Source organism: Bacillus sp. TH19 (genome assembly GCF_016651075.1).
Lineage (GTDB): Bacteria > Bacillota > Bacilli > Bacillales > Bacillaceae_G > Bacillus_A > Bacillus_A mycoides.
The window spans coordinates 1-54,011 of record NZ_JAEKEO010000006.1 but is presented as its reverse complement, the minus strand read 5'-3'; the positions used below and the strand labels follow the sequence as shown (position 1 = coordinate 54,011).

General features: G+C 34.8%; 65 protein-coding genes and 1 pseudogene. 51 read left to right on the top strand and 15 right to left on the bottom strand.

Features of this window, described 5'->3' with window-relative positions:
* Positions 1–675 (bottom strand): hypothetical protein (locus JFU54_RS03635; protein WP_201063788.1); only part of this gene is annotated, 675 nt, incomplete at its 3' end.
* Positions 676–1,067: 392 nt separating this feature from the next.
* Here JFU54_RS03635 and JFU54_RS03630 point away from each other — a divergent pair.
* From JFU54_RS03630 to JFU54_RS03615, 4 genes are all read left to right on the top strand, one after another.
* Entirely contained in the window at positions 1,068–1,400 is a 333-nt protein-coding gene (locus tag JFU54_RS03630; protein ID WP_201039288.1) for a hypothetical protein, read from the top strand.
* Between the two features lie 117 nt (positions 1,401–1,517).
* A complete protein-coding gene (locus JFU54_RS03625) occupies positions 1,518–1,880 on the top strand; it encodes a hypothetical protein (protein ID WP_000167716.1) in 363 nt (120 codons plus the stop codon).
* 14 nt (positions 1,881–1,894) lie between these two features.
* Entirely contained in the window at positions 1,895–2,248 is a 354-nt protein-coding gene (locus tag JFU54_RS03620) for a hypothetical protein (RefSeq protein ID WP_201039287.1), read from the top strand.
* Positions 2,249–2,250: 2 nt separating this feature from the next.
* Complete coding sequence (locus JFU54_RS03615) at positions 2,251–4,809, top strand: ATP-binding protein (protein WP_201063786.1); 2,559 nt, start codon at positions 2,251–2,253, stop codon at positions 4,807–4,809.
* A gap of 35 nt (positions 4,810–4,844) precedes the next feature.
* On the opposite strand, the gene JFU54_RS03610 is transcribed toward JFU54_RS03615, so the two are convergent.
* The 8 genes from JFU54_RS03610 to JFU54_RS03575 form a co-directional block, all read right to left on the bottom strand.
* Complete coding sequence (locus JFU54_RS03610) at positions 4,845–5,066, bottom strand: helix-turn-helix domain-containing protein (protein ID WP_201039285.1); 222 nt, start codon at positions 5,064–5,066, stop codon at positions 4,845–4,847.
* 359 nt (positions 5,067–5,425) lie between these two features.
* Positions 5,426–5,983, bottom strand: coding sequence for a MerR family transcriptional regulator (locus JFU54_RS03605; protein WP_201039284.1), 558 nt, complete (start codon positions 5,981–5,983; stop codon positions 5,426–5,428).
* A gap of 172 nt (positions 5,984–6,155) precedes the next feature.
* Positions 6,156–6,953, bottom strand: a complete 798-nt coding sequence (locus JFU54_RS03600) for a hypothetical protein (protein WP_242489416.1) — start codon at positions 6,951–6,953, stop codon at positions 6,156–6,158.
* Positions 6,946–7,329: a hypothetical protein gene (locus JFU54_RS03595; RefSeq protein ID WP_201039283.1), complete on the bottom strand. Its 384-nt coding sequence runs from the start codon at positions 7,327–7,329 to the stop codon at positions 6,946–6,948. The genes JFU54_RS03600 and JFU54_RS03595 overlap by 8 nt, the downstream gene beginning before the upstream one ends.
* Complete coding sequence (locus JFU54_RS03590) at positions 7,329–8,489, bottom strand: ParM/StbA family protein (protein WP_201039282.1); 1,161 nt, start codon at positions 8,487–8,489, stop codon at positions 7,329–7,331. Before JFU54_RS03590 ends, JFU54_RS03595 begins: the two co-directional genes overlap by 1 nt.
* 380 nt (positions 8,490–8,869) lie before the next feature.
* A complete protein-coding gene (locus JFU54_RS03585; protein WP_207192594.1) occupies positions 8,870–9,949 on the bottom strand; it encodes an RNA-guided endonuclease TnpB family protein in 1,080 nt (359 codons plus the stop codon).
* Positions 9,950–10,114: 165 nt separating this feature from the next.
* Positions 10,115–11,044, bottom strand: coding sequence for a tyrosine-type recombinase/integrase (locus tag JFU54_RS03580; RefSeq protein ID WP_201063781.1), 930 nt, complete (start codon positions 11,042–11,044; stop codon positions 10,115–10,117).
* A gap of 1,073 nt (positions 11,045–12,117) precedes the next feature.
* Positions 12,118–13,122 carry a Replicase RepFR55 gene (locus JFU54_RS03575; protein ID WP_201063779.1) on the bottom strand — a complete coding sequence of 335 codons (1,005 nt, stop codon included), beginning with the start codon at positions 13,120–13,122 and terminating at the stop codon, positions 12,118–12,120.
* Between the two features lie 450 nt (positions 13,123–13,572).
* On the opposite strand from JFU54_RS03575, the gene JFU54_RS03570 reads away from it, so the two are divergent.
* The 3 genes from JFU54_RS03570 to JFU54_RS03565 all read left to right on the top strand — a co-directional run bounded on the left by JFU54_RS03570 (position 13,573) and on the right by JFU54_RS03565 (position 15,179).
* Positions 13,573–14,739 carry an AimR family lysis-lysogeny pheromone receptor gene (locus JFU54_RS03570; protein WP_201063777.1) on the top strand — a complete coding sequence of 389 codons (1,167 nt, stop codon included), beginning with the start codon at positions 13,573–13,575 and terminating at the stop codon, positions 14,737–14,739.
* A 7-nt stretch (positions 14,740–14,746) separates the two neighbouring features.
* The gene (locus JFU54_RS30060; RefSeq protein ID WP_277956400.1) at positions 14,747–14,875 is read left to right on the top strand and encodes a hypothetical protein; all 129 of its coding nucleotides are present in this window, start codon (positions 14,747–14,749) and stop codon (positions 14,873–14,875) included.
* Positions 14,876–15,008: 133 nt separating this feature from the next.
* A complete protein-coding gene (locus JFU54_RS03565) occupies positions 15,009–15,179 on the top strand; it encodes a hypothetical protein (RefSeq protein ID WP_179864121.1) in 171 nt (56 codons plus the stop codon).
* Between the two features lie 26 nt (positions 15,180–15,205).
* Here the strand turns inward: JFU54_RS03565 and JFU54_RS03560 are convergent, their stop codons facing one another.
* Positions 15,206–15,841 (bottom strand): helix-turn-helix domain-containing protein, encoded by a 636-nt coding sequence (locus JFU54_RS03560; RefSeq protein ID WP_201063775.1) that lies wholly within the window; start codon positions 15,839–15,841, stop codon positions 15,206–15,208.
* A gap of 123 nt (positions 15,842–15,964) precedes the next feature.
* On the opposite strand from JFU54_RS03560, the gene JFU54_RS03555 reads away from it, so the two are divergent.
* The 29 genes from JFU54_RS03555 (at position 15,965) to JFU54_RS03415 (ending at position 44,396) form a co-directional block, all read left to right on the top strand.
* Positions 15,965–16,198, top strand: a complete 234-nt coding sequence (locus JFU54_RS03555) for a helix-turn-helix domain-containing protein (RefSeq protein ID WP_097982196.1) — start codon at positions 15,965–15,967, stop codon at positions 16,196–16,198.
* Between the two features lie 182 nt (positions 16,199–16,380).
* Positions 16,381–18,912: a SpaA isopeptide-forming pilin-related protein gene (locus JFU54_RS03550; RefSeq protein WP_201063773.1), complete on the top strand. Its 2,532-nt coding sequence runs from the start codon at positions 16,381–16,383 to the stop codon at positions 18,910–18,912.
* Between the two features lie 34 nt (positions 18,913–18,946).
* On the top strand, positions 18,947–19,132 hold the full coding sequence (locus JFU54_RS03545; RefSeq protein ID WP_201063771.1) for a hypothetical protein: 186 nt from the start codon (positions 18,947–18,949) through the stop codon (positions 19,130–19,132).
* 32 nt (positions 19,133–19,164) lie between these two features.
* The gene (locus JFU54_RS03540; protein ID WP_002013900.1) at positions 19,165–19,701 is read left to right on the top strand and encodes a type IV secretion system DNA-binding domain-containing protein; all 537 of its coding nucleotides are present in this window, start codon (positions 19,165–19,167) and stop codon (positions 19,699–19,701) included.
* Between the two features lie 60 nt (positions 19,702–19,761).
* On the top strand, positions 19,762–19,944 hold the full coding sequence (locus JFU54_RS03535; RefSeq protein WP_000802605.1) for a hypothetical protein: 183 nt from the start codon (positions 19,762–19,764) through the stop codon (positions 19,942–19,944).
* Between the two features lie 59 nt (positions 19,945–20,003).
* Positions 20,004–20,243, top strand: a complete 240-nt coding sequence (locus JFU54_RS03530; protein ID WP_201063770.1) for a hypothetical protein — start codon at positions 20,004–20,006, stop codon at positions 20,241–20,243.
* Between the two features lie 32 nt (positions 20,244–20,275).
* Complete coding sequence (locus tag JFU54_RS03525; protein ID WP_201063769.1) at positions 20,276–23,080, top strand: type IV secretory system conjugative DNA transfer family protein; 2,805 nt, start codon at positions 20,276–20,278, stop codon at positions 23,078–23,080.
* A 5-nt stretch (positions 23,081–23,085) separates the two neighbouring features.
* Entirely contained in the window at positions 23,086–23,928 is an 843-nt protein-coding gene (locus JFU54_RS03520; RefSeq protein ID WP_002013905.1) for a replication-relaxation family protein, read from the top strand.
* A gap of 4 nt (positions 23,929–23,932) precedes the next feature.
* Positions 23,933–24,148 (top strand): hypothetical protein, encoded by a 216-nt coding sequence (locus tag JFU54_RS03515; RefSeq protein ID WP_000488222.1) that lies wholly within the window; start codon positions 23,933–23,935, stop codon positions 24,146–24,148.
* 3 nt (positions 24,149–24,151) lie between these two features.
* Positions 24,152–24,379 carry a hypothetical protein gene (locus tag JFU54_RS03510; RefSeq protein WP_242489415.1) on the top strand — a complete coding sequence of 76 codons (228 nt, stop codon included), beginning with the start codon at positions 24,152–24,154 and terminating at the stop codon, positions 24,377–24,379.
* 31 nt (positions 24,380–24,410) lie between these two features.
* Complete coding sequence (locus JFU54_RS03505) at positions 24,411–24,785, top strand: hypothetical protein (protein ID WP_201063768.1); 375 nt, start codon at positions 24,411–24,413, stop codon at positions 24,783–24,785.
* Complete coding sequence (locus JFU54_RS03500; protein WP_201063767.1) at positions 24,782–25,039, top strand: hypothetical protein; 258 nt, start codon at positions 24,782–24,784, stop codon at positions 25,037–25,039. Before JFU54_RS03505 ends, JFU54_RS03500 begins: the two co-directional genes overlap by 4 nt.
* A gap of 13 nt (positions 25,040–25,052) precedes the next feature.
* Positions 25,053–26,030, top strand: coding sequence for a conjugal transfer protein (locus JFU54_RS03495; protein ID WP_201063766.1), 978 nt, complete (start codon positions 25,053–25,055; stop codon positions 26,028–26,030).
* Between the two features lie 9 nt (positions 26,031–26,039).
* Positions 26,040–26,291 (top strand): TcpD family membrane protein, encoded by a 252-nt coding sequence (locus JFU54_RS03490; RefSeq protein WP_000281809.1) that lies wholly within the window; start codon positions 26,040–26,042, stop codon positions 26,289–26,291.
* Between the two features lie 27 nt (positions 26,292–26,318).
* Positions 26,319–26,870, top strand: coding sequence for a TcpE family conjugal transfer membrane protein (locus JFU54_RS03485; protein ID WP_201063765.1), 552 nt, complete (start codon positions 26,319–26,321; stop codon positions 26,868–26,870).
* Entirely contained in the window at positions 26,830–29,400 is a 2,571-nt protein-coding gene (locus JFU54_RS03480; RefSeq protein WP_201063764.1) for an ATP-binding protein, read from the top strand. The genes JFU54_RS03485 and JFU54_RS03480 overlap by 41 nt, the downstream gene beginning before the upstream one ends.
* 58 nt (positions 29,401–29,458) lie before the next feature.
* Complete coding sequence (locus JFU54_RS03475; RefSeq protein WP_201063763.1) at positions 29,459–29,968, top strand: hypothetical protein; 510 nt, start codon at positions 29,459–29,461, stop codon at positions 29,966–29,968.
* Positions 29,965–32,697 carry a CD3337/EF1877 family mobilome membrane protein gene (locus tag JFU54_RS03470; RefSeq protein ID WP_201063761.1) on the top strand — a complete coding sequence of 911 codons (2,733 nt, stop codon included), beginning with the start codon at positions 29,965–29,967 and terminating at the stop codon, positions 32,695–32,697. The genes JFU54_RS03475 and JFU54_RS03470 overlap by 4 nt, the downstream gene beginning before the upstream one ends.
* A gap of 54 nt (positions 32,698–32,751) precedes the next feature.
* Positions 32,752–33,150, top strand: coding sequence for a hypothetical protein (locus JFU54_RS03465; protein WP_201039313.1), 399 nt, complete (start codon positions 32,752–32,754; stop codon positions 33,148–33,150).
* Between the two features lie 27 nt (positions 33,151–33,177).
* A complete protein-coding gene (locus JFU54_RS03460; protein ID WP_201063760.1) occupies positions 33,178–34,308 on the top strand; it encodes a bifunctional lytic transglycosylase/C40 family peptidase in 1,131 nt (376 codons plus the stop codon).
* A gap of 13 nt (positions 34,309–34,321) precedes the next feature.
* Positions 34,322–34,915: a hypothetical protein gene (locus JFU54_RS03455; RefSeq protein WP_078205415.1), complete on the top strand. Its 594-nt coding sequence runs from the start codon at positions 34,322–34,324 to the stop codon at positions 34,913–34,915.
* 177 nt (positions 34,916–35,092) lie between these two features.
* Positions 35,093–35,413 carry a hypothetical protein gene (locus JFU54_RS03450; RefSeq protein WP_201063759.1) on the top strand — a complete coding sequence of 107 codons (321 nt, stop codon included), beginning with the start codon at positions 35,093–35,095 and terminating at the stop codon, positions 35,411–35,413.
* Between the two features lie 25 nt (positions 35,414–35,438).
* Positions 35,439–35,735: a hypothetical protein gene (locus JFU54_RS03445; protein WP_201039310.1), complete on the top strand. Its 297-nt coding sequence runs from the start codon at positions 35,439–35,441 to the stop codon at positions 35,733–35,735.
* 127 nt (positions 35,736–35,862) lie between these two features.
* Positions 35,863–36,183 carry a hypothetical protein gene (locus tag JFU54_RS03440; RefSeq protein WP_201039309.1) on the top strand — a complete coding sequence of 107 codons (321 nt, stop codon included), beginning with the start codon at positions 35,863–35,865 and terminating at the stop codon, positions 36,181–36,183.
* A 32-nt stretch (positions 36,184–36,215) separates the two neighbouring features.
* Positions 36,216–36,428, top strand: a complete 213-nt coding sequence (locus JFU54_RS03435) for a hypothetical protein (protein ID WP_201039308.1) — start codon at positions 36,216–36,218, stop codon at positions 36,426–36,428.
* A 782-nt stretch (positions 36,429–37,210) separates the two neighbouring features.
* Positions 37,211–38,194: an ETX/MTX2 family pore-forming toxin gene (locus JFU54_RS03430; RefSeq protein WP_201039307.1), complete on the top strand. Its 984-nt coding sequence runs from the start codon at positions 37,211–37,213 to the stop codon at positions 38,192–38,194.
* A 283-nt stretch (positions 38,195–38,477) separates the two neighbouring features.
* Positions 38,478–39,764, top strand: coding sequence for a phosphatidylinositol-specific phospholipase C (locus JFU54_RS03425; protein ID WP_307838304.1), 1,287 nt, complete (start codon positions 38,478–38,480; stop codon positions 39,762–39,764).
* A gap of 814 nt (positions 39,765–40,578) precedes the next feature.
* Positions 40,579–42,693 (top strand): phosphatidylinositol-specific phospholipase C domain-containing protein, encoded by a 2,115-nt coding sequence (locus JFU54_RS03420; protein ID WP_201063758.1) that lies wholly within the window; start codon positions 40,579–40,581, stop codon positions 42,691–42,693.
* An 830-nt stretch (positions 42,694–43,523) separates the two neighbouring features.
* Positions 43,524–44,396 carry an Rpn family recombination-promoting nuclease/putative transposase gene (locus JFU54_RS03415; RefSeq protein WP_483862123.1) on the top strand — a complete coding sequence of 291 codons (873 nt, stop codon included), beginning with the start codon at positions 43,524–43,526 and terminating at the stop codon, positions 44,394–44,396.
* Positions 44,397–44,557: 161 nt separating this feature from the next.
* Here the strand turns inward: JFU54_RS03415 and JFU54_RS03410 are convergent, their stop codons facing one another.
* Positions 44,558–45,601: a hypothetical protein gene (locus tag JFU54_RS03410; RefSeq protein WP_201063757.1), complete on the bottom strand. Its 1,044-nt coding sequence runs from the start codon at positions 45,599–45,601 to the stop codon at positions 44,558–44,560.
* 57 nt (positions 45,602–45,658) lie between these two features.
* A complete protein-coding gene (locus JFU54_RS03405; protein ID WP_201039303.1) occupies positions 45,659–46,066 on the bottom strand; it encodes a hypothetical protein in 408 nt (135 codons plus the stop codon).
* A 440-nt stretch (positions 46,067–46,506) separates the two neighbouring features.
* On the opposite strand from JFU54_RS03405, the gene JFU54_RS03400 reads away from it, so the two are divergent.
* From JFU54_RS03400 to JFU54_RS03330, 15 genes are all read left to right on the top strand, one after another.
* On the top strand, positions 46,507–47,079 hold the full coding sequence (locus tag JFU54_RS03400) for a tyrosine-type recombinase/integrase (protein ID WP_201063756.1): 573 nt from the start codon (positions 46,507–46,509) through the stop codon (positions 47,077–47,079).
* A gap of 23 nt (positions 47,080–47,102) precedes the next feature.
* On the top strand, positions 47,103–47,306 hold the full coding sequence (locus JFU54_RS03395) for a hypothetical protein (protein WP_201063755.1): 204 nt from the start codon (positions 47,103–47,105) through the stop codon (positions 47,304–47,306).
* 25 nt (positions 47,307–47,331) lie between these two features.
* Positions 47,332–47,580 (top strand): YueH family protein, encoded by a 249-nt coding sequence (locus JFU54_RS03390; protein WP_201063754.1) that lies wholly within the window; start codon positions 47,332–47,334, stop codon positions 47,578–47,580.
* 37 nt (positions 47,581–47,617) lie between these two features.
* A complete protein-coding gene (locus JFU54_RS03385) occupies positions 47,618–47,869 on the top strand; it encodes a hypothetical protein (protein WP_201063752.1) in 252 nt (83 codons plus the stop codon).
* Between the two features lie 118 nt (positions 47,870–47,987).
* Entirely contained in the window at positions 47,988–48,158 is a 171-nt protein-coding gene (locus tag JFU54_RS03380; RefSeq protein WP_242489413.1) for a hypothetical protein, read from the top strand.
* Positions 48,159–48,222: 64 nt separating this feature from the next.
* Positions 48,223–48,654 (top strand): hypothetical protein, encoded by a 432-nt coding sequence (locus tag JFU54_RS03375; RefSeq protein ID WP_201063748.1) that lies wholly within the window; start codon positions 48,223–48,225, stop codon positions 48,652–48,654.
* A gap of 28 nt (positions 48,655–48,682) precedes the next feature.
* Entirely contained in the window at positions 48,683–49,117 is a 435-nt protein-coding gene (locus JFU54_RS03370; protein ID WP_201063746.1) for a NucA/NucB deoxyribonuclease domain-containing protein, read from the top strand.
* Between the two features lie 13 nt (positions 49,118–49,130).
* Positions 49,131–49,508, top strand: a complete 378-nt coding sequence (locus JFU54_RS03365; protein WP_201063745.1) for a hypothetical protein — start codon at positions 49,131–49,133, stop codon at positions 49,506–49,508.
* 62 nt (positions 49,509–49,570) lie between these two features.
* Complete coding sequence (locus tag JFU54_RS03360) at positions 49,571–50,242, top strand: NAD(+)--dinitrogen-reductase ADP-D-ribosyltransferase (RefSeq protein ID WP_201063744.1); 672 nt, start codon at positions 49,571–49,573, stop codon at positions 50,240–50,242.
* Between the two features lie 285 nt (positions 50,243–50,527).
* On the top strand, positions 50,528–50,764 hold the full coding sequence (locus JFU54_RS03355) for a helix-turn-helix domain-containing protein (protein ID WP_016127997.1): 237 nt from the start codon (positions 50,528–50,530) through the stop codon (positions 50,762–50,764).
* 89 nt (positions 50,765–50,853) lie between these two features.
* Positions 50,854–51,093: a DUF3961 domain-containing protein gene (locus tag JFU54_RS03350; protein ID WP_000809621.1), complete on the top strand. Its 240-nt coding sequence runs from the start codon at positions 50,854–50,856 to the stop codon at positions 51,091–51,093.
* Between the two features lie 173 nt (positions 51,094–51,266).
* Positions 51,267–51,485 (top strand): hypothetical protein, encoded by a 219-nt coding sequence (locus JFU54_RS03345; RefSeq protein WP_201063743.1) that lies wholly within the window; start codon positions 51,267–51,269, stop codon positions 51,483–51,485.
* A gap of 15 nt (positions 51,486–51,500) precedes the next feature.
* Entirely contained in the window at positions 51,501–51,644 is a 144-nt protein-coding gene (locus JFU54_RS03340; protein ID WP_000690451.1) for a hypothetical protein, read from the top strand.
* A gap of 94 nt (positions 51,645–51,738) precedes the next feature.
* Positions 51,739–52,242: a hypothetical protein gene (locus JFU54_RS03335; protein WP_201063790.1), complete on the top strand. Its 504-nt coding sequence runs from the start codon at positions 51,739–51,741 to the stop codon at positions 52,240–52,242.
* Between the two features lie 49 nt (positions 52,243–52,291).
* Positions 52,292–52,648 (top strand): hypothetical protein, encoded by a 357-nt coding sequence (locus tag JFU54_RS03330; protein ID WP_000902062.1) that lies wholly within the window; start codon positions 52,292–52,294, stop codon positions 52,646–52,648.
* 589 nt (positions 52,649–53,237) lie between these two features.
* Here JFU54_RS03330 and JFU54_RS03325 read toward each other — a convergent pair.
* The 3 genes and pseudogenes from JFU54_RS03325 to JFU54_RS03315 form a co-directional block, all read right to left on the bottom strand.
* Positions 53,238–53,408, bottom strand: a complete 171-nt coding sequence (locus JFU54_RS03325) for an aspartyl-phosphate phosphatase Spo0E family protein (RefSeq protein ID WP_207192593.1) — start codon at positions 53,406–53,408, stop codon at positions 53,238–53,240.
* Positions 53,409–53,643: 235 nt separating this feature from the next.
* Positions 53,644–53,829, bottom strand: a complete 186-nt coding sequence (hfq, locus tag JFU54_RS03320; protein ID WP_170956888.1) for an RNA chaperone Hfq — start codon at positions 53,827–53,829, stop codon at positions 53,644–53,646.
* Positions 53,829–54,011 (bottom strand): annotated as a pseudogene (locus JFU54_RS03315) (hypothetical protein); the annotation flags it as partial. The pseudogene JFU54_RS03315 and the gene hfq, both read right to left, overlap by 1 nt.

The following is a 54,011-nucleotide window of genomic DNA, read 5'->3' as shown; positions in this document are numbered from 1 at the left end:
CTCAATTACTGAATTTAAAAATACGTCTACATCTATTAAACTTGGTTCGATTAGGGAAACAATCTCTTGTACCTTTGGTAAAATAATTGTTTCATAACGTTGTTTGAATAGTTCTAAATCCTCTGGTGCGGGTTCATTCTCACAAAGCTTTTTGAAAGATAGTACACGAATGTCATTTCGTAATGAATCAATACGCTCTTCATAAAACGCTTTGTCGAACCCTTCTTTGTCAGCAACATCATAATGAAGTTCTGTTTGTGATCTACGCTTTTTCTTATAAGAATCCATAAGGATTTTCTCTTTTGCATTAAACATCATGATAAAAACAGTACGCTCTAAATTCATGACTTGGTTTGCTACGCTTAATGTTTCATCTAATACTTTTGCGCGTTCTTCTTCACTTAACTTTTTTATAGAGGATGGAACAAGGTTTTTGACATTCTCAAACGACTCTGAATTTGTAATGTGTTGAAGAGAAAATTGAGCGACCTCTGGTAAACAAGGATCAGTTGTTTTGTCTAAGAGTAACAAATCTTTAATCGTTCGCACTGTATTTTTGATCTCTTTTTGAGCTTGTCGAACTTTTTCTATGCTTCTTTCCATGTATTCTGGTTGTTTAAGACGATTGAAAATGTATTCTCTTCTTTCTTCAAAATGTTGCTGTAAAAGTGACATAGTTGTTTCCCCTCTCTAAGTGTCTTACGGTTTTAAAATCCTTCTCATGGATGTAAAAGGAACAGTATAATTATAACATTTTATACTTTAATACGATTTTAAAATTCTTATATTTCGGAAATTTTGCAAGGATGCTTCTTTTTCGTGTTGTACTTGCACAAGTTTCATACTGTCGGCATATAGCTAATAGCGTAAAGCACGCTGATAGCTAATGATTAAAAATGTGGCCTAAAAGGGTCATTTTTTTATGGGAAAAGTGATATTACCGCTCATATCGATTAAATAAACAAGAAGAGAGTTTTTTTGTATAAAAAGGCGAATAACGTACAAACAGCAAGGAATACGTTTTAGTAATACCGATATTATCGGTCACATCGGGGAGGGTGAGCAGAATGGAAAAATCAAAGTTTAGTAAACCTGTAGCATTCAATAAGAAGAATGAAAAGGATCGGATCATGTTACAACATGTGAAGCGTAAAAATTTTTCGGGTTATGTAAAGAGATTGATCTGGAACGATATACCCGATAAACATAAGAAAATGACATGCGAAGAGGATAGAAAACAAGTACCGTCACCAATTAAACAAGACGAACAAAATGTAACAGGAAAGAAGAAATTAAGTGCCGCGGAACGCATTGAACAAATTAAGGCACAAACAAAAAGACAGGAGCCTCCAAAAAGCTCACTGCCTGTATTTTTACCCAACAATAATATTAACAAGTGATCCAATAATCGCGCCTACAGCGACAGCAATAGCAACATGCATATCGTTAGACCTCCTACTTTTCATTTGCAAGTAGTATGTGTAGTTCTTAAAAAATTATACAAGAGGTGTTACAACATGACTAAGACAGAAACGATTTCTTTTCGCTCTTTTATGGACCAAAGTTATAAAAAGAAAGCACATAAAGAAACAAATAATAAGAACGTACTTAAAAAGGTTTTTACCGCTACAGGGAGTTCATTAATATTGATACTTCCGAAGGTAACATTTGCCGCGGGAGTTAACGGGACGTTTGGCAATGTTCATAGTGCAATTATGAACGGATTTGATGCGGGCGTAGTTTTAGTTATTATCTTTTCGGGTGCGGCCTGGGCGTTGGGCCACCGCACAAAGGCAATAGAAATTTTAATTGGTGCATGTTGCGGATATGTTTTAGCTAGGCACAGCGTTGACATAAGAGACTTTTTAAAGGGAATTTAAAAGGAGGGGTCCTTGTGAAATTCATTTTAGAAGGTGGCAAAATGATTGCGGCTAATACAGCTGGGTATATTGGAGAAAAGGCAAAAGAAGGTTCTTTTCTAGATCAATTAAATAACTTTAGTGACGCTATTGTAGGGAAGGAAATGGAGTGGATTTTCAAGCCAGTCGGTGAATTTATGGTAGATATATTAAGTCAATTGGGCCATTGGTTTGTTTTAAATTTGCCCGATATTATGGGATATAGTGCATTAGTGACAGCTGGATTCATTATGATAGGTTCAATGACACACAAAGGCGGAATGATGAAGCCACTTGCCTATTTTGCAGGCGGACTTATCTTGGCAATATGTATATTAGGAGGGGCCTAAAAATGATACAGGGAGAAGGCTTTATTATATACGATAAAGAAAATACAAACCTTCCTGTTTTGGCACAAAATGAATATTTACCAGTGTTATATGAACCTAAGAAAATAAAAAAATCCTGGTTTAAAAGAAAAGAGATATATTCTTTAAAACAATTTTTACAAGTAGAAAAAAACAAAATGATTGTATATCGGATTATTCCTCATGCTGATGTATCTAATAATACAAAACGTTTATGGCGGGCGATCCATAAGATGTATGAAATGTACGAAAGTATGGGAAGTCGTATAGAAAGAAAAGGGATTACATTTCATTATCGTGAAAAGGATTATTTCTGGTTTGATGTCATTTTCAAACAGGAAAATGGCCAGAAGAAAATTGAATTTTATGTAGCAACTAGCGAATATCAAGCATTAAAGCTCAAAAGAAAACTAGAGAACAAAATGAGTGTGACAATTAAGGAAGCGGAAATATCAGATTTGCAAGTTTCTAATGAAAATACAATTGTACAAGAAATGCGATATTTGAAACATGACATCTTTTCCCTAAATACAAATAGTAACGATACAAAAACACCTATTGGTAATATTTTAAGTGTTATTGATGAACTAAGTTATGATGGAGACATTTGCCGATTGAGTATCTGTAATGAAGCGGAAAACCGTCAGAAATGGGTAAAAAATGCTTCCTGGGCCATTGAAAAGTTAAAGAAGGGGAAACCACCCCAACGGGTTAATATGAGCGGCAAACGACTTGTAACAGGGGCTAAAATTGGTGTTGCCGCTGTTATTAATGAAATAAATGATTTATTAACTGATACATTCCAGGCGTTCTCGAACTCTTTTTTTAAATCAGATAAAAAATTTAACAAAGAGCACATCATTAAAAAGGCACATACAACCGCTGATGAAGTTGGAACAAATCGTGTGAGTTATGATAAAGGAAATCAGCCTGTTTTTAAAACTCGTATACGGGTGGCCTCACATTCACATGATCGGTTAACCAGGGAGACAATGGGAGAAACCTTAGCACTTTCTATGATGGATTTATCAGAAACGAATGAACTACATGGCGTAAAAATAAGAATAAGAAAACGCCAAACAGAAATATTACATGAAATAAATACGCTCGAACTATCAAGCAAGACAAAGTTTGATCCGAATGTAAATTTAATGAGTACCGATGAAATGAGCAAATTAGCTTTGCAAATGCCTGTAAAAGAGTTGCAACGAAAATATGCCGATGCATTGAGTGTAAAAAAGAAAGTTGAAATTGAGATACCAGCGATCATGCGGGATGAGAAAGGAATATTTTTAGGACATTCGGAATTGAAAGATCAAAAAATACCAATCTATATGCCAATAGATAATCCAGATAATTTTTATAGAGGTTATGTCTTTATAGGAGGACAGGGGGCTGGTAAAGATACAGCAATTAAGAACTTTGTTATTGAGGGAAATACCAAACATAAGATTAGCTTTATCATACCAGATGCAATTGTAGAAGAAGGCGGGCGAGGTATGGCAGACGGGATTCGTGATGCATTACCACCAGAAAACATTATTGATCTGGATTTAAACGACAATGATTATATCCCACCTCTAGATTTAACAGAAGTAATTACAAAGCTAGGGCGGAACGGTGCTTCAAGATTTGCGGATGAAATGATTGATTTCATGCAAATTGAAGGATTAAGCCGAAGTGAAAAATATTTAACGGATGCGGCCAAAGCAAGTAAAGGAAGTTTATTTAATATTAAACGTATTATAGAAGATGAGGACTTTCGGGTAAATCGTATTCAAGAATTAGTGAATGAAGGGAATTTGCGTCTTGCGAATGAGCTGATACAGTGGGGAGATAATGAGCAATTAGGGAATAAGTGTGATCCCATCATAACCAGATTAAATCGCTTTTTTGGGAATGAAAGATTATATGATATTTTTGCACAAGACCCATTAAAAGAACTTGATTTTGGTAAATGGATGCAAGAAGGAAAAGTTATTATTTTAAGGGTTCCGAATGCCAGGGGATTAGGAGAACATGCGGTAAAAACCCTGGTTCACTGGATTACACTAAAAACCTTCATGACCAGGTTATTAATGACTAAAAAAGAGCAAGAAAATGGGGCGTTTATCATTTTTAATGAACCCGAACAATTTGAAAGTGAAGGATTAACAAAACTGATGGGTAGAGTGTGTACAGAGGGAAGAAAAGAGAGACTAGGAAGTATCTATGCATTTCATCATTGGAACAAGTTGAAACCGTCATTACAAGAGAATCTACAAGGTGGCGGCGTACAGCAATTTTTATTTATGAACGATCATACTAAGACATTTGAATTATCTAAGCATCGATTTGAGGATACAATTTCATTAGAACAGGCATATAAAATACCAGCTCATCATTCGATTATCAGTGTAAGAGCTGGTGGAGAAATGCAACCCTCATTTATTTGTAAGATGGCACCACCGGTTAAACCTAAATATGATAATAGCTTTCTAACAAAAAGGCATTCTCGTATGTATGGCCGATCCTGGACCGATTTACAAAAGCAGTACGGATAAAGCAAAGGCACAAGGGCAATAGTTCTTGTGCCTATTTACATTTTCCAAAAATCATGTGGTTGTGCGTAGGGGTCTATTTTTCTAATAACTTTCAAGAGTTTTTTCATTATAAGGGGTGTTGGAATATACGTTTTGTCACGACAAGCCTTTGTCATTGTTGGTAAAGAAATACCTGCAGTACGGGCAATTTTTTGTTGTTCTATTCCATGACGATCCAGCCACTTCTTTAATATGGTTTTATTATCTTTGAAAAACACTTTTCATCTCTCCTAAACTTGTATAATTTGGTTACAAGTTTGGACAGATTTTTTAGAATCTATTCTATAGAGTTTAATATTTTTTTAAATATGGGGAGAAAGTAGAATTTTTATGAAACAATCCAACGAACGATTCTATTAATTTTTGGCTAGTAATCTGGTATACATATAATGCAAAGATTTGACTTACGCATCATACAACAAATCTTTGCAAGGCGGTTTCCAGAAAAAAATTGACATTTACATGCAAGAAAATATAAAAAAAGATTTAAATTGCAAACAGCAAATTAGCATTTAGTTTTGAAGAAAAATAATTTGTGTTGTTGGAACAAAAATAAAGACGTATGATGCAGTTTTCATCATACGTCTTTATTTTTTGAAAAGAGCCTAGACCAGAATCCTTGTTTTTGCTCTTGGGTGGATGCTATAAGTTTTTGTGATTCACGCATTTCATCAAAATCTCGTTTTAATTGTTCATATTGCAATAGTAGAGTTTTATTTAACTCATTAGCAGACTGTAATTCTTGGAGAATTTGTTGATTCGTTTTCTCTTGCTCTTGAAGTTGTCTCATGAAAGTTTCTAAAGTTTGAGCGACTTGTGAGCTAGTCAAAGTTAGTTCGTTTTCTTGATGAGCGGGGGGCGCCCAATCGCTCTTTTTTTCTTTAAACTCTTCTACAACAGCTGTTACAGCCACTTCTTTTTTTACTTTTTGTTTTTTGGTCAAATACCTATACTTTTCTAATGCTTGTATATCATGAGCGGTAAATGCGCGACTGTCATTTGCACCTTTTGCGAATTCATACCCGCTCACTTCTAGTTCATTCGCCCAGCGCTTTAAAGTGCTATCAGATATTTGTAGTTTTTCAGATACTTCATGTGTCCAGTAAGCGCGTTCTTGTGATATTGTATCATTCATATGTTTATCCTCCCTCGCTCAAAGGTCGTTCAATTCCAATTTTGAAGTGTAATCTTTGTTTAATCAAGTCTTTGTAAGTATTTTCTTTAATAATCTTCATGGTTTTCAAATCAATACAAAGATAATCCTAATAAAAAAAAGAGTTGCTCTTATAAAAGAACAACTCTTTGTATTACTTTAAAAGCTCTGTGAAGGCTGAATGTATTAATGAAGAATCGAAAATTTGTTGATCGGTATATTTATTTTCTGATAGCGCTTTTGAAAAATTCGCAGATTCTATGATAAAGAGATACATAGTTGCATCGATTGTCGTTGGTAATATTTTGTGATCCACGATTTCTTGTGGACTGATAATATAAGATTTTATTGAGTTTTGTCTTGTATTTATTTTCGCTGTCAATCGATGATTTCCGTCAATGAGTAGGTATTCATTCATGCCTAGCGGAAATCTTGTGTATATAATTGGTTTTTGATTATTTACGGATTTTCTCCAATTATCGGTAGGACTCCATTCCAGAGGGAATGACTTATTATGTATGTTTTTTAATGAAATTGTTTGGATTTTCGGATTTGTTTTTTCTATGAAAAGATGAGCGCCTGTGATTACAAAATTAAAATAAAATGAGAATGAAGGGAAAATAACTTCTTTTTGGAAAATCTCAAATCCTTCAAAGGAGAGGTTGTGTTTGTTCTTATTTTGGATTTGGATATCAGTGTCTTGGTCAGCTTTTTTTAATATTTCTAACCAACTATTAAGCCATTCATTTTGATATTGGAAATTTAATAGACTCTTTTCTTTAAGCATGATTTCTAATTCATCAAAGTTAACATTATAATGCTCGTCTGTAACAAAGTTATAAGCCATGAGTATCTCTCCCTTTTGTTTGATACTTTTATTATAGATTTTAAAATTGAATAAAAAAAGAGTTGCTCTTATAAAAGAACAACTCTTTCTAATTGCATTATGCATATGGATCATCTTCTAAATCATTCAGTTTATTCCATGAAGTATTTTCCGCTTTATCATGGGATTCCCCAGGATTCGTTATTTCTTGACTTGTTTCGATATGTTTTTGATCCGAAACAGGTGTATGAACAGTTTTTGAACCTTCATCATGTTTGATTGGTAAAGGTTGTGTTTCGTTATCCAGTGCAAATGTATATTTACGTGGTAAAATTTCTGCTACATCTGTATTACCAATTTGTTTATGAAGTTGTTGGGCCGCATACAAAAAGAACATTGTAAGATCACTTTGTTTGTTAATAAAATCGATCATTTCTGGTGAAATGTCTTTCTTAATATAGACATTTGCTCTATCACCAGGTTTGTATATTTTACGAGCCATTATTTTTCACCGACAGGAGCAAGCGCTTTTTCTTTTAATTCTTCAAATCTTGGAGAGCATGTGTACACAAGTAACCCGCGTGCATTTACGAAAAGTGGGTCTTTTAAGAAAATAACATTTGTTAAACGTCCTTTTTGCTCTAAAATTTGCTGTAGGCTTTCTTTTACGATTGCGGCACCGCCACCATAAATGAATACATACGGATCATCTTTCATATCATCAATTTTATTAATAATATCAGTTGCAATTCGATTTGCTAAACCTAATAATGCGCCACGTGATGCCTCTTTTAAACGAATATGACGAGGATGTTCAGAATCAAGATAAATTGCATTAAATTCAGCAATACTGTCTATTGTCTTTTGTTTATTGTTTAAGTTCCAAACCTTGATAATATCAAGTAAAGTTTCTTTCACTCCATATGGTAAACCACGACTCATTTTATGTTTAAAACTAACACCATGAGAAACAACTTCTTCTGTCGTACCAGCGCCAATATCGAAAGATAATATTGTTTTGTCAACAAAGTCTATTTCTGTAGTTTTGCCTTCTGTAGCTTCTACTTTTCTTTTGATGGTTTTACCTTTTTCATCATAAACGATTCCCCATGAACCCGCCGCACCTTCTGGTAAACACTTGCAAAATTCAATTTGGATATTAACTACTACTTCACGTCCGCTTGGGTGATGGAATTTTACCGTATGATGATTCATATAACGCTCTACAAATTCTTGTGCTGTTTGAGGCGTAATTGTTGCGACAGGTAATGCAACAGAAAGATCATAAGTAACATCAATTTTATCTTTATTTGGTTGTTTTTTCATAGCTGTAATTGCTAAACCAGTTAATGTAACAAGTAGCACAAGATCATCTTTCGATTTATCCGATTTCTTTTCCATTTCAATACCTTTAATGTTTTCATCAATCACTTTTTGACCAATAATATAACGCATATTGTTTGCTTTTAAGGTAGGTGATGAAATTGTAACATCAATGTTGTTTTCTAATTCTTCAACAGAAATATCCTCATCACTCAAAATGTTCGTTGCTTCTCCAATGTGATGTGAATAAATACTTGGTATGAATAAAGGATCAAGACCTAATACATTTAACTTTAAACCACTGTTTCCCGCGTCTGCACCAGCTTTAAGAATTGCCATATATAAAAACCTCCTAAAGATTATTTTTTATCGATTAACTTAATTCCATTATATGCTAAACCACTTTGAAAAGTCAATACAATTACACACAAATAAACACATTTTAATACAAGTCAATACAAAAATATCAGCAAAAACCCATAAAAATCATAAAAATACAAGTGTATTTCGTATTGATTAGTATTTACTTGTATTCATTTGTATTGACTTTTATTGATTTTCGACGGTAGTGACGCTATCAGCAACTCTCCAACTTGCCATTTTATGGAGCTGTGGAATAGTTTGTAACTCTACTACACGTTATGCAAACGGTCTAGGTGACCTCTAACCTCAAACGTAGGTTTACTATAGGCAGGCTGACAACTGCCCAACACAAGAAGTCATGCTTCTTGTGTCATTTTATGATGGTACTCTATTCCCATTTGTCGTAGGTTTATTGCTCCAATCCTATCGTCATTGGATTGGTATTGACATATTGTGCAACAAAATATATGTGCTTTCTTATTACGATTATTTTTGTTTATATTTCCACACTTTGGACACTTTTGACTTGTATATGCAGGGTTAAATGCAATGACTTTTATATTGTTCATAACTCCTTTATACTCAAGCATTTGTCGTAGTTGGTAAAAAGACCATGATAGTCGATAGTATTTGTTACGTTTCCAGATAGATGTTTTTAGATTTATGCCTGTTAAATCTTCAATCGCAATCAACGAATGTTCTCCTGCAAACTGGATAAGTGCCTTGGACAATACATGATTTGTATTTGTCATGAAACGGTTTTCTTTTCCACTTACTTTTTGGAGTTTTCGTTTTGCAGATTTTGTGCCGCAGGCTTGCAATCCTTTTCGTAAACGGACGTACTTTGCTGTGGTTTCTTTTATTAGTTTCCCACTTTTAAACAAGTGTTTATCGTTACTGTCAATAGCGGTAGCTAAAAAACGCATACCAAAATCAACACCTACGATATTTTTTATCGTGGAATCAGAGTCGAATCTTTTTTTTACTGCAAAATGCAAAAAGAATTTCCCTTTTTTGTATACAAGTTTAGCCGATCCGAATTTCCAAGAGCCATCAAAGTAGTGTTCTAGGCCTTTTGTAATAAATGGAACTTTAACGCGGCCTTGCAATGTACCAACACTCACTAACCCCTTTTTTGAAAATGCATAATCATGTCCATATGAATATTGCTGATTAGGTCGTTTATATTCTATCAATGTACTCTTACCTTGTTTTTCTAAAGCGGCGTAGCTTCCCGCAACAATTCTACATACATTACAAGCCATTTGGGATTTCAAACCAAACTGTTCTCGTAGGTCTGCGTACACTAACTTTTGTAAGGGTTTAAAGTGAGGTGGCAAATCGCTATTATATGCCATTTTTGATGCATGATTTAATGCTTTTCGGTTTGCATGTAAAGTATCTTGTAACAACAATGCTTGTTCATTTGTTGGCAATAATTTGGTTTTTGCTGTAAGAATAAGGATTATTTTAATCACCTCCTTAACAAATAAGAATATAACATTTTTGAAAAATAAGAAAATTTAAATCAAACAGAAATAATATATGTGAAAGATTGTTTCAATTAATTAATAAACAGCGGGAATGGAGCCTCCCACTGTTTAAAGTTTCATTTTATTACTAAATTGAACGTATCTATGTAGGGCCTCAACGCTTTTCAATCCCAAATACGCTTTAATTTCAATGGGTTTCATGCCATTCTGTAGCGCATTTAATATAAAACGGTTACGTAGCACAGTAGGCGTTATATGGATTTCAGCGCGTTTTGCTTCTTTCTGTAACATGCGTTGTATAGCGATTCGAGTTAAAGCGGCGGGTTGATCTTTTTCATAGTCCCAGCGGAACGTTTGCGGGCCGAAATCAAACGCCACAAAGAAGGGATCGCCCGTTTGTTGGCGCGGCCTAACAAGATTAGGAATCTTATTGTAATAGGATAAGGCAAGTTTTACGTGTTCTTTTGAAAGGGTAATAGATCGTTTGTAGGCGTGCATCCCTCCTGGGGTAATGGTATTCGTCCCAAAGTGTATATCATGCATAGAAAGCGTAAGAATGTCCTGGATAGATAGCCCATAATCTAACATGAAATGAATTAATAAAAGATTACGTTCTAGAATAAACTTTCTTCCTGTTGCTTGGTAGTCGGTTAATCCGTTATAACTACGCATGACGCGGAATAGTTTTTTTATTTCTTGATCCGATGCAAAGTGTTTAGAAGTTAGTCCAGGAGGGGAGACATCACTTTTTAAATCCTGGGCCGCGCCATGAAATTGTAAAAAGTTAATCAGAATACCTCGTACACGCTTCACATTAGAAATCGACGCGCCACGTTCCTTTTTAAGAGTTGTTAAGTACCTATCTAATATATTTGTATCAAAAGAACGAAAAAACGATTCTGGAGGTGATTTGACGTGCTTCTGAATCCAGGATGTAAATAACGTGAGATCGTAGCGGTATTGTTTTACTGTGGAGGATTTACGGCCATGTTTTAACAGATCAGAAAGGAAAACATCAACAGAAAGTTCCCAAGTCATGTTTATATACTCCTTTGTCCTAAAAATTGTGTACCGCAATTATAAGCGAGAACCATACAAACAAGCAATAGGGGATTCTAGGTCGTTATGTTTTTTTAGGGGCTTGTGTTGGATGCAGGAGCCAGGACATTGCGGGGCTATGCGGAGACATATGGGCCTGGCTAGACAGGGTGTGGAGTTGTGATATAGAGGGATATATAGATGAATTGGGATGAGTGGAAGGCGAATGATGGGCCGATGTTGAGAGAGGACGATGTGCGAGGAATGGGAATGGCCGCCGCCCCGCCTACGTAGTTTTATGAAAATCTGCCTGGCAACGGAATCTGATTCATAGCTGAATCAAGATACCCTTACCAGGAGAGCTTCGTTTTTCTTTTTCTTTACGTATGTAGAAAAATGCTAGCGTTCATGTACATCAACCCCAATTTGCATTTATGCCGAAGTGATGTCACTTTTCATCATGTGTACACTACATAGGCATTATATTTACATCACTTTGGCATAACATAAGTATCATTCTTTTTGCTGTATGCTTGGATAGAACTAGGATTGATAATAGGTAAACGATTATCATGATATGTAGGAAAAGAAACGAATAAAGCTACTAATTAGTAATGTGTTTGTTCGGAAATAGGATGAGCAACTGAAATACTGTAGATTTATATATTAAGTGAAGAGAAGATTTTTATTTTCATATTTTGATCAATTTTGGGATGCTATGTAAAAGTTTATAAAAAAGAAACTCCCGATATAGGAAACTCCTTATTATTAAATCTTGTTTTTAAAAATTAAAAGCATTAAATACATTAGGATTTATTTTTGCTCAATAAGCCTTACTCTCACAAGGGATTAGAAAATTCTTCTTATTTAATTACTGATTTAAGAGCAGGTTCAATTCGAGTATAAATTCATAGTGGATTTGTTGTGAAAAACGCCCTTAATTTACAAAAATATAATAGATTGATAATATGTTTAATCTATTAAAATAAAGAATGGCATGACAAAAAGCCTTGTTAGGGGTGAATTTTTTGAACAAGGCTATAAAACAATTATTTTTTTGTGGAAAATGAGATTTAGGCGTTTGGATCAGTCATTTTTTTGAATAAATCCATTGATGGTATGAGACTCTTCATTGTTTTTCCAAATGCCATATTTGTTCTACGCTCTTTTGCTTGTTGCTCTCTACGTTTTCTATTTGCAGTTAGCTGTTGTGTATAGATTTTCATGAAATGTGCAGGCGTACTTACTTGTGATTTGTTTACCTCAAACATCTGTACACAATCCTCAAAAGTCTTTCTTGCTTCCCAATCTACGTCTGGCGGCATACGCAATGCGATTGTATAAGCATCTTTTTCAGTAATATTTGTGTCTTTACTTAAGATGTATATATAAAGTCTCTTTTGATCTTCACTCATAAATTTATCCATTTCGTGGAATCGTAGTTCTAACTTTTCACCCAAAGTAGGAGCATTCTCTGGCTCTTTTTCTTCTACTTCTTCATTTATAGGAGCAACAGCATCCAATATATCTATTCCCTGGCATGTAGGCACAGTTGGTTTTTCGGCTTGTTCTGTAGATTTCTCCTGGTTTTTACTTAGTTTTTTAGATAGAAACTTTGTAAATGTAGAAAAAATATCAATTGAAAACGCCCATTTTTGCTTAAAATATTCAATGATTTTTAAATAATTGGTATTGAGGCTTAATATGTAAATAGATGGTGCAATCTTACCATGACGTCTTGTTTTGATTTGATGGCATACTTCAAGGTCCTCTAACCAATTCAGAATAAAGTTGATGATCGGCACAGAAATACCCGATTTTTCACTGATTTGATTTTGTCTCATTTGAGAGTAGCCTTCTTGTACTAGGTAAGATAAAACAACTTCTAATGCCTTATAGCGGCGTGGTGTTTGTTCGAAGTATTCTTTAGTGGTTTTACCTTCATACTCGAACAGAATAATATCAATAGCTTTAATTACTTTTTTAACAGATTTATTGATAGCACCTGTAGGAACATGAACAAGATTTGGACTTAATTCTCGTTTTGCTGTACTTAGTAAAAAGTTATTTAGTAACATGAAAAAACCTCCTATTTTTCCCACCTAAAATAAACAGAAAAATGCTGGAAAAACAGAGGTTCTATATTCACATTACATATACAATATGGTATAATTTCAGTATCAAGTATGATACTAAAAAAAATCATATAAATTTTTTATGTGAATGAACCCTGTTAGGGAGCTTTTATCTGGTGTCGTCGCCAAACTTCAGCCAGATAAAAGCTCGAGGTGGGTTTATTTTTTTTGTTGTTATATTTGTATTGTAAAACGTTCCTCGCAAAATATCAATAAAAGATGAATAAAACCTATTCGAAATTCCAATAAAAATTTTCAGAATTTTCATAATCTTTGGTGTATATTTTTTCAACCACATTGCCAAAGATTCGTAATATTCTAAAATAAAAAACATGAAGATATGTTAAAATTTTGTAAAGGGCTAATAGGGTTTAGTGAGGAGGAATTGTCACTATGAACGAGATCATTACAAAAGAAACTACAATGAAACATCTTATGGATGAAATATCGCAAAAAATAAACGAAAAATATACATTACGTAAAATAGCTAAATTATCGGGGGTAAGTAGAGAAAAAATAACTAGGGCAATTGAATGTAAAAATAAGTATGAAATGAAATTAGACAGCTTTTTAAAAGTGGTTAGTATCTTATATGACAATTTAGAGGTAAGGCGTCAAAAAATTAATACCTTTATACTCTTAATAAAAAGTCCTTTAAACATTAGGAAAGCCTTGTGTTATTCGCATGTTTCTGGTGATTATGAGATTATAGATGTATTAATAAAAAAACATATTAATACCGATAGTGTGAGTCAGTATCTATTAATTTATGATTTATTTAATCGAAGAAATAAAAATGAAATTAAGGGGCAAAAAATAGTTGATGAAATTAAAACTTTAAAACTTTCTTCTAACGCAGAGTGTCAAGCGTTATCAAATCTGCTTTATACTGTGGCTATGTATGATGAGGACGAATCAAATGCAGTTGCTCCCTTTGCAAAAGATGCGGAAAAATTTATAAAAGACATTAAACAGACATATATAAAAGATCATTTATATATGCAATATAGAGAAAGGCTTGCTTATATATATTTGTTGAGTGACAAAATTGATAAATGTAGAGAAGTCTGTGAATCGATTTTAAAATCAGACTTAGAAATTCCGATGATTAAGGCTGTTGCAAAAGGGTGTTTAGGAGAAAGTTACATATATGAGGACCCATTGAGAGCAGAAAGGCACATGGAATCAGCTTTGGAGCTTCTTGATAATATCCATGTCCCTAGAAAATCACAAAAATATTTTGCGTTTAAAACAACATTGGCACATCTTTACATTGAAAATAATTTTAATCTGCATAAGATTGATTTTAATTATATTCATATTGGTGAACAGGCTCATTATGAATGTTTACATGGAGATCGAGAAAAAGGGCTTGCAATGTATAAAATTTTGGAACAAAATGGATTTAGTGCACATCAATTATATTCTTATTCAAAAGTAATTGGAGACATACAAGGTTTAAAAGAGGCATTAATATCTTTTGAAAGATCTGGAAACTTGTTTTATGCTAGAGGCGTGAAACAAGCGCTATTGAAAAGCGAGGTGAATTTAGTTGACTAAATATTTAATGTGCATACTACTTGTTTTAGGGATTTCAGTAACTTCTTTACATAATGAACCTGTTGAAAAGTTTGCTAAGGTTCAAGAAAATCCCTCTTTAATTTCAGCTTATATGGTAGACCCTGGGACTGGTTGAGTGTAAATTTAAAAAACTGAATTTTAAAATGATTAGACGCTACTTATTGTAGCGTCTTTCGTACTTTTTAGGGGGTGGTGCGATTTTTGATTCCGTAAAAAAAATACACCACCTTGACGCTGATTCTTAAATTATGAGAAAAGGACGTGGCATTGTCATGGAATTAAATATTCATTGGTTAGAGCAAAACGTTAAAAATAATTTTGATGAAACTGATGTATATACTATATTCAACCTATATATGGATTTGATCCAAATATGCAGACAAGAAAGTACAGGGGAAAATATAGAAAAGACAGGATAATTCCAACATAATTATCGGAATTCAACCTATTTGATATTTTTTTCGGATTTAAATTCATTCATATAGGCGATTAATTTCTTTTCTAATTCAGCTTTATGCTCATCTGGAACACTTATGTACGTTTCAAATAAATTCTTAGATAAGCGTGAGATGAGCTTTAATTTATCTTCATCCCTAACGGCCGCTTCTGGATTTAATAAATCATTTATACTTACTTTATAGTATGAAGCTATATTATTCAGTGTGGAAATATCAGGCTCTCTGAATCCATTTTCCCAACCAGCATAGGTGCTATAGGGAGTATTTAATTCTTCGGCAATCTTTTTGCGACTTAATCCTTTCAATGATCGTAGTCTTTTTAAATTTTCTTCAAGTGGCTTTAATACATCTGTTTTTTCTAATTTTTTTATCATATCTAGTTTTTGAGATTGTATTTCTATAGAATCCGATGAAATTATTTGTGTGTTAACTAATTCATCAATAAGAATGTCATAGTAAATAGAAAATTTTTTTAAAGATAGCAAATCTGGTTCCCTTAAATCATTTTCCCAATTGTTATAAGCATAATAAGAGATATTAATTTTTGAAGCTAGCTCTTTTTGAGTTAGCTTTTGTGAATTTCTGAGATATTTAAGGTTCTTTCCTAGAAATGTATTGGCCATAATTAAACTCCTTTACATGGATTTTTTAAAAAAGTTGCGTTTTTGAATAAAAATTATTCGTTTCGTGTTGACTTTCGGCTTAAAGCCGAATACAATGTAATTAAGGGAAGGGAGGGTGAAAAAATGCTAGCGTCAGAACAAAAAACCATTGTACGAGAATATAGGGAATCCAAAGGTTTAAGTATTAAGGAAGTTTCTAAAGGCGCTAAAATTCCAATCGGCACATTATATGATGTTGAAATTGGGAGAAGGAGTCTCAAAGATAACAAAGCTAAAAAAATAGCGGATTTCCTTGAAGTTCCGATTGAAAATCTTTTCAGACCAACATATTATCGTGCAATACCCATCACAGAATGAATAAACCTCATGTTATTGATTACATCTATTTTGTTCATATTCCTACTAAATGTATTGTAAATGAAATTCGGCTAAAAGACGAAGTAATTCTACCTAAAGTCTAATGTTCCATATTTAGAAAAATAAAATTCTAAATATTCCGACCTTTGAAAACTGAATAATCCTAAAGGAGCTGTAAAAAAATGGTTTTGAAACGATCGTATCAAACACTACTACTCTTTACGAGTGTACTTTTATTTGTAATGAGCTTCTTGATTCCACTGAATCAAGCCAGTGCGGAGGTAATCAATCGAGAAAGGTATCAGATGGATTGGGCCTATAGTCCGCAGTATGGGAAAGATGTTCGCACAGAGCTTCTAAAGAACGCTAGTGGTCAAATCGCGTATTGTCTGGTATACGGTTTAAAATCCCCAAATGGAGAGGATTTACCCGAAGCGGGCAAAACAGATGATATATCTTATCGCGTCTTAATGAATGGGTACCCACAGAAAACACCAGAAAATTTAGGGGTTTCCACTTGGCAAGAAGCCCACTATGCAACGCAATTAGCTCTTTGGAATGCACTTGGCCAGATTTCCGTTGATGAATTACAATTCAAAAATGTGGCTGTTGAAAAAGCGGCTAAAAACATTATTCATGCGGCAAATCAAAGCCAGGATACACAAGATGTCTGGATGAATGTCATTCCAACGGACAAACAAGAAGCGCAATTAAACGGTGAATATTTCGAAACAACAACATACACCGTTCAAACAAATGCAAAAAAAGGTACATTCCAAGTACAAATGAACAATGCACCACAAGGAACACGTGTTGTCACAGAACAAGGTGAAGGGAAAGAAACGTTTCAACTAGGAGAAAAGTTCCGTATCCAAGTACCAAAATCCTCTAAGAGTAGTGAACTATCTCTAAAAGTCGTTTCAAATCTAACAAATGTTCATGCAGTTGTATATAAAGGAACAAGTACAATTCAAGATGCTACTGTATTATTAGAGCGCAGTACAGAACAAGTAAGCACAGACTTACAAGTATTTTGGAAAGCGAATGGCGCTTTAAAAGTGATGAAAGTGGATGAAAACAAAAAGCCACTACCAGGCGCAGTATTTGAAATCGCAAACAGCAATCAACAAGTTATGGGAACGATTACAGCTGATAAAAACGGCATCGCTGAAATGGGTAACTTAGAACTTGGCACATATACTGTAAAAGAAGTAAAAGCACCTGTTGGATATGTGCTAGATGCTACACCAAAGCCTTTTGAAGTGAAAACAGGTGAAGTTGCTGTTGTTGAAATGAAAAATGTACAAATCAAAGGCAATATTGAAATTAAAAAGGTAAGTGACACAGGCAAGATTCTCCCAGGCGTTGAATTTACAGTATTTACGCCAGAAGGAAAGGCAGTCACAAAAGTAACAACAAATCAAGAAGGGATTGCGAAAGTAAATTCTCTTCCATTTGGAAAGTATTACTTCCAGGAAACGAAAGGATTAGAAGGTTACTTATTAAATCAAACAAAGTATCCTTTTGAAATAAAAGAACATAATCAAACACTTTCGTTTGAAGTGAAAAACGATCAAGTAAAAGGAAATGTACAGCTCGTAAAAGTAGATGAAGATGGAAAAACGAAATTAGAAGGTGCTGTTTTTATTCTAGCTGATGAAAAAGGAAAGAAGATCAGTGAGCATAAGACAGACAAAAACGGGTTAATCAAAATTGATAATATCCCATTTGGAAAGTACCAATTCATTGAAAAGACATCACCAGCGGGCTATGTGCTGGTAAAAGAGCCGATTCCGTTTAGCATCACTGAAAACGGGAAAACAATTGAGCTAGTTGCAAAGAATACGAAGATTAGAGGATCAATTGAAATTACAAAAGTAGACGTAGCCGATGGAAATAACAAGCTACCAGGTGCAGAGTTTACGATCTATAACGAGCAAGGCCAGGAAGTCGTGAAAGGAAAAACAAACGAACAAGGCATTGCGAAGTTCGAGAAACTCCCAGCAGGAAAGTACACATATAAAGAAACACTTGCACCACAAGGTTATGTGTCACATGAAGAAACATTCTCCTTTGAAATTAAAACGGATGGTGAAATTATAAAACACACCGTAAAAAACAAAAAGATTGAAGGTAGCTTAGAAATTACAAAAGTAGACGTAGCAGACGGAAACAACAAGCTACCAGGTGCAGAGTTTACGATCTATAACGAGCAAGGCCAGGAAGTCGTGAAAGGGAAAACAAACGAAGAAGGCATTGCAAAGTTTGAGAAATTACCAGCAGGAAAATACACATATAAAGAGACATTCGCGCCAGAAGGATATTTAATCAATGAAGAAACATTCTCCTTTGAAATTAAAACAGATGGTGAGATTATCAAACATGTTGTAGCAGATCAGAAAAAAGAAGTTCTACCAACACCAGAAACGCCACAACCAGAGCAACCACAGCCAGAACAACCAAAACCACAACCAGAGAAGCCACAAACACCACAGGTCATTGAAAAACCTGTACCAACATCAGAGAAACCACAAAATATTGTAAAACAACCACAACCGATGAAAGAACAACCTAAGAAAGTAGAAAGTCATTTACCAACAACAGGCGGCAAAGCTGAAAATCCATATTGGAAATGGATTGGTGTTACATTTGTCGTTCTTGGTAGCATCCTAGCTGTTTACGCATTTAGAAAACGTAAGAATCAAGAAGTGTAAAACACTCTCAACTGATAAGGGAGGGCGGGATCAAATGTGCATATTTGATGTACATTATCAAATCAATGATAGGAAATATATGAAATCATATTTACTCGCATTGGTGGAAGATGGGTTTCAGTTGCGAAAAAATATCCAACATGTTCTGTTTCAAGAGCACCAACAAAAAATTAAGATTCTTTCTACAGATTTAGAGGAATTAGATTTAGTAGCTCTATAAAAAACTGATACGAATGGAAAGGTGAGATTGCTATGTGTGGAACGTTTATTGGAAGAAGTGCACAAATCCCAGCATTTATAAAACCAAAATGGTATGACATGAGTAAGTCAAATTCCATTTTCATAGAGAATGAAGGGAACAAAATGAATCCTCAATTTGTATTTGGAGAAGAAAATAGAAATATCCTGGTACGAGGTGGTACAGGAAAAGGAAAAACAGGTTTGATGAAGCAACTTCTTACCCTTGTCATGGCGGATAATCAACAAGCGACTGTCTTAGATGGGGATGGAGAGTATAAAGAATACGAAAAAATGGGTGCTCAAATTATCACTTTTACATCAAAGGATTCTTTTCCAAGCACAACCGAAATAGAAACATGCAAACAATCGGATGTCGTTATCATAGATGAAGGATTAAGGTTGTATTCCAACAATCCAGAGGGATTCACAAACCTTTTAGAAGAACTAGAGGAACTGAATGTAAGAGTTTTTGTGAGTTTTCAAGCGATACCAGAAGAGTTATTACAAAAATTTGATGTGTATTTAGAATTAGACCCACTCATCGCTTAAAACTACACAATATTTCTATTTAACGATATAGAATGATAAAACAATACAGGGGGTTTTCTTATGAAACCAATTAAGCATATGCGAAGTAAACGCGGTTTTTATATTGGTCGAGTTCCACATACAACACATACACCTTCAACAAATAAGCGTACAGAAGAATGGACGGGAAGAATGGGAAAGAGCATGATTTTCTCTTCCCTCTTAGTCACGCTAGACCCCTATAAAAAAGCGCGCAAATCATAATATTCATGGGAGGACATTCTTTCACTGAATATCCTCTCTACTCAAAAGGAGGAAGCAAGATGGGAAAACAAGTGTATCAAAATCGTCAAGAATGCTGGGAAACGTTCTGGAAAGAACAAGTAACGGTAAATGGTGAATTAGATATCGAACAAGTGAAGCAAGAACTCTTCAACTATAAAACACTCTTAGATCAAATTAATCAACCTCAAAACAGGATCATGCAACCTCAAATTTTGATTCAACTAGCCGCAGAAGAACGAACACAAAAGCATCGTGAAAAACTATTAGCCCTTGCATAAGGCCATTTCAAGGATAGAAAGGAAGTGAAGAAGTGGCGCACAGCAAGTTAGATAGAGAAATTGAAAACTTCATAGAAAAGAACTGGAAAATGCTTTTAGGTATAGGAGCTGTTGCATTTGTCTGGTTTTCTAAAGAAAAAATCCTCACAGAATTGATGAAGCTGGTGCCAACTGTAGTCGGTGTGTTTCGTGGGATTGCTTTATTGATCCTGTTAGGAATTGTCATACGAATTGTCTTACATGGCATCTATTTGTATCTAGAAAAGAAGCGGTATCGATATGTATTATTCATCCCTCACATCGATGATGAAGTCACACCAGATAAACTAGGGCAAATGATTCGGCATGTACATGGTTCGGGTCGAAAGCCTTTAGAACGTCTGTTAAAAGGTCGCGATTGGTACCGCATGACGATGTATCGTCCAGAGGGAGAAAATGAGCGTGTTCGCTTTTATGTAGGTGGTCCAGAAGATAAAATCAAACAGGTTGTGCAAGCCATACAAAGCGCCTATACCAACAGTGAAATTTACACCGTCCCAAAGGAAGAAATGCCATTTCCAACAAGAAAAGCGGTAGGAGGACGGATGGTGTTAAAGAGAAAGCGGCTAGATGCCACATTATCACTAGCACGCTATACACGTGATGTATTACCGATGTTAGGAAGTGCAATGGAAGAAAAGACATGGATTGATGTTGCTTTTACACCAGATAACGGGTATCAGCTGACAAAAGGGATTCGAAAAGCAGAAAAGGCCATTCGAAAGAAGAAAAAACATGGGCTAGATGCTTTTGAAAAAGAAGAAATTCGTGCATTAAATAAACGGTTTGCAAAAAATGAAGTCGCGTTTCAAGTATCTGTTTCATTTGCAAGTGACTATTATCCTGGTGTACCTGTTATCAAGAACTTAGGACATATGGTGGCAAGTGTTATGGCAGACGTTAATGAGCTTAGGTACAGACGTTTTAGACGCAGTATGCCAGCTGTACCACATCCCGTATACGGGAAAATGATTTGGACTGGATCAGAGCTATTAAACTTGTTCCATCTTCCGAATGTAACGGGTGATAAAAACAGTAAGACAGAGCGAAACATTTTGTATCTAGATAAAGGAGAAAACATGATACCAAATGATTTATTGGCCGAAGGCATTTCAATTGGCCATGTGATGCATCCCTATATCAAGGATCGATTAGTAAAAATTCGAGAAGACTTTTTCAAGAATCATGGCTACATTACGGGGAAAGTTGGGTCTGGTAAAAGTACCATTGCCATGAGGTTGATGCAAAGTGTCATTGATAAATGGCTAGAAAATCCGAATGAAGCGGGTGGATTGTCACTATTTGATCCAACAGAAGATTTGGCATATGTAGCAATGAATCGACTATTGAAAGCGGAAAAGGATGGGAAAAAGGTTGATTGGAGTAAGGTTCACTTTATCCGTTTTCGAAACACAGATCATCCGCCAGCTTTGAATTTGTTTCATCGTTTTTCAAATGAAGATATCCAAACAGTGGTTGAATCCATTATGGAAATGATTAAGTTAATGATTCAAGGGCAAGCACAACAAACAGAACGATTACTAAGAGCGACTATTGGGACGTTACTTTGTGATAAGAGTCAAATTCATACCATTTTAAGCATCCCATTATTCATTAGTGATGAACTGTTTCGAGCAAAAGTAATCGCCAATTTACAAGGGCCAGAACAAAAATATTACTCTCACTTTTGGAAATATGAAGTAGGAAGCGCATTAGAAGACAGCACACAGGCGATTTTAAACCGATTAGATATTTTCCGCAATACGCTGTATTTAAAGCGTATGTATGGGCAAACGGGCTTTTCCTTAGAGATTCGCAAATGGATGGATGAAGGACATCTTATCTTTTATGATTTAGCGGGCATGGGAAAAGAAGATACATTACTGACAGTCGGTTACATTTGTAACCAATATCACCGTATCGCTCAACAGCGGCCGCATGGTTCCAAACTACATTTAGGAGTTATAGATGAAGCTCATGACGTGCCAGTACCCGTTCTTCCTAAAATTATTGCGAAGGATCGGAAGCATGGATTCGGACTATGGGTTATTACACAGCAAGTTTCGGGACAGTTAGACAGAGAGCTAACAGACATGTTAACAGAGGCGGGCGGAAATTACTTTGTATGTAGGCAAGGTCATAATTCCGCAAAAACGTTAGAGGGTATTATGCAAAAGCAATTCCGTACAGAGTATTTGCAAAACCTTCCTAACTTAGTTGTAGCCATACAAACGCAAGATTATATCAGAGGTGAGGCGAAAAATGTGTGGTGTACTATACGTGTTCCGCCACTAGACCGCTATCTACCAAATGGGAAAGCGGCAAATTATAAAAATGAAAAAGAAATTCATGCATCAAATGAATGGACCAGAGCAAAAATTTATTCTTTAGAGCAACAAAATGGGAAAGCAGGATTAGAGATCGACAAGGCAATTGATGAGTTCCTATATGGAAAAGGCAAGTATCAACAAGCCGAAAAAGTCAATTTAACCAAAGAAGAACCTGTTGTGACATCGGGGCTAGATGAATTAGAAGAAAAATTGTCTTCCAATGAAGAAATGAAAGAACCTGTTTCGGAAACACAGCAAGTCGAACTCACACATCAAGCGCAAATTATCCCATTCCGAAAACAAGCTACGACAACAATAGAAATAAAGAAAGAAGATAAGCCAGTAAAAGAGCCTGTTATAACAATCGAAAAAGAACAAACAGTATCAATCGAAACAGAAAATGTAGAAATAAAAGAGGATACACCACAAGAAGAAGTGAGCATTTTCGATATGTGGGAAAAGGAGTAAGGGGCATGGGAAACATTTTATTTCAAATTTCAGATGAACAACTACTCATGAGTTTGCATACACACATCTACTTGGATATTGAGTACATTCATCAAAAGGTGTATGTAGATTATACAAAAAAATCTGTAACAAATCGTTTATATAAACTAGAGCAAGCGGGATATATCCGTTACGAGTATTTACCTGTTACCTCACCACGAAATCAGAAACGAAAATTTGCGAAACCACAACGAATTTATACGTTAACACCAGAAGGAGTCGAGATGGTTCGTGGGTTTCGAGGGGAAGTGCATTGGAAAAATAGTTGGTCCAAACGTTCAGCATCCTTTGTGTATCACAGTTTAATGTTAGCGAAAATTGAATGTGCCATGACATTAATATCTAAACGAGAAGGAAAGTTGGAACTAAAGGAATGGATCAATGAACCGCGGGCAACGTTTCAATATGCAAAAGGAAAAAATCGCGTTATACGCCCAGATGGGGTTGCGGTAATTGGATTAAAAGAAGCAATCGATAAAAACATCGGTGTATTCATGGAAATGGAACGATCTTATGGATCAAAAGAAGTATTAGAAAAAAAGATTATCCGTTATAACGACTTCATGACGCAAGAAGGAAAAAAGGCAGACTATCGGATACATGCTGGTATGGGATATGAAATACCGATATGGCGCCTGGTATTTGTCGCAGGTAGTGAAAGTAGGGAAAAAGAATTGATTCGCTACTTAAAAGGGGTAAGTAGTCCAGAAATTCCAGTGTATATCACACTGTTTCAAGATATATTACAAGACCCATTTGGGAATATTTATCGGAATATTCAAAACCCAACTGAGAAAGTGAGGTTCTAAGAATGTGTTTCGGTTTATTTTATCGATAAGCGCCAGTATTTTTCTGTTAGTTGTCTTTTCAGATTGGTTATTTGAAAGAGTGCCAGGATCAAGAGAAGCCTGGGAAGCGGTAAAAAGTAAAGTGGTGGAAATTTACTATACGCAAGGATGGGAAGGTGTATTGCTTTTCTTCCTGGTCGTAGTGGGGATATGGAAGATGGTGGATCATAAAGGAGGATAGAAGATGCCTTTTATTGGTTTTTTACCTACACTAGGGAATCCCATCCTGGAAGGTATTGTTATCAGTATTTTCATGATTACAGCTATTGCGCTTTTAATGTATCAAAAAAATTGGAGAATGCTAAGTTTATGTTTTCTAGTATGGATGTTTATTCTCTGTATAGTAGTTTTTCCAAAAGAAATGGCAGAGATGGCATCTAAGTTAGGGGGACCAATATCCTTTGGAAGATAAAGAGTTCGAAAGATGAAAGGAGAGATACATGATGTTTACACATAAAAACACCTATGAAAGAGGAAGCTTGGGAGAAGTTGAATCTCAATTTCTAGTGGAAATCTATGAGGGAATGGGTTGTGAGGAAGTACATGAGATTTGTTTATCTCAAACAGATGTATATATGCAGAAGTTTTATCTGATGGAAAACGGAAAAATTATCGAAATAGAAATCGGATTAGATACAGATGAATTGGAATGGAAGTGTGATGGAGTAGAGCTTACAAAAGAAAAAGCCATGTTAGAAATTGAGCGTGACATCAGCTGTTATGACATGTTCGAGCAAGCAAGGATAGACAAAGGATGGATGTTTAAAGAAAAAGCACAAAAGTTTCTTACAGCTTTAAGAGAAAGGGAGAGTGCATGATGGACGTATTGGAAGGTTTGGAGTTCGTAAGGGAGTTTCGGGCTACAGATGGAGCGTCCTTTGAAGTGGGGAGGGATGAAGAAAAACGGTATGTGGTTCATGCTAAATTTCCCTATATCACAGGCAGTCAAACGAAACTCAACAATTTTATCAATTATGCAAGAAACGAAATAAAAGATGAATTAACAGCGGTTGGCATGGCGTCATTTGCTTGTGATTGCTACGAACGATCTTTACGCCAGTACCGAAATTGAAAGGGGGATGAATATGTTTCAAAAGGTGAAACAGTGGTTTGCAAAAACATTTGAAAGTAAACAAGGGAAGACAAGGAAAGCCACAAAACTTCCTTCCTATAAAGGCCGCTTAATTGGAAAATGGGCCTTTTGGCTCCTGTTTAGTTGGATGCTGATTGTATCCATCACAACCGTAGTAAAAGGAAAGGGAGATACACAAGCAAAGGCCAGCACCACTCCAGAAGAAGTCACACAAAAACAAAACCTTGCTACACGTCCAGAAGCGATTGAATTTGCGCGCGGATTCGCAAAGGAATACTTTACATGGCAAAGAGGGGATGAAGGCAAGAAGAAGCGCTCAGAGCGCTTACATCCCTATATACCGAAAACATTTGATCCGCAAGTTGGTTTAGATTTCGTAAGTATGCAATGGGATTCCAATTTTCTATACGCAACTGTATTAAAAGTAGATGAGGTTACAGATAAAGAAGCAAACGTAATTTTTAAAGTGAAATACAAATTAAGCCGCATGAAAGCAGATAATAGCGGGCCAGAGGATAAGGAGGTGATCCAGCAAGTGTCGGTTCCTGTTCAATCAGATGGAAAGGCTTTTGTCATTAGTGGATTCCCTCAAATTGTCAAGGTAAATGAAAAAGCAGAAGTACCAGAAGGAAAAGAAGAGAAAGACCGAGAGGAAGTCCATGAAATCGCTGTAAAAGAAGATATTCGAGAATTTCTACCAACTTTCTTTAAATCCTATACAACCGCAACACAAAAAGAACTCGCGTATGTTCTAGCTAATACGGATATTAAAGGGTTAGAAGGAGCTATGAAATTTGAAAATGTACTTTCCTCTAAGATTTATCCAGGAAAAACAAAAGGCACGTATGAGGTACAAACAGAGGTATCTATGATTGATCCGCATTCTGAAACGAAAATGAAAACAGGTTACACGTTGTTTGTCAAACAAGATGGAAAGCAGTGGATTGTAAAAGACTTAAAAACAAAATAGGAGAGGGGCATGTATATGTTCAATATAAATCATTTTGTGTTAGGGATAGGGCTAGAAGGATTTTTCGAAATGATGAAGACACAGGGGACATACGCATTATATTGTGCGTTTATCATTGTTATCTTGATTGTAGCGGCAAAGCGCGCATGGGGAAAAGCGATCACGTTAATTGTTGGTGGCGGGATTGTTGTATTCTTCATTAACAAGCCAGATGCATTAAAAACAATTGGAACGTGGTTAGGCGGATTGTTTGGCGTCTAAGCAAGGGATGGAAAGGAAGGGAGCTACATGAAGGAGAAAGGATCAAATTCTATCATTGTTTATTGTTTTGGAAGCTATATGAACTATATGCGAAGACAGTACGAAATCATGGGGTATCGTCTTCCGCGTGCGGTCACATGGAGGGCACTTGGTTATTTTGCGGCGGTAGAAGCGGGGCTTGTAGCCTTCCGCTTCCTTCCTCCCTTTAAATGGATATTTGGGGATATGATCGATCAAGTGTGGCTCATGTATTATGGTGTGATTCCTCTTTTCCTCGTATGGGGCGCAGATAAATATAAAACAGATGGAAAATCACTTTTCTCTTTTGTTCGGTCCTGGATCACATTTCGTTTACGTAAGCATCAAAGTAGCCGATTAGTAGCCTTGCCGAAATTAAAAAGACATGTGATTCGTGGTCATGTGTGTGTGCAATATGATGTCAAAGATATACCAATCGTACATTCATCTAGTGAAGAAGAAGAGAAAGACATACATGCTTATAACCTGACATTTTTACCCCAAAAGGAGGAAATGAAATATGTTGAAAACGATGAACAGATCACCATTAAAGCACGTTGAAAAGAATTTAGCGTTTAGTACAGACGGAAAAGTATCCGCAGTATATGAAGTAGACGGATTCGAATACGATCATCAAGACGAAAGTACCAAAAAAGTATATTATCGCAATCAACTCGCTCTTTTTACCCATCAAGAATATGATATCCACTTGCTTGTGATTCCTCGTACAACAAATTCAGATGAGATTCTGGATGAACATATTTCCACTTTAAAAGGACCAATGGCACCGACAGGACGCTTTCTTTTTAAAAAAGTAAAAGAATACTTACGAAATGCGGCCATTGCGAAAGAGAACATGGAATATCGCTTTTTCGTTTTAGTACAACTGAACATGGAACAGAAAGAAAGACAAATTCGTAACCCTGTCGTAGAAACATGGAAGTTTATGAAAAAGGTTAGAGAAGGATTTGCAGAGACAGCTCAAAATATATCGGGTATGAATGTGACGGATATTTTAGAAGAGGAAATCGAAAATTATTTAGAAGTAGAAGACGTGTTATTTAGCCAAGTGAGAGGGGCGTTTCATAATACAAGGCGTGCGAAACCATCTACGACTCGCTTTGTATTCCATCATAATTTCACACGTGGCATGAAAGAACTGAATCGGGATCAAAATTGGAAAGTAGGTTCTACGGTTACGTTGAAAAATGAAGAAGGAAAGGCGGTAAAAGTACGCCGTCCCGATTTACAAGAAATGGTGCACTTAACGGATACGGTGATCGATGAAAGCCCAGGGCGTTCTCTTATATTGGAAAGACAAAATGAAGAAGGGGAAATCGAAACCTCTCACATTGCTTTTCTTGCGGTGAAAGATATGCCTGAAATATCGGCTTTTCCTGGTGGAGAGTGGATTTACCGCATTCAATCTCATTCGTTAAAGTTTCCTGTTGAAATGAGTATTCGAGCTTATCACTTAGAAAATCAGATGGTCACACAAAAACTTTCGAACAGTGAACTAGAATTAAACGATCAACGACAACAAGCAATGGTGGGCGGTCGTACAACAGATTTGACAATTGATCGTAAAGCAAGAGGCGTCAAAATTGTAAAAGATCGATTTGAAACAACGGGAGCACCTGGATATGAACTAAGTGTACTGTTTTGTGTGTATGCCGAAGATGGAAAAACATTAAAATCACGCGTCAATACGCTGATTACAGAATATCGAAAAATGAAAATTGAGTTAGTTAATCCATATGGAGAACAGCTTGCATACTTCTACGAGTTCTTACCAGGTTCTAAACGTTATAATACGGACTTCAAATTGTTTGTGGAGCCAGGTGTGCTTGCACAAGGAATGTTCGGGGCCACAACACAAATCGGGGACAATCAAGGATTTTACATTGGAAAGACAAAGAAATTAAATCGTCCTGTTTTTGTTCGTCCCGAACTAGCGGCGAAAGCATTAGATAACATTGTGACAGCGTTTGAGAGTTTATCGGTTATGTTTGCGGGGCAAACAGGGAAAGGGAAATCCTTCTTAATGAACTTACTCGCTTTCTGGATTGTTATGAGTGGCGGAAGGGCATTTATAATCGATCCAAAAGGGGACCGCACAAGGTGGCCAGAATTATTGCCAGGGTTCAATGAGGATACCTTGCAAGTATGGACGCTTGGGAAGAATAAAGAGGATGCGGGCTGTTTAGACCCATTCCGAATAAGCGCAACGATAGAAGATGCGAAGAGTTTAGCACTTGAAATTTTAACGTTTTTATCAGATGTAGGCTTAGAGGATATCAGATATGACTATTTATATAAAGCCATTGAACGAGTGGCGAAAAAAGAAGACGCCTGTTTAACTTTGGTTCGTGTAGAACTAGAGGATATGAAGAAAGAACCTAACTTATTGCCAACTGAATTAGAACGGTTAAACGCCCTTACAAATCGTTTAGCAACCTTAGAAGGCATCCAGCTAGGAGATTTATTGTTTGGTAGACAAGGTCAAGATTATCGCGTATTAAGCCTAGAACGTCCGTTACAAGTATTACAAATTCAACATTTACGCATTCCAAAATCAGAGGACAAGAATGAGAGTGTTACAGACAAATTATCTCGTAGTATCTTAATTGCTTTAGCGGCATTTGGTAAATCCTTAATGCATTCTGACCGTAGTATTTTCAAAGTATACCTACAGGATGAGGCGTCAAGTATTTTAAAAAACAAAGAGGGTGCGGCTTCCTCTGACAAAATCATTCGCGAAGGACGATTCCATAATATTGGCTTGTATTTAGGAACACAAAACGCATCCGATTATCAATCTGAAAACAAAGAGGTTGCAAATGTGGGTATGAAGTTCTGTTTTGCGCTGAAATACGATAAGGAAGCGGAAGAAATGTTGCGTTACTATAACTTACCGGTCACAGAAGAAAATATCTTAATGTTACGCCAGCTTAGACGCGGAGAAGCCTTGTTCCAGGATATTTTCGGGCGAACCGCTGTTGTAGAAATTGATCCTGTTTTCCAAGAATTAAAGACTGCATTTGATTCCTCTACAAAAACTGACGAAGAACGAGCGCAACAATTAGCGTAATTCGTATTACAATACAGATAAGAGTATTCTAAATTATCTGTATATGGAGGATGGAACGATGAAAAAATTACGTATGTTATCTGGATTATGTGTAGCAGGAATGTTAATGGTAACGGGTGTTTCGGGTTGCTCAAATGAAACAAAAAGTAATGCGAACCAACAAGAGAGTCAGAAAGAACGTGATATGAAAGAAGCGGATAAAGCCGCGATGGAGTATGTAAGAGCTTATATTGAAATGGATTCAAATAAAATTAATGATTTGCTATATAAGAAATACGACTTAGGTAAAGATGAGGTGATGCACCCTGGTGCTAGTAAGGGAATGAAGGAACGATATGACTTATATCGATATGACTTAAAAGAAGGAGAAAACGAGTATTACTATCGTGTGAAATACTTTGATCCTGTAGAAAATGCTCAAATGGGAAGAAAATTAAGAATGGTAAAAGATAAAAAAGATGGAAAGTGGAAAAATTATGAATGGGCATGGGACTCAAATAATAGTTTAGATTCTATTGCGGGAAGTATAGAACCAGTTCATGTTCATAAATGGGGGCAAAAGGAATGAAAAAACTTTTCTCTATTTGTATGATTCTTGTATTCTTCTTACTACCGTTAGGGCCTCATGTGGCCCTAGCGGAAGAAGATAAGCAGGAACAAAAAGGGGCGCGTATCTCTGAAAATCTGTTTAGTGGGTATACAGATGGCATTTACAAAGATAAATATTATGAGATTGATACGTACCAGCCAAAAGAAGATGAACAAAACGTATTTCAAAAAGTTGGCGGTTACTTGTTTGGTGATGACAGTGTAGGAAAAGACTTACAAAGAATGTTGTATACAACTTGTCAATGGTTTGGAAATATGGCTTTTCAACTAAGTGTGATTCTTAGTCAATTAACCATTTTCTTAGTCGATCAAGCGTTGAACCTGGATATTGTAGATGCTGTAGCGGATAAATTAGGTGCGGCTATGCAAAGCATTGCTGGTATCGAAAAAGGTGGCTTTTTATCTTCTGGTTTATTCCCAGCCATTATTGGCATTGCATGTGTGTTATCAGCGTGTTATGCGGGTTATATCTTCTTTATTAAGCGCCAGCCATCAAAAGGTTTGAGTGAGTTAGTGAAAATGGTACTTGTGATTGCTTTTATTGTTACGTACATTGGAAACGCAAGTACGATTTTAAGGAGTGCAAATACGATTAGTTCTGAAATTAGTGTAACGGTTTTAGCGAAAGCAACAGGAACGGTTGCGGGTGATCCAGGACGTTCCAAAGCGGATGCAATCTTTTCGGTGAAAAAACAGATTTGGGATTTGTTAGTTGAAAGGCCATATTTATTTTTACAGTATGGGGAAGATTCAAAAGAGAAATTGGGTGCTCAACGGGTAGATGAATTGTTGGCAAAATCACCAGGGAAAGAACGAAACGAAGTAGTTGAAAAAGAAGTGAAAAAAGGAAATCAAATGATGGTTATTTCCTCTGTAGGGGAGCGGCTGGTATTTACGATTATGTACTATGTCGTGAATACATTCGCAGGTATTCCAGTAATCGCGTTTTGTTTACTGATTGTTGCATTTCAATTATGGTTCCTTGTCATGAGTATTATCTCACCAATTGTTATGGCAGTTGCTCTATTGCCAGGACACCGCGGAGTCATTGAGAGCTGGGCTTCACAATGGATTCGCCCATTAGCATTAAAAATCTTTATGTCTGTTATGCTTGTCATCATCTTTACGATAGCAGAACTACTATACGTATTACCAGAAGCGGGCGTTGCAGGGTATGTGTCTACAATGATTTTTCAAATTCTTGTTTTTGTTCTTTGCTATCTGTTTAGAGGAAATATTATTGCGGCCTTTAGTCGAGTACGTGGCGTGTATGAAACAGTCACAAATATATCCCTTATGACTGAAAACTTTGTAGATAAAGGAAAAGAGTACGCTGGAAATACAATGTCTTATATTGGAGACAAAATGGGAGCACATTTTAACAACGCGGCTGAATTGGCGGCGGCAGGTAGTCAGATAGAAAATGCAGGAACAGACGATGAAAAGAAAAAGGCCAATCCATTAATACAAGCTGATATACCGAAAAATTTACCAGATAATCAAACAGAACAAGAAAAAGAAGAGAATAAAAAGAAAGGAAAGCTTATTTCCCTACAGGATCGTGATAAAGAAGGGAATTTACCACAGCAGGAAGAGGAAGGGAAAGAACAAGCGACACCAGGTGAAGAAGAGGCATCAATGCAACAAGGCCTTATCAGCTTAGATAAGGAAGCGTTAGAGCAAGAAATGGAAGGAAAACAAGAAGGAACAGAGGTAGAAGAATCAGAAATGGAGGTTCAACCAGAGCTTGTATCTTTAGAAGATGAGGAAATCCCAACAGGAGAAGAAACACAAGCTGGTATGGAGGCATATGAAGAAATTCAAACAGAAGTACCAGAACAAGAGGTACCACTAGAAGAAATTCCGACTGATATAGAAGTACATGAAGATGTAAAACAAGAAGTACCAGAACAAGAAATGCCATTAGAAGAGATTCCAACTGATATGGAAGCATATAAAGAAATCCAAACAGAGGTACCAGAACAAGAAATGCCACTAGAAGAAGTTTCAAACAATATGGAAGCATATGAAGAAATCCAGACAGCAGTACCAACGCAAGAACTTCCATTAAAGGAAGTATCAGCAGATCATGAAACATTTGAAGAAATCCCATCCGATATTCCACAACAAGAAATTTCAACACAAGAAATGCCGCTGGATATTTCAAGAGAAGAAATCCAGACAGAACAGGACATTTCAACAAATATCCCACAACAAGAAATCTCAACACAAGAAGTATCCACACCGATTGAAACAGATGTAAATGAACCGTTAATACCAGATACAATTCGTGCAGATGTAAGTGAAGAAGGTGTCATTGTCCCACGTACAACAGAAATAAGTTCTTCTATATCAAATGCCGACATTCCAGATGCTATTCCTGCTGAAGTGAATGAAGCGGGGCAAATTGTCGCTAAAAAACCTAATATAGATGTCGAGTCAACTGTACAAGTGTCGAACTCTCCTGACTCATTTATCCCAACGGAATCCGTTTCCACTTCTGATTTGGCACAAGTAAATGAGAAAGAAGTCAGCAAAAATGAGCAGATTCAAGAAAAAGCGTTGATCGATACGCCAGATATACAATATGGAGCTGTAGCCGCTGGAAGTGAAAATTGGATGCCTTCTACTGATCCACAAAACTTAGATAACTTAAATGATTTGGAGTCACCGAAAAAAGATGAGTAGAGTCCTAGTTTTATAGGACTTTACTATCTTTTTATAAAAAGGAGCGATGTAGATATGAACCAATGGAAATTAACTTGTATGAAAATGGTCAGTATCAGTATTTTTCTTTGCATCGGGTGTTTGGGATGGATGAACATAGTCATTCTTTTCATACAGAGAGAATGGCCAACAGATTTATTAGGATGGATTGGTTTAGGATTACTTATCTGGTATACGCTCATTCTTCTAACTCTACAAATTATCCATAATGAGTTGCGTTGTCGTATTGATGATCGAGTCAAACTAGCTTTCTTCATTTGGTTTGTGGGAACAGGCCATTTTGGATTATTAGATTTTATACAAAAACAGCAATCTACTGTTTTAACGGTACTATTTCCTGTTTTTGCGATTATCCCCATTCTTTTGGCACTTGTATATAGGCTGATTATTAGAAAACATTTCAATCAATCTTGAATCATTTTGTAAAGGGGGAGGGATGAGATGATACCAGAAATAAAGGAAGTCGTAGACAGAACGATACAAGAAGACATTGTGCAAGAACAAGAAAAGAAGAAAAAAAAGAAGAAATCATGGATACTGACATTACTCTTTGGGAGTTCTGCTTTTACTATAGGATTGTTTGTCTGTATTGGGTTTATTTTATTTATCATTTTGGGGCAAGGGATAGGAAAAAAAGAAGAAGGAGGACATAATACAGGTGGTTCCATTGGAACAACAACTGTACCAGCTGATGTTTTAAAATGGGAACCCCTTGTACGAAAATATGCACAAGAATTTGGTGTAGAGCCTTATGTACCTTTAATGCTTAGCTTAATTATGCAGGAGAGCGGCGGTCAGTTGCTCGATGTTATGCAGTCCGCAGAGGGGGCCTTTAACACCAGGTATCCTAAAATTCAGAATGGTATATCTGATCCAGATTATTCTATCTGGTGTGGGGTACAAGAGTTTAAGCATGCTATTACTATAGCAAATGTACAAAGTCCTTCTGACATAAATAGGATCAAGTTAGCTTTGCAAACATATAATTTTGGTCCTGGGTTTTTAAATTATATAAACAGTCATGGTGGAGAATATACGCTTGACTTGGCCAAACAATTTGCCTTAGAACACAATGGCGGAAGAACACAATGTGGTTTCCGATCTCCTTATTGTTATGGCGATTTTAGCTATGTCGAAAAAGTATTGAAATACTATCAAGTTGGTACTGGTGGTGCTAATCCTGGGGATGGAACAGGAGATGGGCCAGCTAATGCGAAATTCAATGAAATTATGGCCTTAGTAACACCGTACGACGGTTATCCTTACGTATGGGCGGGGCGGGCACCGCCGAACTTTGATTGTTCGGGACTAATTGAATGGAGCTATAACAAAGTTGGAATTAGGATTAGTGGAACCGCTGAATCTATGTATAATGCTACAGTTCCAGTAGATAATCCAGCGCCAGGGGATCTCGTTTTCTTCCAGGGAACATATAAGGCAGGGATTTCGCATATCGGCATCTACATTGGTAATAACAAAATGTTTAACGCGGGTGGAACGCATTTACACTATGCAGATTTAAGTCAAAAATATTGGGCGGATCATTTCGTTGGAATTAGACGTGTAAGATAGGGGAGGAATAGCGATGAATAAAGGGTTTATAGGTATTTTACTATTGTTAGTTGTAGGGGTTGGCATATATGCAACCTCTACAGCCTCTAAAGTAAATGAATATCAAAAAAAATATGAAGATACAAAGAAAGAATTACAAGCGGTACAAATCCAAAATAAAAAACTAGATCAGATATTGAAAGGAAAAGAACAAAATACAGAAACACAGGTCAAAAAAGATACAGAAGGATTTTTAAAAGCCTTTTTCGTCTATGATACAGCGAAAGGAGAACGGGCATGGACGAAAATTGAGCCATTTGTGACAGATAATGCTTTAAAAATGCTTGTTCCAGCAGGAACAGACATCAATCAGCCTATTGAAAAGACGGAACCTAATAAAACAATCGTGTCTGATATTGATAAAGTCTTGTTGTACTATACAGCAGTAGATACAACACATGCCAATGTATTTGCCCGTATATGGCAAAAAATAACGGTGAATGGTGTTTCTAGTGTGACTCAAATGCCATTAGATATTTCTTTACTTTATGATAATCAAAAAAACAAGTGGGTTGTTGATGAAGCGAAGATTCAACAGCCTCTACAAGAAAAAGGCTATATCAACTAGTGGATTGAATCCATATATTGGCTCATCTAATTAGGCAAAATACGCAAAATGTTGGCGATATCTAGCGAATCAATCCAACACTATATTTGCCGAAATAAGCGGAAAGAGAGGGAGACATAAGGAAGAATAGGGAGAGATAGGGAAGAAAGAATTGCAGGGAAGGGAATGAGGGCGGATTTGATAAATCAAAATGTATTACATCATATCGGATATGAAGTTTTGCAAGAAACGTTTGCATTAATTCGAAATGTATTTTCCTATTCAAACGAAGATGAATACAGTGTGACATATGTACGAGAAATTGCGGATGCCTTGCATAATATCCCGCATTCGATTCAGAAACAGCATGATACATTTTTAGACTTTGAGTTCAAACTGTTAGAAGAAACATTAATGCAAATAGATTTTGGAAAGGTTGCCGCACAAAATGTTCCCTATTTTAAAATGTATGCGGCACGTATACAACAATTGTTACAGAAACGTTATGAAGGGGTTTAATCAAGGGGAAATGGGGCGATAAAGAATGATCGTATTTGGAATTGGGCTGTCAGTTTTGCTGATAGCCTTTTTGTTTATCCAGGTGTATCCGTTTCATGAACAAAAATTAGAACAAAGAAAATATGATGAATATGGAATTTGGATCATTATTTGTACAGGGGTATGCCTCTATGTTTCACATCATTTTTCACAAGAAAACATGTGGCAATGGGGATTGAAAATTGCTGGTGCAACTTTTTTTACAGGATTTTCAATTGGATGTGTTGGAAAACAATGCATATATGATTTTCAACACAAAAAGTTTCCATTTCAGAAAAAATGACGTTTCAGATTCGCTTGTAATCGATTTTAAATAATTCGTTAATACATTTGATATTGAATAAGGTTACGTCTTTTATTCGGTCTTTTAGGTAGGTTAAATAAGCTTTTATAGGAAAAGGGGTGTGAGAATGATTTTTTTTAAGTTTATTGCATATATTTTGCTAAGTATAGGAGTTTGTACGCTTGTTTTGGCAGGAATAGCCGCGATTGTAAAGAAACAAATCATAATCGCGAATATAAATTTGTTATTGGCCATGTATTATGTTTGTTCTGGAAGTCTTCTTTATTTGTGTACGTTGTGGGAAACACAAGATATTTTACTACAAGCCTTTTTGATTTTAATTGTAGGAATTACGATCATCCGATTAAGAAAAAGTTGGTATGTACCGCAAATGCGTATCCGTCTTCAAAAACTACAGGAGCAAGCGACAAATAAGAATGATCTGTGAGGAAATCTAGGGAAAAAAGGAGTGGAGAAATCTTGATACATCAATATGAATTGAATTTTTCAGTGATGTATAGTGGCAAGGTAACAGACTCACAATCTACGATTATTCCAGCACGTTCTTTAGAGGAAGCAAATGAAAAATTACAATCAGAAGTAAAGCGGCGATTAGGAAAATGTAGTATAAAAGTTAACGCGGCAAGTTTATGTGTTTCAGAGGATAGTCGGTATGCAATCGAACAAAAATAAAAGGGGAAAAGTCTTGTTTCTACAGCAAGGCTTTTTTATTATTTTATGAGCTGACATTGACGTGAAATTTCTTATTGTAAAAGGGGATTAAGTTGCGGTTTTGAAAGCTGTATAATCTTTTGTTTTTTTGAGAGGAAAAGTTTAAAAAACGTTGAAATGACAAAGATTTTTCATGATCCAGGTATATGTACTTAAGTTATGCACTTTAAAATAGACTTAAGCACACATATCTAGGTATATGTGCTTAAAGGTATGTGCCTATTAGGGGTACGGAAACGATTCAGGGAATGAGGGGCCACTCTGGAAGTTTATTCCTCTAATTGTTTCCGTACCCAGCAGACCTAAAAAGTAAAACTAAGTTCATATTTTTTTATAATTAGTAAAATAGACAGTTAAATATTCATATAAAAAAACCTTTGTATCAGTACATACACATGATACAAAGGTTTTTTATGGGTTTAACATTTTCTTAGTTTTGTAAAACTCATTTTATCGTCTTCACATATATGACTTTCTAAAAATCCTAAAATAAAAACAAGACTAAAACGAATACCCAAATAATTTATTTCAGCCAATTTTTAAGCATTCGCAAAAGTATACTTTTACAGACGTTTTGTATTTCCATTTTTCATTTGCAAAATGGATTGTAAGATTGGGTCTTTCAATCCATAGATTCCTATTAAATTTCTCAATACATATTAGCAAACCAAAAAATCTAAATACTGTAAAAAATAGTATGATATGTATGAAATTTATTTTTATTAAAAGGGGATGTTATAGTAATGGAAAATGACGCGAAGAGTATAAATCAAACGGGTAATCGGGCTGAGAACAGAGAAGTTTCAATAAAAGCAGAAGAACTTAACTTAGAACAGATTTTACACAAAATCGGAAATGCACCAATAGGTCAACTTATTAACTATGATTATACTTTATATTCACACTATAACACTACAATTTGGAAAGAAGATCGATTTCATCCTTTCCCAGTTTCGCCTAAATTAGCTCCTACATCAGGGAATTTACCATCTCCCGCAAAATATGCTAAATTAGATGGTTTGCAGTTAAAAGACGTAAAGTTGGTAGCAAACCCAGCCGATTTATTTACGACATTCAAGCCGTTTTACATGGCTGTTGGTAATTTCGAGAACAAAACATCTAATCAACAAACTTATCAAACCATAGAGTTTTCTGAAACGATAACGGATTCGACAACCATTACTAAAACTAAGACGCTAAAAACAGGAACCGAAGTTTCAACGAAAGCTGAGTTGGATGTATTCGGTTTAGGTGGTGTAGAAGTCACAGCCAAAGTAACAGTAGAAGGAACGTGGTCAGATTCGAATGCAGAGACAAAAACAACTACAAGAACTTTAAGAATTCCTCCTATGTCTGTACTCGTGGACCCTGGAAAAGGGGTAAGAGTACAGGCTGAAGTACTAAAAGGTGAATTGAAAAATATAAACTTAAAAGCAAATGCATTGTTGCAAGGTCCCTATATCTGGAATAATTATTACCATGATTATAAAGGCGATATATACGGATTCTTAAAAACAATACAAATAACTTATAATAAGCAATTTAATGAAATTACTGGTGGTGGAATTTTGTTTGATGACGCATCAAAAAGCACAATTGCTCAAGGATTGAGTTTATTAAGTGCCGATGTAACATCAAGCTCGTATCGGGTTGTTTTAGAAGAATACGATTTAAAAACAGGGAACACAACAAAAACCACGCCAATAAAAACGTATCAATTGAAATGATTCTAGGTAATTACTCAGTAACTAAATATTAGATACGAGGAATAAATCACCACAGCTGAATAATTTTTCAATTTTGCAAAGGAAGAATCCAAAATGGACTCGATTTTAATTTTGTACTTTCGTCTTTAAATAACTAATAATTTCTCAATATGGATATTATGGTTATTTTTATCAGTAATGTTCTCAACTGGAATTCATTTATCTATACTTATGGAGTACTACAGGATTGGAAAAATAAATAGAGGACGGTTGTTTTAAACTTATTCAAAGGAGTGATTTACTAGTGACGAATGGAAAAAAGCAGTATTCTGATGCAGTAAGTAATCCCCCATCACCAAAATGGAGCAAAAGCGAATATAACAACTATCGTAACGGCTATGCGTATGATGCGAATATTGGATATGAAAACAAAAATTGGATGAATGAACTTCGAGGTGAAACAAAAATTAGTCAGTTATCTATTCCTGGTACACATGGATCGATTGCTTTGCATGGCGTCACCGGTGCTGATCGTTGGGTGATAAACCAAAGAATGTCCATTACAACACAATTGAATTCTGGTATTCGCTATTTAGATATACGTGCTAGAAGGACTGGAACTGCCTTTGCCATGCATCATGGCGCGGCGTATCAAAAGAAAATGTTTGGTGATATTTTAAACGAAGTCACTGCATTTTTACGTCAACATCCAAGGGAAACAGTTTTGATGCGTTTAAAAGAAGAGCATACACCGGAAGATGGTTCTCGCTCATTTGAAGAAATATTAAAAGGGTATTGGGATAATCCTAGTTATAAAAATTATTTTTGGCAACCAGCTGGCTCGGGAAATGGCTCTGGCGTTAACGCTAATCCAGAATTAACGGACGTAAGAGGAAAAATTGTACTTTTACAACAGTTCGCAGTTTCTAAGGCATACGGTATTAACTATTCAAACCTTGAAAAACAAGACCACGATAACGTTAGATTTAGCATGGATGGTATGTATGCAAAGTGGACTGCGGTAAAGAATCATTTAATCAAGGCTAACAGTGATCAAAACAAAATCTACCTCAACCATCTCAGTGGAAATGGTGGTCCCAGTGGTGGAGCCGCTCCTCAGTTCGTTGCCAGCGCATATGGAGGTGATGGCGAACCACTAATGGGAACGGGCAGTCCTAGTCAGTATCCCGATTTTCCAACAGAAAATTATAGGCTTTATTATGGTGGAATGAATATAATGACTAACCAATACATCCCAAGATCAGGACTTCATCATACTGGTATCGTTGCAGCTGACTTCCCAGGCAAAGGGCTAGTTGAACGTATTATTAGACTGAATGATAAACATATTGCTGATATTAGACATATTTCAATAAGCGTTGAAATACCTGCAAATTCCGCAGCAAAACTTACAGTGTATTCAACTACAGGTGCTACCATAGGACAACAGTTTATGGGGAATCCAAATCCAGTAGAAATAAATGTATCTTTCTCTTTTAGCATTCCAGATGAAGTGATATACGATAAATATACCTTAGAGATATCCCCTTTAAATACTAGAAAAAGAGAATTATTAGCTGAATTATTCTAAAAACTGACTTATCAACATTTATTAGTCACTAAGTTAGGTAAATATTAGAATTTGTCAGCATATATGGTCATCCTTACTAAAAAACATACTGTCGTGTTTAGAGCACCTTGGAACAGGTGCTCCTTTTCAATTGTAACTTTGTTGAAAAAATTATTCGGTTATATGGTGACCCCTATTGGGGCATTCCATAGATTGTTTTGTAAGTACATAACAGATCGGCACCTCATTCCTTGAATCGTTTCCCTATCCTGAAAAATAATAAAATCAATGCTATGAAAGTAAACCTTTGGGTAAAAGTTTACATTCGGGTTTTGAATCATTTATAGCTAATTTTGTAATAAATTTCTCAATATAGATATAGATGTTAAATATGGGTTTCATATCGAAAATTAACAAAAAATATAATATTATAAATATTAAGATGGTTTTTGCCTTTGTTTTTCCCTTATGCTTAAAGATAAGATCGTACTCTCCGATCTTATCTTTTTTATTTGTGGATTATAAAAACAAGGTTACAACCATTCTTGTTCGTAAAACACTATTTGAGGAAAACAGACGTATCAAGGATTCTTATTATCTTTAGATGTACCAAAATAAAAAAATCCGTAAAGTTATAATTTTACAGATATCTTCTTGTTAGTTTGCACTCTAAATTTTTTATTCGAGTTTCATATTTGAAAAGAATTTCTCAATATGGATAGAATGGTTATTCGTATTGTGAATATTCTAAATAAAAAGTTATTAATCTATGATTATTGTGTATCATCAGTATTAGGGAAATGAATAATAATTAAGTAGAGGAAGGTAATATAATATGGAATCAAATGTAAACGATATTGAAATTGCGAATAATGAAAAAGGGTATTCTCATGATTCTAATATTGGTTATTCGAATCCAAATTGGATGAATAAAATTAGTGGGAATGTAAAAATAAGTGAACTGTCTATACCTGGAACCCATAATTCCATGTCACGATATGGTGGTGGAGGACTATATCCCGATGACTATATTAAAACGCAAACAATGGATTTGAACACACAATTAAATTCTGGTATTCGATATTTGGATATTCGTTTACGAAAAGAATCGAATACTCTCTTTAGGGCTTATCATGGATCTGTTAATCAAAATGCAAGTTTTAGTGGCGATATTTTAGATAAAATCACTGCATTTTTAAGAACAAATCCAGGAGAGACAGTATTTATGCGAGTGAAAAATGAGTGTGATGGACCTGGTACAGGAAAATGTACAGACGTAAGCACGACAAAAACGTGGGCTCAAATTTTTGAAGATAGCTATTATAACAACGCTAGCTATAGTAATTATTTTTGGAAAGGTATATCGGATAATCCGACGCTAAATGAAGTGAGAGGAAAAATCATAGTATTTTCAAATTTTCCAACAGACGGAAAAAGATTGGGTATTCCGTATAGTAGTATACAAAGGCAAGACCAGTTTGATGTAGATGATGACGCTGATGCGATGTATGCGAAATGGACTGCAGTAAAACAACATTTACAAAGTGCAAATGCAAATAATGGGCAAGCAAAGTATTTAAATTATTTAAGCGGTAACGGAACTTGGAAATTTTTCACAAAGGGAGCTGCGCCTTATTTTGTAGCAAGTGGATATGAGAGTCCTACTGCTGGAGTGGGTAAAGTAATTACCACACACCCCACTGATAAGTGGCCCGATTATCCAAAGGATTTCTATGGTTACGCAAAACTTTATGGGGGAACCAATATTTTAACAACTGAGTGGATTTCTAAACTCGGGTTGAATCATACGGGAATCATCGCCGCAGATTTCCCTGGTAAAGGGTTAATTGATCGTGTCATTCGGTTGAATGAAAGACACAATACTGGAGATATTCGCTACATAACGCCAAAAGGGTCTACAGGCTTACGTGTTGGATTCGGTGGGGATGCATATTTACGTAATCATTATGTAGTATATCGAAACGGCGAATATATCGGTGAAGTCGTTAACGGAAATCCTTATTATAGTTATTGGGATAAAACGGATGTGGGACACGATCTTAGATTTGAAAATTTAATCCTATTTACGGGTGATAAGATTGATGTTTTTGTAAAGAATGGAAGCAATCTAACGCTACTTAAAAGTCAAACGCTAACTGTAGATGAACAGGAAGGCGAAGAAGTAAGAATACCTGATGGCAAATATAGAATTATTTCCGCTTTAAACAATAGCAGTGAAGTGGCTATGCAGACATCACTTTCAAATAATAGGTACAATGTAGTTCTATGGGGGCATACGAACAGGGAACTGAATGGACAATGGAATTTGGTATATGATTCCAATAAAAAAGCATATCAACTTAAAAGTGCATGGAAAATAGATGAAGCATTAACTTGGACTCGGGATTCAATCAACGTGTATACTTCACCTTCTATGGGGACGTATGATGAAGCTTATTGGATTTTAAAACGAGCTGGGAATGGATACCTGTATTTAGAAAACAAAGCCAGTAAAACGGTATTAGACGTAACTGGTGGAGGAACTGCAAATGGCACGAACATCAATGTATGGGGACAGGTACAAGGGGCACAAAACCAAATATTCAAGTTGATTCAACGAAACGAAAAATTAGAAGGACAAATTGATTCTTTGTACAGACCACAACCTGGTCAAAATAATAGATCCGGTGGTAATTTCTCATTGGGGCATCTTGCTGACGGCACAAGAGTTCAAGTTTCGATAGAAGGGGCTGGTGCAATAGCACTTACATTCAGAGTGATGGAGGATAGACCAGCTGATACAGATCCTACAATTTGGTCAAATGTTAAACATGGTTCTATCGTAACAGTTCCTTCAGGTGCAGCTAAAAGTAGGCTGTATATTGCTAATCCAGGTGGATATTCAGGGAATGGGACTTTTAAAGTGAAATTCCAAACTTTACAAAATTAACAAAACAAGAACTGAGCAAACACTGCTCAGTTCTTGTTTAGGTTCTGGTGAGTGACCGCCAAGCCTTGAACATATTCACTTGTTTCTACAGCAACACTTTGAGGTTTTTTGAATGATACCCCACTTTTAATCCATACATAATCACTGAATGATGCACTACCAAAAGAAGTTGTTTTTAATGCTAAAGGATTAATTGTATTATTTTGAGACCCAATTAGAGGCGTAGACGAAAGCTGTGGATTGAATTGAGCCAGTTCTTCTTTATTATAGACTTTAACTAAATTTTGATCTTTATCATAAATTTCAATTTTAAAATCTTCGCTGACTTGTGTGTGTGATAAATTTGTCTGTTCATAATTTACACCATTAGCAGGAAGTGTTTTGGTTCTTCTGCAAAAGCGGAAGTTGAAGGGATTAAAACACCCAATGCTAAAGCTCCTACACCTAATTTACCTAGTTTCTTTTTCAACATACTATCATTCTCTCATTCATATTTTTTTATAATATAAAAAGTCGAGATATTATGTATTTCATAGCTAGTCTTGTATCCCTTATATTCATCATACATTAGTTGGTATAGTTTAGGGATTATTTTTTACAAAATATTCAATAATTTGATAAATTTGTCTAATATCCGAAAATATTTGTTGAATTAATTGTATTGTATAATAAATTCAAGTTTTTCTTACAATCAAAAATTGTTCATTCTATGCAACAAACGCTATAAACAAGCTCTTATGTATATTTACGTAAGAGCTTGTTTGCATGCGTATCACTCTTTTATGTACAATGAAAGAAAAACATCTTATGAGATGGGGAGAGGAAAACCCATGTCCAACCAACAATTAGTGAATTTACGCATTGATTTTGCTTTTAAACAATTATTTGGCACAAGTGGAAATGAAGATATTCTAATTGCTTTTTTAAATGCCATGTTACAAGGTTCTTTAGAATCCCCTATTGTTTCCTTGCAATTAGAAGACCCACACTTGCATCGAGAACATGAAGAGGATAAATTATCGATTTTAGATATTTCCGCAACATTAGATATGGGAACAAAGGTAAATGTAGAAATACAGCTAAATAATAATCATGATATGATTAAACGAAGTTTATATTACTGGGGAAGACTATACACATCCCAACTTCAAAAAGGAATGCCATATAGTTCTCTTCATAAAACAATTACGATTAATTTGTTGAATTTCGTTATGTTTCCTGAATACGAGGCATTCCATACAACAGGAATCCTATGGAATCAACAACAGCAAAAGATATTGAGTAGTGATATCGAAGTTCACATTGTGGAGATTCCAAAACTCATGCAACAGTGGCGGAATGAACAAGTAAATCCCTGGGAAGATTCATTTGTTCGTTGGTTGTTATTACTTCCAGCGAATGAGGATGAAAAATTAACCCAAACATTGGAGGATATTGCGATGAACCAAGACCCGATTTTACAAAAAGCAATAAATAAATGGGAACGTATGAGTCAAGATTCTTCTTTCCGACAAGCATATGAAGCAAGGGAAAAAGTTCTGATGGATGAGGCCGCAAAATTTGCTCATGCAGAACAAAAAGGGATTGAAAAAGGGAAAATGCAACTGATACGTGGTATGCACAAAAACGGAATGCCAATAGAAGATATTGCAAAGTTTACGAATTTAAGGATAGAAGAAATACGAAACATTTTACAAGTCTAAATGATTAAAAAATAACACCTACAATGTAGGTGTTATTTTTTAGTGGCCACCGCTACCAGGAGTATAATTAATGTTCGAAGGAATATAAATTCCTGTTCCTGGATCAAGAAATCGACTGTTTTCTTAGTTACTTGTTTTAGAATTCAATTAATATTTCACATTCATTTTATCTCCATTGAATAATTAACGATTACTCCTTTATCAGTATGCCATATATCTTTGACTGTTTTTTTCTTAATATCATAATAAGAAAGCACACTTTCCTTTGGGGACCCCAATGTATTATAATCTTTTTTACTATCATAAAGACTTGATAAAAAAAAGAAACCTTCACTTTTTTCACTATACTTTAACGCTCTTATTTTAAAGTGTTTTTCCGTATCGTCAAATAGTGGCTTTATTTTTTTGGAATTCAAATTTATTTCTGCAACATGGGAAGTAGGGTTGGTCAAATTTTCATCATAACTGAATATCACTGAACTTTCATCATCGGCAAATGAAGCCCCGCTAATAAATTTTTCCACTAAGCTAACATGTTTTTCTTTATTTCCATCCACATTATAAATATCTAAACTGTATTTAGCTGGACGCATTGTGATTTGCTTTTCATTTGCTTCTTCAAGCTTCTTTTTATCTTCAGCCTCAGAAAAGGAAACTATAACTAATTTATTATTATTGGGATTGTAATCAAAATCCAAAATACTTTTATCCTTATCGTCTTTTTCCCATATTTCTAACTTATCCTTTTCAATATTATAAGTGGCAATATGAAAATTACGATACTCATCTTTTAATAAAACTCTCATGAAAACCGTTGTTTGTTTGTTATCTATTTGTATAAGATCTACATTACCTAATTCCTTAGTCAATTGCCTTATTTGATTTTTTTGTAAGTCCTTAACAAACAATTGCATTGTACCGTCTTCAGCTTTATCAGCAAAGTACAATTTGTTATGGAGTTTTGAATAAGAAAAAGTAGTATAATCTGGTATCTTTTTCCTTAATAATACTGTGTTTTCTTGTAACGTTGGATCATATTCATAAAATGTATTTGTAAGAAGCTTAGGTTCAAATAGGTTTATGTATAATTTTTGAGAAGGTGTATCATTTTTATTAACAACAACACTCCCAGATGTAAGGAATTTGTAACTAAGTATGACACACAAAGATACAGCTATTAATGAAAAAACTATGGTTTTCTTCATTATATCCCCCCTAAAAAAATCCAGATATAAAGTATTATATCCGGATTTTTTCGAAAATTATTCGGTTATTGCTATTCCACCGGATCTTTCAGTTCGACCATTCTTAATCTGACCATCACTTAGTTTTCCCCCTAATGCCACAAATGTATTAGGAAGTACATCCACTATAACACCAAATTTTTTAAACTCGCCATAATCCCATTTCTCAAGAACTCTAGATTTCCCTTTATCTAAGTTCGTTACTACAATTTTGGTGCCCTTTCTAATATATGCCTCACTCGAGTCAACAGCGCAATCATTATCCGTCATCCACTTTCCGTCAGCCCCTGGTTTGTAAGGCGTATAATTACTTATCTTACCGTAACGGGTTATCGTATCCGCTTTAGCTGTTTGTCCTCCAAATACATTGACTGTTGTTAATAAAAACGTAGCAATAATAAAAATGAAACTGAATTTCTTCTTCATAATATTTTTTCTCCTTTTCATTTTTTTGAACTAGTTCTTTTTAATTTTATAACATAGAAAGAATTATTCAACATTATTGTTAAATAATTCCAATCAATATTCATATATAGATTTATAGAGAAAAAGCCAATAGCCTGGATACAATTAAGTAAGTTTTACTACAATTTATAATTTTTTTCTTGGGTTTAATATAAGAGAAGTAAAAAAATCTAAGTTAATGTACAAATAGGCATACCAATTTAAAAAATATGAGTTTTACAAAAGATACAAAATGTTAAACTCATAAGAACCAGTGATATCATGCGTTTTTCTATGGTATTACTGGTTTTTTCCGCTATAAAATGAAAAGAAAAAGATTGTCAGTTTAACAAAATAAAGTTATAGTTAAAGTAAGTTTTACATATTATAGGCAACAGCATCGTATTAGGAGGTCGTGTTTTATGGCGAAAGGAGGACGAAAACCTGGATCAAAAGAGCCAATTCGTTCATTAGAAAAAATTGAAGAGATGAAAGATTGGTTATTACAAAATTCCTCATATCGAAATTACTTTTTATTTTACTTTGGAATTAATACAGGTTTACGTATTAGTGATATTTTGCGATTACGTGTAAAAGATGTTCGTGGAAAAGATGTCATGAAAATTAAAATGGAAAAAACAGATACAACGGTAGAAGTGTATTTCAATTCAGTCTTACAACAAGAAATTGCAAAGTACACAAGTAATCGAGCTGATTCTGATTGGCTATTTCCAAGTCGTCAAGGAGATAAACCCATTACAAGACAAATGGCACATACTTTCTTGCATAAGGCGGCCGAGGCTTGCGGTATTGATTCGGAACAATGGGGAACACATAGTATGAGAAAAACGTTTGGATATCACTATTACCAGAGAAAGAAAGACGTCTACTATTTAATGAAATTATTTGGTCATGCGACACAAGGGCAAACGTTACAATATATAGGTGTAGAAGCCGACGAGATTCGAAAGACAATGGAAGACTTTACGTTGTAAGAACGAAAAGGAGGATATTGTTTATGGTGGATGTAGTTATTAATTTTTTACTAAATGCTTTACCAAAGAAAAAATTCACTTGTGAGATGTGTCAATTTGTTTTTCCGTTGCCAAGAGGGGACGTAAGAGATTGTAAAAAGAAAAATGATGGTCCCTATTGTCCGAAATGTGGGGATAAGCATGGAGGACGGAAAGAGAAAAATTATAAGACGGTATTTGTAAATTAAGTAATAAAGAATGGAGGGATTACGGATGAAGTGTGTTGAGTTTGAAGCATTAAAAGAATGTGGATCACCAACAGTTTATTTTTGCGAACATGAGATGAAACATAGTTGTTTGATTGCAATTCCATCATGGAATTGGAGTTTTTTAATGGATTATACGATTGATTTTAAAGATGAAAAGCCTATGTTAATGAAAGCATTGGAGAAGTATGTTTCTTATCATCTTGTGGAGAATGTTGCAGATGTATTTTATGACTTTGCTCTTAGTGAAATTTAACCAAAGCGTTATTTTGAAAGAAAAGGAGTAATGCGAAATGTCTATTGAGAATCAAAAAATACTCGAAGAAAAAGAACGGGGAAGGAAGTCTAAAAAGTACGAACGTATTTTTATCATTTCTTTTCTTACGACTATACTTCTTATTATTGGAGGTATAGTTATTGTAGGGTATACAGGTTTTAAATACATGGGGTACTTAGCTATAGTAATTATAGTCAGTATAGCTGTTACCAATGATACGCAAAAAATATATAAGAAGTATCATAGAAGTAAAAGGGCAATTCAATAAGCAGTTTTTAAGATAGGATCGTTATTTTAAATGGCTTATTGTTAAAAAAGTAAGGGTGAAAAGATGCGGGAATTAAGACCCTTAAAGGGGAGTGAACAAATTTATGGGAGAAATCATATTGTTGGTTGTTTGTGTGTACATTTTGTTGACCTTTGCTATTTATATGACAATAAAAGATTTTTATTTTGAAAAAGAACAACCTGGTGTACTTGTTGTTCTTGCTGTATGTTCATTACCTATATCTGCAGTGATCACTTATTTTATGATTAAGCTATTTGATTCTATTTAAAACAAAATTGTATTTGAAGAGGCAATATATCATATAAAATTAAGAGCATGAAAGAGGTGTAGAAATGAAATTTTTTAATAAAATATTTAAGCCTGTATCCAAACCAACATTTCCTATTGAAGATACTAAAAAATTATCAGATAGTGAAATTGAATTTTTGATTGAAAAATTTGAAGGTATGGAAGACGGTTTAAAATGGATGCTGAAAGAGAATATAAGGACATTTAGAGTAAGTAATGAAAAATTAGAATTTCATAAATTGTTAACATCAAAACTTACCGATAAATTACTAAATAAAAGTGATTTTTCAAAAATAGAGTTAGAAATACTTAATGCCATGTTCAAAGAACAAGAAGGATTTATACCGGTGTGTGAGTTTGAATTGATATCTGAAATTGAGGGTAAAGAAAATAGGAATGAGATTGAACATGACTTGAAACAACGGGGTTTTGAGTATGTTGAAAATATAGGGTTTATTCGCATTTTAAATTCTTAATTATTCAACAATAAAAAGGGGGAGTACAATGAAATTCAAAGGGGTTATAAGCAATTTTTTAACGGTAGGGTTATTATTTACAGGATGTTCCACAATTCAAAATTCGAATCAAGCCAAACAAGCAAATGGATCACAAAATATTGCACAAGTGATAGAGTTGCCATCGAATAAGTATCCAGAAACAGCGGCACATATTAAAGATGCGATTGCAAACGGTAAAACAGATATTTGTACAATCGATCGAGATGGAGCCCCGGAAAGGAGAAAACAGTCATTAGCAAATGTTCCAACGAAAAAAGGATATGATCGGGATGAATATCCTATGGCCGTTTGTCTTGAAGGCGGTAAAGGAGCTGATATTAAACATATAAAACCAGCTGACAATCGCGGCGCAGGCTCATATATAGGTAATAAAATGGAGAAATTACCAGACGGAGCGAAAGTGAAAATTGTTGTGAAATAAAGGGGTTAGGGCTATGACAATTATAAAACTGTCTTGTATTTTCGTTATAGTTACATTCCTGTTATGGCGCTTTATAAGACTTTTATATCGTTTTTTAGAAAAAAAGGCTCAACAAATAGAGGAAAGACAGGAAAGTAAAAAGGCTCAACTTAGAGAATTACGAAAAGATGCATTTGAAAATCGATATGATGAAGTTTGTTACAATGAGTCACCACCATTTAAGAGTAAACAACGTAAGAAATCCGCAAAATCTTCTACTTATACAGATGATAATTCAGCCTATATATCACCTGTTGTAACTACATCTACATTCCACTCACATCATGATAATTCATCAAGTAATTGTGGCGATTCTTCTTCTAGTGATGCTGGAAGTTCCAGCTGTGATTAATTAATAAAGAGCTATCTTATTTCTTATAAAAAAACAAATGAAAAAAGGAGAGGGAAATCAAAATGGAATTAAATCAAAGACTGCATATTAAAAATAAATATTTGGATTACTTACTGTTTGGCGATTGGCCTGAATTAAAGGGGCTGTTCGAAAACATATCTTCATGGGTTGGTGGCAGTAATGATGAACAGGAAGCAAAATTTTTACTAACTGAAATGGTATGCTCTATTTTTGAGGTTCCATTTAACGTAACATTTGGTTATCGAGAACACATTATTAACAAAATCAAAAATAAACCAGGTTATAAAATGATTGAACAAGAAATGAAAATGGAAATTGCTCGGTTATATAATGTAACACAAGAAAAACTTAAAACAGAGTTTAAAACAAACAATGTATTACTATATCGGGGGTTAAATCGAAATGAGCTAGATTATTTTTATAAAGACTCATCTAAAATAAAAACTAATATGTTATCTTCGTTTACTATTGATCCTAATCGTTATTGTAAAGAGGTTCAAGTTGCAGTAGAAGTTCCAATTAAAAGTATCTTGTTTTATGAGAATTTATGTCCTATGAAAGAAGTAATAGAGGAAGATTATGCTTTTTCCTTAGGTTTACATGTGGAAAGAGAAGTGATTGTTTTTAATAAAGAAGGGTTTTTGGAGATTAAAGAAGTCACTTATACAAATGAAAGAGGCAAAAGAATAAGAGAAGCCGAAGAATCATTTTAACCTTGTGTAATTTTTCATATATTAAAAGCCCTACATTCATAGGGCTTTTTTATTTGTCGAAAAAATACGAAATAATAAAACAAAAAGTAGTTGATTATAGGACTTATAAGTCCTATAATTGAGTTATAGAAAAACTTAAAGAAGGAGGGTAAATAATAAAATAAGCCATTATCAATGTGATAAATGGCTTTGAAATGAATTTAGGATTTATTATAGGGAGCCTGTCAATTCCCTTCAATCCTTCTACAAATATTATAGCAAAAGTATTGTGGAGGGAAAACAATTATGAAAGCAATTGATAACTACATGACACCAAGTGAAGCCGCATTCTATTGGAAGATACCTGATTCAACTTTAAGGAACAAGTTACAAGAGGGAATTTCTAAAAAAGCGGATCAAGAAAGAGAAGTAATGATTCAACAGGGATTAATTAAATGCTTTATTAAGCCGAATGGAAAGAGAAAAGAATGGATTATTACTTCTGAAGCAATGATAAAGTGGTTTGGAGAAAGAAAAAACTAATATTTTAAAAGAAAGATGTTCCCTAGCCTGCCAGCTCAAAAACATCTTTCTCTAATACAGAATCATAATTTAAGAAAGGAAGAATGGCTATGAAACAAATCCTTATTAAAATTACGTCTGGTGAGCCTATTTTAACACAACCTCACCTTAAATTTAAGTTCCTCAAAAAATTTTACTCATCCATTTCAGAAAATTACAAAAAGTTAAATCGTTATTTTGGTATTGAAGAAAATGTTTCCGATCAGATTTGGTTTTATGGTTTCTTTGCAACCTCCATTTTTATGATGCTTTTCACCTACTTATTTTCTGGTATCCTATATGGATTTTAGGGGGAACCCATATGGAAGAAAGGCTATTTTTAAAACAATCCCTCTAGAAAGGAGATAAAACATTGATCCAATCATTAAAGAGTACCATGCAATTTATTGGTTTGATCTTAATTAGTGCGTTGATTGCTGTCAGCTTAGTGAATTAGTCCTTTACGAAAGAAAGGAGCAATCACATGGAAGATTACAAATGTAGAGCGTGCGGAGAGAGTGCCGCGGAAGGATTTGCGTTAGGAAGACTATGTTATTACTGCATTGAAGAAGTTGTAATTCACATGAAAAAACAGATAGAAGACAAAGAAATTTCTTGTACGCATGTAGATAATCAAACAATCGAAATCAAAGGAATAGATGAATCTATAACGGTTTGTCATGAGTGTGGAGAAGAACTATAAAAGGGAGGAAAGAAAATGAAAATCGGTGTATCTGTATGGAGAGTTCTTTGCAAAGAAACAAAGTTGAAATTGCTTCAAAATGCTATGCAAGAGAGTAAAAGCCGCTTTACAAAACAGTCCCTTTCCATTGCTATAAAGCAACAGAAAGGGGAAGTGTGATGAGTGATCGTATTGGTGAAGGGCACAAGAAATAAGATGCCTTCAAAAATATTTTAGCATGTTCATGTAAGAAATAAAGGGGGAATTTAATATGATGAAAACAGTCCAATTGTTGAAAAGTGAAGAATTTGAAATCGGTACAACAGATAAAAACGGGCACAAATTAAGACAGTCTGATTTTGTTGTCACGCAAGATGATTTTGAGGGTATTAGTATTTGTCAAATCCTATACAACAGTATTGCAAAAGAGTTTGTGGCCATGAGTGATTCTAATTGGTGGATACCGTATCATGATTTATCTGTTGCAACAGAAAGGCTAGATTATGTCATTGCAAAAGAGTTTTTGGGGCTAGAAAAATGCGGTACATATTGGGGTAAGAATAGTACATCATTTATTAGAATGCCGATTGAATATTTCAATCCTGTTGAGGAATCCACTTTTATTCTTGAAAAATTAGGGCGGCAATATGACGATCTATTGAGCGTAAAAGAAAATGGGTGCTGGTACCTAACAGTAAACAAGAAAATATATAGCGAAAAGCGTCTTGGGATAGCCGCTTGTTTAGCCGCTGTTGATACTGTAAGAAACAAGAAGTAGGGATTTGATTTTAAGGGAGAAATACAAATTATAAATAGGGGGAATTAAAATGTTACATGCAGTTATGCAAGAGCAAAATTACTGGAAAGGCCAAAAACAGAAATTCCGAAGAAATAATAAGAAGTTATTAATTTCATTAGAACCATATTTGTATGAAAAATTGGAAGAGTTCGCATTGTATAACGAAAGTTTAGATCACATTGCATCGGAGCTAGTAACAGAGGGATTAGAATATATTTATATGGAGGATATCCCTGTTAAACAATCTCATGCTTATCAGCATTTTGTAGAAATTGAATTATCACCATTTCAACTAAAGCTACTACAACAATTAGCACTTAAACGAGGATGTTCAACAAGAAAAATGGCATATACAGTATTACATTTCATGTTACAAACAAAGTAAAAGAACCCTTCATAACAAAGGATTCTTTTACCAGGTATTCGTTGGCAAATGATTTCATCAAAGGAATTGAGTCTGGACACTCAATTCCTTTTTTATGTTATAAAAAAGAAGGTCATTTGTCAAAAAGCATTTGCTATAGAATAACAAATGCTTTTTGTTGAACTTGAATTGAACACTTTCAGAAAGTATTTATATTGTTTGCCTTTTTTTCTTGAAAAATTGTGCCCTCAATCACTAATTTTACCATAGAATATAGAAAATGTAGCGTCTTAAAATAGAAAAACCTATTGGTTTTATATGGATTTTTTCTTTATAATAATAAAAGGCAGTTCCCGAATGTAAATAGGCTCTCGTGCTTTTCTTGCATGAGAGCCTATTTACATGAAAAAAAGATTGGATATTTACCAATCTTTTTCGTGTAAGGGGTTAACGATAGCTTGTTATTACAACTCTTTTTTTATTTTAACATAATTAATCAGAAAATTCAATCTAACATTTTTTCTCAATATGGTTTTTCATATTTTTGAATTATAATATGATTAATTCTTTTTATTTCTATATCTGTCTCTTATCTTCCCGTTATGAATCCTTATTGAATTAAGGATTCTTTTTTTATCATCATTTTTTGATTTAATCGATATTTTCCCATTGCTTCATAAATTAAAAGGTCTAATTTTTGACTAAAATCAATTACTTTTTTATGGCTAAATCCATATTTTTTTACAAGATAGCTCAATTCTTTTTTTTGATCTTCAATCATGTCATGTAGTAATCGCATATCCACCTTTTTCTTTAAACTCCTTTATACATAGAATCTCGAAAAAATTGTATCCAAAAAATTGCAAACAAAAAACAAGGCTGAAACCAGCCTTGCCCTAAAGGAAAAAAACTAACTCTTATATCTAAGAGTACATTATGTATGGGAATTTTTGAAGTGGATATGCCTTAAAAAGGATAAAAAGGTTATAATTGTAAGATTTTGAAAGTTCGTTATTCTATAAAGAAACAGTCGAAATCGCTTGTTTATAAAGGAACATTTGCTTTCCATTGCTTAAAACTAGTACCGAAAATTTATCAACAGCGATAATTTTCCCAGGTACTCTGACACCGTTTATTAGAAAAATCGTTACTTCTTTTTTCTCTTCTATTAACTTCTCATAAAATTTTTCTTGTGTATGCATCATTTAGATGGTTGCAACTCCTCTCCTTTTTCGGAACGGTTCATAGCTTCTAAGAATACATATTCTTTTACTGTTAGCTCAACCGTTGGGCAATATTCAACCTTTGATAATTCGTGAAATAGAGAAAGGTTTTTGTGTAGTTTTTGAATCATTTCATCTAAAGTGATTTCTCCTACACCATA

What these genes read in the sequence shown, in the direction of transcription:
- JFU54_RS03630 (WP_201039288.1), top strand. Translation starts at nt 1,068, where the DNA reads ATGGAAAAATCAAAGTTTAGTAAACCTGTAGCATTCAATAAGAAGAAT.
- JFU54_RS03625 (WP_000167716.1), top strand. Translation starts at nt 1,518, where the DNA reads ATGACTAAGACAGAAACGATTTCTTTTCGCTCTTTTATGGACCAAAGT.
- JFU54_RS03615 (WP_201063786.1), top strand. Translation starts at nt 2,251, where the DNA reads ATGATACAGGGAGAAGGCTTTATTATATACGATAAAGAAAATACAAAC.
- JFU54_RS03605 (WP_201039284.1), bottom strand. Translation starts at nt 5,983, where the DNA reads ATGAATGATACAATATCACAAGAACGCGCTTACTGGACACATGAAGTA.
- JFU54_RS03600 (WP_242489416.1), bottom strand. Translation starts at nt 6,953, where the DNA reads ATGCATAATGCAATTAGAAAGAGTTGTTCTTTTATAAGAGCAACTCTT.
- JFU54_RS03595 (WP_201039283.1), bottom strand. Translation starts at nt 7,329, where the DNA reads ATGGCTCGTAAAATATACAAACCTGGTGATAGAGCAAATGTCTATATT.
- JFU54_RS03590 (WP_201039282.1), bottom strand. Translation starts at nt 8,489, where the DNA reads ATGGCAATTCTTAAAGCTGGTGCAGACGCGGGAAACAGTGGTTTAAAG.
- JFU54_RS03580 (WP_201063781.1), bottom strand. Translation starts at nt 11,044, where the DNA reads ATGACTTGGGAACTTTCTGTTGATGTTTTCCTTTCTGATCTGTTAAAA.
- JFU54_RS03575 (WP_201063779.1), bottom strand. Translation starts at nt 13,122, where the DNA reads ATGTTACTAAATAACTTTTTACTAAGTACAGCAAAACGAGAATTAAGT.
- JFU54_RS03570 (WP_201063777.1), top strand. Translation starts at nt 13,573, where the DNA reads ATGAACGAGATCATTACAAAAGAAACTACAATGAAACATCTTATGGAT.
- JFU54_RS30060 (WP_277956400.1), top strand. Translation starts at nt 14,747, where the DNA reads ATGTGCATACTACTTGTTTTAGGGATTTCAGTAACTTCTTTACATAAT.
- JFU54_RS03565 (WP_179864121.1), top strand. Translation starts at nt 15,009, where the DNA reads ATGAGAAAAGGACGTGGCATTGTCATGGAATTAAATATTCATTGGTTA.
- JFU54_RS03560 (WP_201063775.1), bottom strand. Translation starts at nt 15,841, where the DNA reads ATGGCCAATACATTTCTAGGAAAGAACCTTAAATATCTCAGAAATTCA.
- JFU54_RS03555 (WP_097982196.1), top strand. Translation starts at nt 15,965, where the DNA reads ATGCTAGCGTCAGAACAAAAAACCATTGTACGAGAATATAGGGAATCC.
- JFU54_RS03550 (WP_201063773.1), top strand. Translation starts at nt 16,381, where the DNA reads ATGGTTTTGAAACGATCGTATCAAACACTACTACTCTTTACGAGTGTA.
- JFU54_RS03545 (WP_201063771.1), top strand. Translation starts at nt 18,947, where the DNA reads ATGTGCATATTTGATGTACATTATCAAATCAATGATAGGAAATATATG.
- JFU54_RS03540 (WP_002013900.1), top strand. Translation starts at nt 19,165, where the DNA reads ATGTGTGGAACGTTTATTGGAAGAAGTGCACAAATCCCAGCATTTATA.
- JFU54_RS03535 (WP_000802605.1), top strand. Translation starts at nt 19,762, where the DNA reads ATGAAACCAATTAAGCATATGCGAAGTAAACGCGGTTTTTATATTGGT.
- JFU54_RS03530 (WP_201063770.1), top strand. Translation starts at nt 20,004, where the DNA reads ATGGGAAAACAAGTGTATCAAAATCGTCAAGAATGCTGGGAAACGTTC.
- JFU54_RS03520 (WP_002013905.1), top strand. Translation starts at nt 23,086, where the DNA reads ATGGGAAACATTTTATTTCAAATTTCAGATGAACAACTACTCATGAGT.
- JFU54_RS03510 (WP_242489415.1), top strand. Translation starts at nt 24,152, where the DNA reads ATGCCTTTTATTGGTTTTTTACCTACACTAGGGAATCCCATCCTGGAA.
- JFU54_RS03505 (WP_201063768.1), top strand. Translation starts at nt 24,411, where the DNA reads ATGTTTACACATAAAAACACCTATGAAAGAGGAAGCTTGGGAGAAGTT.
- JFU54_RS03500 (WP_201063767.1), top strand. Translation starts at nt 24,782, where the DNA reads ATGATGGACGTATTGGAAGGTTTGGAGTTCGTAAGGGAGTTTCGGGCT.
- JFU54_RS03495 (WP_201063766.1), top strand. Translation starts at nt 25,053, where the DNA reads ATGTTTCAAAAGGTGAAACAGTGGTTTGCAAAAACATTTGAAAGTAAA.
- JFU54_RS03490 (WP_000281809.1), top strand. Translation starts at nt 26,040, where the DNA reads ATGTATATGTTCAATATAAATCATTTTGTGTTAGGGATAGGGCTAGAA.
- JFU54_RS03485 (WP_201063765.1), top strand. Translation starts at nt 26,319, where the DNA reads ATGAAGGAGAAAGGATCAAATTCTATCATTGTTTATTGTTTTGGAAGC.
- JFU54_RS03480 (WP_201063764.1), top strand. Translation starts at nt 26,830, where the DNA reads ATGTTGAAAACGATGAACAGATCACCATTAAAGCACGTTGAAAAGAAT.
- JFU54_RS03475 (WP_201063763.1), top strand. Translation starts at nt 29,459, where the DNA reads ATGAAAAAATTACGTATGTTATCTGGATTATGTGTAGCAGGAATGTTA.
- JFU54_RS03470 (WP_201063761.1), top strand. Translation starts at nt 29,965, where the DNA reads ATGAAAAAACTTTTCTCTATTTGTATGATTCTTGTATTCTTCTTACTA.
- JFU54_RS03465 (WP_201039313.1), top strand. Translation starts at nt 32,752, where the DNA reads ATGAACCAATGGAAATTAACTTGTATGAAAATGGTCAGTATCAGTATT.
- JFU54_RS03460 (WP_201063760.1), top strand. Translation starts at nt 33,178, where the DNA reads ATGATACCAGAAATAAAGGAAGTCGTAGACAGAACGATACAAGAAGAC.
- JFU54_RS03455 (WP_078205415.1), top strand. Translation starts at nt 34,322, where the DNA reads ATGAATAAAGGGTTTATAGGTATTTTACTATTGTTAGTTGTAGGGGTT.
- JFU54_RS03445 (WP_201039310.1), top strand. Translation starts at nt 35,439, where the DNA reads ATGATCGTATTTGGAATTGGGCTGTCAGTTTTGCTGATAGCCTTTTTG.
- JFU54_RS03440 (WP_201039309.1), top strand. Translation starts at nt 35,863, where the DNA reads ATGATTTTTTTTAAGTTTATTGCATATATTTTGCTAAGTATAGGAGTT.
- JFU54_RS03430 (WP_201039307.1), top strand. Translation starts at nt 37,211, where the DNA reads ATGGAAAATGACGCGAAGAGTATAAATCAAACGGGTAATCGGGCTGAG.
- JFU54_RS03420 (WP_201063758.1), top strand. Translation starts at nt 40,579, where the DNA reads ATGGAATCAAATGTAAACGATATTGAAATTGCGAATAATGAAAAAGGG.
- JFU54_RS03415 (WP_483862123.1), top strand. Translation starts at nt 43,524, where the DNA reads ATGTCCAACCAACAATTAGTGAATTTACGCATTGATTTTGCTTTTAAA.
- JFU54_RS03410 (WP_201063757.1), bottom strand. Translation starts at nt 45,601, where the DNA reads ATGAAGAAAACCATAGTTTTTTCATTAATAGCTGTATCTTTGTGTGTC.
- JFU54_RS03405 (WP_201039303.1), bottom strand. Translation starts at nt 46,066, where the DNA reads ATGAAGAAGAAATTCAGTTTCATTTTTATTATTGCTACGTTTTTATTA.
- JFU54_RS03400 (WP_201063756.1), top strand. Translation starts at nt 46,507, where the DNA reads ATGGCGAAAGGAGGACGAAAACCTGGATCAAAAGAGCCAATTCGTTCA.
- JFU54_RS03395 (WP_201063755.1), top strand. Translation starts at nt 47,103, where the DNA reads ATGGTGGATGTAGTTATTAATTTTTTACTAAATGCTTTACCAAAGAAA.
- JFU54_RS03390 (WP_201063754.1), top strand. Translation starts at nt 47,332, where the DNA reads ATGAAGTGTGTTGAGTTTGAAGCATTAAAAGAATGTGGATCACCAACA.
- JFU54_RS03385 (WP_201063752.1), top strand. Translation starts at nt 47,618, where the DNA reads ATGTCTATTGAGAATCAAAAAATACTCGAAGAAAAAGAACGGGGAAGG.
- JFU54_RS03375 (WP_201063748.1), top strand. Translation starts at nt 48,223, where the DNA reads ATGAAATTTTTTAATAAAATATTTAAGCCTGTATCCAAACCAACATTT.
- JFU54_RS03370 (WP_201063746.1), top strand. Translation starts at nt 48,683, where the DNA reads ATGAAATTCAAAGGGGTTATAAGCAATTTTTTAACGGTAGGGTTATTA.
- JFU54_RS03365 (WP_201063745.1), top strand. Translation starts at nt 49,131, where the DNA reads ATGACAATTATAAAACTGTCTTGTATTTTCGTTATAGTTACATTCCTG.
- JFU54_RS03360 (WP_201063744.1), top strand. Translation starts at nt 49,571, where the DNA reads ATGGAATTAAATCAAAGACTGCATATTAAAAATAAATATTTGGATTAC.
- JFU54_RS03355 (WP_016127997.1), top strand. Translation starts at nt 50,528, where the DNA reads ATGAAAGCAATTGATAACTACATGACACCAAGTGAAGCCGCATTCTAT.
- JFU54_RS03350 (WP_000809621.1), top strand. Translation starts at nt 50,854, where the DNA reads ATGAAACAAATCCTTATTAAAATTACGTCTGGTGAGCCTATTTTAACA.
- JFU54_RS03345 (WP_201063743.1), top strand. Translation starts at nt 51,267, where the DNA reads ATGGAAGATTACAAATGTAGAGCGTGCGGAGAGAGTGCCGCGGAAGGA.
- JFU54_RS03340 (WP_000690451.1), top strand. Translation starts at nt 51,501, where the DNA reads ATGAAAATCGGTGTATCTGTATGGAGAGTTCTTTGCAAAGAAACAAAG.
- JFU54_RS03335 (WP_201063790.1), top strand. Translation starts at nt 51,739, where the DNA reads ATGAAAACAGTCCAATTGTTGAAAAGTGAAGAATTTGAAATCGGTACA.
- JFU54_RS03330 (WP_000902062.1), top strand. Translation starts at nt 52,292, where the DNA reads ATGTTACATGCAGTTATGCAAGAGCAAAATTACTGGAAAGGCCAAAAA.
- JFU54_RS03325 (WP_207192593.1), bottom strand. Translation starts at nt 53,408, where the DNA reads ATGATTGAAGATCAAAAAAAAGAATTGAGCTATCTTGTAAAAAAATAT.
- hfq (WP_170956888.1), bottom strand. Translation starts at nt 53,829, where the DNA reads ATGCATACACAAGAAAAATTTTATGAGAAGTTAATAGAAGAGAAAAAA.